Annotated in this window: 52 protein-coding genes and 1 pseudogene (1 of these 53 cut by a window edge); 32 read left to right on the top strand and 21 right to left on the bottom strand. The window is 62.5% G+C overall.

Annotated elements, in window-relative coordinates:
• The 10 genes from LQ956_RS03275 to dnaA all read right to left on the bottom strand — a co-directional run.
• The coding region (locus tag LQ956_RS03275) for a methyl-accepting chemotaxis protein (RefSeq protein ID WP_238630361.1) at positions 1 to 784 on the bottom strand (784 nt) is incomplete at its 3' end.
• A 100-nt stretch (positions 785 to 884) separates the two neighbouring features.
• Positions 885 to 2357 carry a 4-hydroxy-3-polyprenylbenzoate decarboxylase gene (gene ubiD, locus LQ956_RS03270; RefSeq protein ID WP_238629382.1) on the bottom strand — a complete coding sequence of 491 codons (1473 nt, stop codon included), beginning with the start codon at positions 2355 to 2357 and terminating at the stop codon, positions 885 to 887.
• A 299-nt stretch (positions 2358 to 2656) separates the two neighbouring features.
• Positions 2657 to 3424, bottom strand: a complete 768-nt coding sequence (gene xth, locus LQ956_RS03265; RefSeq protein ID WP_238620668.1) for an exodeoxyribonuclease III — start codon at positions 3422 to 3424, stop codon at positions 2657 to 2659.
• Positions 3421 to 5469, bottom strand: a complete 2049-nt coding sequence (gene prlC, locus LQ956_RS03260; protein ID WP_238620667.1) for an oligopeptidase A — start codon at positions 5467 to 5469, stop codon at positions 3421 to 3423. Before prlC ends, xth begins: the two co-directional genes overlap by 4 nt.
• Before the next feature lie 141 nt (positions 5470 to 5610).
• The gene (locus tag LQ956_RS03255) at positions 5611 to 6534 is read right to left on the bottom strand and encodes a GIDE domain-containing protein (RefSeq protein WP_238629381.1); all 924 of its coding nucleotides are present in this window, start codon (positions 6532 to 6534) and stop codon (positions 5611 to 5613) included.
• Between the two features lie 13 nt (positions 6535 to 6547).
• Entirely contained in the window at positions 6548 to 7120 is a 573-nt protein-coding gene (locus tag LQ956_RS03250; protein WP_238620665.1) for a LemA family protein, read from the bottom strand.
• Between the two features lie 116 nt (positions 7121 to 7236).
• Positions 7237 to 9660 (bottom strand): DNA topoisomerase (ATP-hydrolyzing) subunit B, encoded by a 2424-nt coding sequence (gyrB, locus tag LQ956_RS03245; protein WP_238620664.1) that lies wholly within the window; start codon positions 9658 to 9660, stop codon positions 7237 to 7239.
• A gap of 260 nt (positions 9661 to 9920) precedes the next feature.
• Positions 9921 to 10997: a DNA replication/repair protein RecF gene (gene recF / locus LQ956_RS03240; RefSeq protein ID WP_238620663.1), complete on the bottom strand. Its 1077-nt coding sequence runs from the start codon at positions 10995 to 10997 to the stop codon at positions 9921 to 9923.
• Between the two features lie 78 nt (positions 10998 to 11075).
• Positions 11076 to 12176 carry a DNA polymerase III subunit beta gene (gene dnaN / locus LQ956_RS03235; protein WP_238620662.1) on the bottom strand — a complete coding sequence of 367 codons (1101 nt, stop codon included), beginning with the start codon at positions 12174 to 12176 and terminating at the stop codon, positions 11076 to 11078.
• A 261-nt stretch (positions 12177 to 12437) separates the two neighbouring features.
• Positions 12438 to 13826, bottom strand: coding sequence for a chromosomal replication initiator protein DnaA (gene dnaA / locus LQ956_RS03230; RefSeq protein WP_238620661.1), 1389 nt, complete (start codon positions 13824 to 13826; stop codon positions 12438 to 12440).
• A gap of 202 nt (positions 13827 to 14028) precedes the next feature.
• On the opposite strand from dnaA, the gene rpmH reads away from it, so the two are divergent.
• The 6 genes from rpmH (at position 14029) to LQ956_RS03200 (ending at position 19290) form a co-directional block, all read left to right on the top strand.
• On the top strand, positions 14029 to 14163 hold the full coding sequence (gene rpmH / locus LQ956_RS03225; RefSeq protein ID WP_083838800.1) for a 50S ribosomal protein L34: 135 nt from the start codon (positions 14029 to 14031) through the stop codon (positions 14161 to 14163).
• Positions 14102 to 14545 (top strand): ribonuclease P protein component, encoded by a 444-nt coding sequence (gene rnpA / locus LQ956_RS03220; protein WP_347402035.1) that lies wholly within the window; start codon positions 14102 to 14104, stop codon positions 14543 to 14545. Before rpmH ends, rnpA begins: the two co-directional genes overlap by 62 nt.
• Positions 14521 to 14772, top strand: a complete 252-nt coding sequence (gene yidD, locus LQ956_RS03215) for a membrane protein insertion efficiency factor YidD (protein WP_238620659.1) — start codon at positions 14521 to 14523, stop codon at positions 14770 to 14772. Before rnpA ends, yidD begins: the two co-directional genes overlap by 25 nt.
• The gene (gene yidC / locus LQ956_RS03210) at positions 14765 to 16447 is read left to right on the top strand and encodes a membrane protein insertase YidC (protein WP_238629380.1); all 1683 of its coding nucleotides are present in this window, start codon (positions 14765 to 14767) and stop codon (positions 16445 to 16447) included. Before yidD ends, yidC begins: the two co-directional genes overlap by 8 nt.
• 137 nt (positions 16448 to 16584) lie before the next feature.
• On the top strand, positions 16585 to 17925 hold the full coding sequence (mnmE, locus tag LQ956_RS03205) for a tRNA uridine-5-carboxymethylaminomethyl(34) synthesis GTPase MnmE (protein ID WP_238620657.1): 1341 nt from the start codon (positions 16585 to 16587) through the stop codon (positions 17923 to 17925).
• A gap of 114 nt (positions 17926 to 18039) precedes the next feature.
• On the top strand, positions 18040 to 19290 hold the full coding sequence (locus LQ956_RS03200) for a GGDEF domain-containing protein (protein ID WP_238620656.1): 1251 nt from the start codon (positions 18040 to 18042) through the stop codon (positions 19288 to 19290).
• A 6-nt stretch (positions 19291 to 19296) separates the two neighbouring features.
• Here the strand turns inward: LQ956_RS03200 and LQ956_RS03195 are convergent, their stop codons facing one another.
• Positions 19297 to 19959, bottom strand: coding sequence for a class I SAM-dependent methyltransferase (locus tag LQ956_RS03195; RefSeq protein WP_238620655.1), 663 nt, complete (start codon positions 19957 to 19959; stop codon positions 19297 to 19299).
• Between the two features lie 128 nt (positions 19960 to 20087).
• Between LQ956_RS03195 and LQ956_RS03190 the strand changes: the two genes are divergently transcribed.
• The 15 genes from LQ956_RS03190 (at position 20088) to phaP (ending at position 38035) form a co-directional block, all read left to right on the top strand.
• Positions 20088 to 20582: an acyl-CoA thioesterase gene (locus tag LQ956_RS03190; RefSeq protein ID WP_238620654.1), complete on the top strand. Its 495-nt coding sequence runs from the start codon at positions 20088 to 20090 to the stop codon at positions 20580 to 20582.
• A gap of 40 nt (positions 20583 to 20622) precedes the next feature.
• Positions 20623 to 20904, top strand: a complete 282-nt coding sequence (locus LQ956_RS03185; protein ID WP_238620653.1) for a circadian clock KaiB family protein — start codon at positions 20623 to 20625, stop codon at positions 20902 to 20904.
• The gene (locus LQ956_RS03180; protein ID WP_238620652.1) at positions 20901 to 22412 is read left to right on the top strand and encodes an ATP-binding protein; all 1512 of its coding nucleotides are present in this window, start codon (positions 20901 to 20903) and stop codon (positions 22410 to 22412) included. Before LQ956_RS03185 ends, LQ956_RS03180 begins: the two co-directional genes overlap by 4 nt.
• 110 nt (positions 22413 to 22522) lie before the next feature.
• Positions 22523 to 23029 (top strand): type VI secretion system lipoprotein TssJ, encoded by a 507-nt coding sequence (tssJ, locus tag LQ956_RS03175; protein WP_238620651.1) that lies wholly within the window; start codon positions 22523 to 22525, stop codon positions 23027 to 23029.
• A 34-nt stretch (positions 23030 to 23063) separates the two neighbouring features.
• A complete protein-coding gene (gene tssK, locus LQ956_RS03170) occupies positions 23064 to 24401 on the top strand; it encodes a type VI secretion system baseplate subunit TssK (RefSeq protein WP_238620650.1) in 1338 nt (445 codons plus the stop codon).
• Positions 24398 to 25117 carry a type IVB secretion system protein IcmH/DotU gene (gene icmH / locus LQ956_RS03165; protein WP_238629379.1) on the top strand — a complete coding sequence of 240 codons (720 nt, stop codon included), beginning with the start codon at positions 24398 to 24400 and terminating at the stop codon, positions 25115 to 25117. The genes tssK and icmH overlap by 4 nt, the downstream gene beginning before the upstream one ends.
• Positions 25114 to 28281 carry a type VI secretion protein IcmF/TssM N-terminal domain-containing protein gene (locus LQ956_RS03160; protein WP_238629378.1) on the top strand — a complete coding sequence of 1056 codons (3168 nt, stop codon included), beginning with the start codon at positions 25114 to 25116 and terminating at the stop codon, positions 28279 to 28281. Before icmH ends, LQ956_RS03160 begins: the two co-directional genes overlap by 4 nt.
• A complete protein-coding gene (locus tag LQ956_RS03155) occupies positions 28281 to 29795 on the top strand; it encodes a TssA family type VI secretion system protein (RefSeq protein ID WP_238620647.1) in 1515 nt (504 codons plus the stop codon). The genes LQ956_RS03160 and LQ956_RS03155 overlap by 1 nt, the downstream gene beginning before the upstream one ends.
• The gene (gene tssB / locus LQ956_RS03150) at positions 29792 to 30328 is read left to right on the top strand and encodes a type VI secretion system contractile sheath small subunit (protein WP_238629377.1); all 537 of its coding nucleotides are present in this window, start codon (positions 29792 to 29794) and stop codon (positions 30326 to 30328) included. The genes LQ956_RS03155 and tssB overlap by 4 nt, the downstream gene beginning before the upstream one ends.
• Positions 30325 to 31851, top strand: a complete 1527-nt coding sequence (tssC, locus tag LQ956_RS03145) for a type VI secretion system contractile sheath large subunit (RefSeq protein ID WP_238629376.1) — start codon at positions 30325 to 30327, stop codon at positions 31849 to 31851. The genes tssB and tssC overlap by 4 nt, the downstream gene beginning before the upstream one ends.
• A gap of 51 nt (positions 31852 to 31902) precedes the next feature.
• On the top strand, positions 31903 to 32388 hold the full coding sequence (locus LQ956_RS03140; protein ID WP_238620644.1) for an Hcp family type VI secretion system effector: 486 nt from the start codon (positions 31903 to 31905) through the stop codon (positions 32386 to 32388).
• A 71-nt stretch (positions 32389 to 32459) separates the two neighbouring features.
• Positions 32460 to 34247 carry a type VI secretion system baseplate subunit TssF gene (gene tssF, locus LQ956_RS03135; RefSeq protein ID WP_238629375.1) on the top strand — a complete coding sequence of 596 codons (1788 nt, stop codon included), beginning with the start codon at positions 32460 to 32462 and terminating at the stop codon, positions 34245 to 34247.
• 59 nt (positions 34248 to 34306) lie between these two features.
• Positions 34307 to 35128, top strand: a complete 822-nt coding sequence (locus LQ956_RS03130; protein WP_238629374.1) for a type VI secretion system baseplate subunit TssG — start codon at positions 34307 to 34309, stop codon at positions 35126 to 35128.
• Positions 35122 to 37182 (top strand): type VI secretion system Vgr family protein, encoded by a 2061-nt coding sequence (locus LQ956_RS03125; protein ID WP_238629373.1) that lies wholly within the window; start codon positions 35122 to 35124, stop codon positions 37180 to 37182. The genes LQ956_RS03130 and LQ956_RS03125 overlap by 7 nt, the downstream gene beginning before the upstream one ends.
• 376 nt (positions 37183 to 37558) lie before the next feature.
• Entirely contained in the window at positions 37559 to 38035 is a 477-nt protein-coding gene (gene phaP / locus LQ956_RS03120) for a TIGR01841 family phasin (RefSeq protein WP_238620641.1), read from the top strand.
• Between the two features lie 72 nt (positions 38036 to 38107).
• Here the strand turns inward: phaP and LQ956_RS03115 are convergent, their stop codons facing one another.
• From LQ956_RS03115 to LQ956_RS03105, 3 genes are read right to left on the bottom strand one after another with little or no spacing between them, the layout of a single operon-like run.
• Positions 38108 to 38866 carry a sulfite exporter TauE/SafE family protein gene (locus tag LQ956_RS03115; protein ID WP_238620640.1) on the bottom strand — a complete coding sequence of 253 codons (759 nt, stop codon included), beginning with the start codon at positions 38864 to 38866 and terminating at the stop codon, positions 38108 to 38110.
• 57 nt (positions 38867 to 38923) lie between these two features.
• Positions 38924 to 39868, bottom strand: coding sequence for a DUF1028 domain-containing protein (locus LQ956_RS03110; protein WP_238620639.1), 945 nt, complete (start codon positions 39866 to 39868; stop codon positions 38924 to 38926).
• A gap of 16 nt (positions 39869 to 39884) precedes the next feature.
• Positions 39885 to 41327: a DUF294 nucleotidyltransferase-like domain-containing protein gene (locus tag LQ956_RS03105; RefSeq protein ID WP_238620638.1), complete on the bottom strand. Its 1443-nt coding sequence runs from the start codon at positions 41325 to 41327 to the stop codon at positions 39885 to 39887.
• Between the two features lie 191 nt (positions 41328 to 41518).
• Here LQ956_RS03105 and LQ956_RS03100 point away from each other — a divergent pair, with 191 nt between their 5' ends.
• The gene (locus tag LQ956_RS03100; RefSeq protein WP_238620637.1) at positions 41519 to 42232 is read left to right on the top strand and encodes a cytidylate kinase-like family protein; all 714 of its coding nucleotides are present in this window, start codon (positions 41519 to 41521) and stop codon (positions 42230 to 42232) included.
• Positions 42229 to 42693, top strand: coding sequence for a F0F1 ATP synthase subunit epsilon (locus tag LQ956_RS03095; RefSeq protein ID WP_238620636.1), 465 nt, complete (start codon positions 42229 to 42231; stop codon positions 42691 to 42693). Before LQ956_RS03100 ends, LQ956_RS03095 begins: the two co-directional genes overlap by 4 nt.
• Here LQ956_RS03095 and LQ956_RS03090 read toward each other — a convergent pair.
• The 5 genes from LQ956_RS03090 to LQ956_RS03070 all read right to left on the bottom strand — a co-directional run bounded on the left by LQ956_RS03090 (position 42690) and on the right by LQ956_RS03070 (position 45410).
• Positions 42690 to 43670 carry a M14 family metallopeptidase gene (locus tag LQ956_RS03090; RefSeq protein ID WP_238620635.1) on the bottom strand — a complete coding sequence of 327 codons (981 nt, stop codon included), beginning with the start codon at positions 43668 to 43670 and terminating at the stop codon, positions 42690 to 42692. The two genes, LQ956_RS03095 and LQ956_RS03090, sit on opposite strands and share 4 nt — an antisense overlap.
• Before the next feature lie 32 nt (positions 43671 to 43702).
• Positions 43703 to 44209, bottom strand: coding sequence for a DinB family protein (locus tag LQ956_RS03085; protein WP_238620634.1), 507 nt, complete (start codon positions 44207 to 44209; stop codon positions 43703 to 43705).
• A gap of 19 nt (positions 44210 to 44228) precedes the next feature.
• Complete coding sequence (locus LQ956_RS03080) at positions 44229 to 44618, bottom strand: DUF3775 domain-containing protein (protein ID WP_238620633.1); 390 nt, start codon at positions 44616 to 44618, stop codon at positions 44229 to 44231.
• A 77-nt stretch (positions 44619 to 44695) separates the two neighbouring features.
• Entirely contained in the window at positions 44696 to 44998 is a 303-nt protein-coding gene (locus LQ956_RS03075) for a DUF2288 domain-containing protein (protein ID WP_238629372.1), read from the bottom strand.
• Positions 44999 to 45020: 22 nt separating this feature from the next.
• Positions 45021 to 45410, bottom strand: coding sequence for a thioredoxin family protein (locus tag LQ956_RS03070; protein WP_238620631.1), 390 nt, complete (start codon positions 45408 to 45410; stop codon positions 45021 to 45023).
• Positions 45411 to 45566: 156 nt separating this feature from the next.
• Here LQ956_RS03070 and LQ956_RS03065 point away from each other — a divergent pair, with 156 nt between their 5' ends.
• The 4 genes from LQ956_RS03065 (at position 45567) to LQ956_RS03050 (ending at position 48330) form a co-directional block, all read left to right on the top strand.
• Positions 45567 to 45932 carry a hypothetical protein gene (locus tag LQ956_RS03065; RefSeq protein ID WP_238620630.1) on the top strand — a complete coding sequence of 122 codons (366 nt, stop codon included), beginning with the start codon at positions 45567 to 45569 and terminating at the stop codon, positions 45930 to 45932.
• 88 nt (positions 45933 to 46020) lie between these two features.
• Positions 46021 to 46359: a PepSY domain-containing protein gene (locus tag LQ956_RS03060; protein ID WP_238620629.1), complete on the top strand. Its 339-nt coding sequence runs from the start codon at positions 46021 to 46023 to the stop codon at positions 46357 to 46359.
• Between the two features lie 4 nt (positions 46360 to 46363).
• A complete protein-coding gene (locus tag LQ956_RS03055; protein WP_238629384.1) occupies positions 46364 to 47050 on the top strand; it encodes a response regulator transcription factor in 687 nt (228 codons plus the stop codon).
• Positions 47047 to 48330 (top strand): ATP-binding protein, encoded by a 1284-nt coding sequence (locus LQ956_RS03050; RefSeq protein WP_238620628.1) that lies wholly within the window; start codon positions 47047 to 47049, stop codon positions 48328 to 48330. The genes LQ956_RS03055 and LQ956_RS03050 overlap by 4 nt, the downstream gene beginning before the upstream one ends.
• Positions 48331 to 48367: 37 nt before the next feature.
• Here LQ956_RS03050 and LQ956_RS03045 read toward each other — a convergent pair whose 3' ends face one another.
• Positions 48368 to 48667 carry a hypothetical protein gene (locus LQ956_RS03045; protein ID WP_238620627.1) on the bottom strand — a complete coding sequence of 100 codons (300 nt, stop codon included), beginning with the start codon at positions 48665 to 48667 and terminating at the stop codon, positions 48368 to 48370.
• Positions 48668 to 48719: 52 nt separating this feature from the next.
• On the bottom strand, positions 48720 to 49874 hold the full coding sequence (locus LQ956_RS03040) for an alkaline phosphatase family protein (RefSeq protein ID WP_238629371.1): 1155 nt from the start codon (positions 49872 to 49874) through the stop codon (positions 48720 to 48722).
• A 120-nt stretch (positions 49875 to 49994) separates the two neighbouring features.
• Here LQ956_RS03040 and greB point away from each other — a divergent pair, with 120 nt between their 5' ends.
• The 5 genes and pseudogenes from greB to recG all read left to right on the top strand — a co-directional run.
• The gene (gene greB / locus LQ956_RS03035) at positions 49995 to 50495 is read left to right on the top strand and encodes a transcription elongation factor GreB (RefSeq protein WP_238629370.1); all 501 of its coding nucleotides are present in this window, start codon (positions 49995 to 49997) and stop codon (positions 50493 to 50495) included.
• Positions 50496 to 50549: 54 nt separating this feature from the next.
• Complete coding sequence (gene lptM, locus LQ956_RS03030) at positions 50550 to 50681, top strand: LPS translocon maturation chaperone LptM (protein WP_008932911.1); 132 nt, start codon at positions 50550 to 50552, stop codon at positions 50679 to 50681.
• A gap of 57 nt (positions 50682 to 50738) precedes the next feature.
• The gene (lysA, locus tag LQ956_RS03025; RefSeq protein ID WP_238629369.1) at positions 50739 to 51986 is read left to right on the top strand and encodes a diaminopimelate decarboxylase; all 1248 of its coding nucleotides are present in this window, start codon (positions 50739 to 50741) and stop codon (positions 51984 to 51986) included.
• Between the two features lie 32 nt (positions 51987 to 52018).
• Positions 52019 to 52402 (top strand): RidA family protein, encoded by a 384-nt coding sequence (locus LQ956_RS03020; RefSeq protein ID WP_238629368.1) that lies wholly within the window; start codon positions 52019 to 52021, stop codon positions 52400 to 52402.
• A gap of 45 nt (positions 52403 to 52447) precedes the next feature.
• Positions 52448 to 54432, top strand: a pseudogene (gene recG, locus LQ956_RS03015) (ATP-dependent DNA helicase RecG) (its annotated part continues 121 nt past the right edge of the window); the annotation flags it as partial.

The raw sequence follows: 54432 nt of genomic DNA, 5'->3' as shown, positions 1-54432 counted from the left end.
GGGGGCGGGGGCGGGGCCCCCCCCCCCCCCCCCCCCCCCCCCCCCCCCCCCCCACCACGGCAAACCCGCGCCCCTGCTCCCCGGCCCGGGCCGCCTCGATGGCGGCGTTCAAGGCCAGCAGGTTGGTCTGCTCGGCAATGCCTGTGATGACCTCGGTGATGCGCTGAATCTCCCCGGCCCGGCTCTCAAGACTCGTCATGAGCATGGAGGCCTGCTGCATCCGCTGCTTCATCTGCTCCATGTGGTTGAGGGCATCGGCGACACAGTCATGTCCTTCATGGCTGGCCTGATTGGTCCGACGGGAGCTTTGCACCGCCTCACCGGAGCTTTGCGCCGCAGCCTGCACCGTGGCTGAAATCCGGGCGGAAGAGTCGGCAATGCCGTTGACGCTGGTGACCTGAGCATGGACACGCTGCTTGAGGGCGGTACAGGAAAACGCCACTTCGGCCGCCGACACGGCGATGAGTGAGCCGGTTTCCGCCAGTTTGTCGGTCAAGCTCCGATAACGGATCAGCTGTCTGGATACGGCCTCGATCCGGGGGTCCACCCCATCGGGCAGGGGCCCCCCCCGTAGCTGCCCGTACAGGGCCTGCAGGTCACGCTCGCGAGGTGCAAACCAGAGGCGCTCCAGTAGCAGGAAGGTGAATGACACGGCCACCACGGCACCGAGCACGGCGGACAGCATGCCGGGACCCAGTAACCAGTGCGCCAACAGGGCGGATAGAACCGCCCCCCCGCAGACAGCCACGCCCCATGACAGGCGGATCAATATGGATCGGTCCATCCTTTTGCAGTCCCCTCAAGCATCGTGCCATGCAAAAATAGCATATTGAGTTATCACAATATCGGCATTGACTGCGTGGACTTGATGGTCGTGGCCGGGATCATTCGCCGTCCAGGCCCAGATCCTTCCATATTTCATCCACCCGCTGTTTCACCGCCTCACTCATGACCATGGGGGTACCCCATTCCCGGGTCGTCTCTCCCGGCCACTTGTTGGTGGCGTCAAAGCCCATCTTGGAACCCAACCCCGATACCGGCGAGGCAAAATCCAGATAATCGATCGGGGTATTGTCGATGGTGACCGTATCCCGGCCCGGGTCCATGCGGGTGGTCATGGCCCAGATCACATCCTTCCAGTCCCGGACATTGATGTCATCATCCACCACGATAACGAACTTGGTATACATGAACTGGCGCAGGAAGGACCACACCCCCAGCATCACCCGCTTGGCGTGCCCGGCATACTGTTTGCGGATGCTCACCACGGCCAGGCGGTAGGAACAGCCCTCCGGCGGCAGATAGAAATCCGTGATCTCCGGAAACTGTTTCTGCAGGATGGGCACGAATACCTCGTTCAGGGCCACCCCCAGGATGGCCGGTTCATCCGGCGGTCGTCCGGTATAGGTGCTGTGATAGATGGGGTTCTTGCGGTGGGTGATGCGCTCCACGGTGAACACCGGGAAGTCGTCCACCTCGTTGTAATACCCGGTGTGGTCTCCGAACGGCCCCTCCGGCGCCATGTCGTCGGGATGAATCACGCCTTCCAGGATGATCTCGGCGGTGGCCGGCACCAACAATTCATTCCCGATGCAACGGGTCAGTTCGGTGCGATCCCCACGCAGCAGCCCGGCAAAGGCGTGCTCCGACAGGGTATCGGGCACCGGGGTCACCGCGCCCAGGATGGTGGCCGGATCGCAGCCCAGGACCACGGCAACGGGGAAGGGCTCACCGCGATGATCGATCTGCCAGTCACGAAAATCCAGGGCACCGCCCCGATGGGAGAGCCAGCGCATGATCACCCGATTGCGTCCGATCACCTGCTGGCGATAGATGCCCATGTTCTGGCGTTCCCGCCGTGGTCCCTTGGTCACCACCAGCCCCCAGGTGATCAGGGGTCCGGCGTCTCCGGGCCAGCAGGTCTGCACCGGCAGACTGCTCAGGTCCACATCATCGCCTTCCAGAATCACCGCCTGACATTCACCGCCCCGCACCTTCTTGGGCGCCATGTCCAGCACCTTCTTGAAGATAGGCAGGGTCTTCCAGGCCTCCTTCAGCCCCTTGGGCGGGTCCGGCTCCTTGAGGAAGGCCAGCAGCTTGCCCACCTCCCGCAAGGCCTCCACCGAGTCCTCCCCCATGCCCATGGCCACTCGCCGCGGGGTGCCGAAGAGATTGCCAAGTACCGGCATGTCATACCCGGTGGGACGCTCAAACAGCAGGGCAGGGCCACCGGCCCGCAGGGTACGGTCGCAGATCTCGGTCATCTCCAGATTCGGGTCCACCGGGATCCGGATACGCTTGAGTTCTCCCTGGGCCTCCAGGCCGGAGATGAAGTCACGCAGGTCGCGATATTTCATAGATTTCCCATACATTCACGGATGGCACGGTACCCAGTAAAGGAAGTTCTGAAAAAGCCCCTCGCCATCACTCCCACGAAAGCACCCCGGCGTCACTCCCACGAGAGCACCCCATCGTCACTCCCGCGAAAGCGGGAGCCCAGGATTTTCAGTCTGCGACTGGATTCCCGCTTCCGCGGGAATGACCTACTGAAACTCAGGAATGACCTAACGCGGGAGTGGTGATACATATGCGCGAATGACCGATTCAGAACATCCCTGACAGGCCCGTATTGGATCACTGAAGTCCGGACATTAAATCACAGATCAAAACAGGCCAGTACCGGGGCATGATCCGACGGACGCTCCAGACGGCGGGGCTCCGGATCGATCTCAGAGCTCAGACACCGCTCCGCCAGCGCCGGGCTGGCCAGGATCAGATCGATCCGCAGTCCCCGGTTACGCCGGAACCCCGCCGCCCGGTAATCCCACCAGCTAAATGCCGCCTCAGGCTGCTCGAACCGGCGGAAGACATCCTCAAGCCCCAGATCCAGCATCGTCCTCAGGGCCGCCCGCTCAGGGGTTGAACACAAAATCCGTTCATGCCAGGCCGCAGGATCATGGACGTCCCGATCCTCCGGGGCGATGTTGAAATCCCCCAACACCACTACCTGATCATGACGGGCCAGTTCCAACTTTACGAAATCCGTCACCCGGGCCAGCCAGTCCAGCTTGCGGGCGTATTTGTCCGAGCCCACCTCCGAACCATTCACCACATACAGGTTAATCACCCGGACCCCGCTCACCGTCGCGGCCAGGATGCGTCGCTCCGGATCGTCCACCCCCGGCGGATCGGTCACCGGATCCTCTCCCGGTACACGGGTCAACAGGGCCACCCCGTTATAGGTTTTCTGCCCTGCATACAGGCAGTGATATCCCGCCGCCCGCAGCGCCTCCAGTGGGAAGGCCTCATCCACCGTCTTGGTTTCCTGCAGCGCCAGCACGTCCGGCTGCTGCCCTGCCAACCAGTCCAGCACATGGGGCAGGCGCACCTTCAGTGAATTGACGTTCCAGGTGGCGATCTTCATGCCGCCGCGTCCACCAACCCTGAATGCCGCAGCAAGGCCTCGATCTGCGGATCACGGCCGCGGAAGGCCCTGAACAGCTCCAGGGCAGGGCGGGCGCCGCCCTGTTCCAGGATCTCATGCAGAAAAGCGCAGCCCACCTCCGGGTTGAACAGGCCTTCCTCCTCGAATCGGGCAAAGGCATCGGCCGACAGCACTTCGGCCCACTTGTAGCTGTAATACCCGGCGGCATACCCGCCGGCAAAGACATGGGAGAAGCTGTGCTGGAAACGATTGAATGCAGGCGGAACCAACACCGCCACCTGGCTGCGCACCGCATCCAGGATATCCTGGATGCGCCCGCCCTGCGCCGGGTCGTATTCGCCATGAAGACGCATATCGAACAAGGAAAACTCCAACTGCCGCACCATTTGCATGGCCGCCTGGAAATGACGGGTGGCCTGCAGCTTGTCGAACAGGTCGTCGGGAAGCCGCTCGCCGGTTTCATGGTGACCGGCGATCAGGTCCAGGGCCTCCCGCTCCCAGCACCAGTTCTCCATGAACTGGCTGGGCAGTTCCACCGCATCCCATTCCACACCGTTGATGCCCGCCACATCCGGATAGTCCACCCGAGTCAGCATGTGATGCAGCCCATGACCGAACTCGTGGAACAGGGTCAGCACCTCATCATGGGTGAAGAGGGCGGGCTTGCCACCCACCGGCGGCGTGGAATTGCAGGTCATGTAGGCCACGGGGAGCTGCAGGCGCTCTCCGTCCCTGAGGCGATTCAAGCACTCATCCATCCAGGCGCCGCCCCGTTTGCGGGCACGGGCATAGAGATCCAGATAGAACCGAGCCCGGGGGGTGCCGTCCGGGTCCTGGATTTCGTAGAAGCGGACGTCCTCGTGCCAGACCGGGGCATCGGTTACCGGGTGGATGCCTACCTGATACAGACGCTCCACCAGTTGGAACAGCCCCTGCAACACCCGGTCCACCGGGAAGTAGGGCTTGAGATCCTCCTGGGAGAGATCGTAGGCATGCTTGCGCAGCTTTTCCGAGGTATAGGCCAGGTCCCAGGCCTGCAGATCCTCAAGCCCCAGGTGTTCGCGGGCGAAAGCCTGCAGGGTCTCCAGTTCCTTGCGGGCGGCGGGGCAGGCCCGTTCCGCCATTTCGGTCAGGAACCCCACCACCTGCTCCGGGGATTCGGCCATCTTGGTGGCCAGGGACAGGTGGGCATAGCTGGGATATCCCAGCAACCGGGCCTGCTCATGACGCAGGGCCAGGATCTGTTCCATCACTTGGGAATTGTCAAAGCGACGGTCATGAGGTCCCTGGTCGGAGGCCCGGGTGACATAGGCCGCATAGACCTCCCGGCGCAGGTCACGATCATCGGCGTAGGTCATGACCGCGTAGTAGGACGGGAATTCCAGGTTGATCAGATAGCCTTCTTCCTTGTGCTGCCGAGCATTCTGCCGCAGCATCTCCCGGGCGGATTCCGGCAGTCCCTTGAGGCCTTCACCATCGGGAATGATCCGTTTCCAGGCCTGGGTGACATCAAGGACGTTTTCCTCGAAGCGGGAGGTGAGCTGGGACAGTTCCTGGGCAATGGCCTTGTAACGGGCCTTCTTGTCCTCGGGCAAATCGACCCCGGAAAGATGAAAATCACGCAGGGCATTGCGGATCACGCGCTGCTGGGCGGGGGCCAGTTCGGCGAATCCAGGGCCATCGGCAATACTGCGAAAGGCCTGGAACAAGGCCAGGTTCTGCCCGATTTCCGTGGCATAGTCGGACAGCTTGGGCAGACAGGCATTGTAGGCTTGACGCAGTTCATCGGTGTTGACCACGGAGTTCATGTGCCGAACCGGCGACCAGATCCGGTTGAGGCAGTCTTCCAGCAGGGAAAGGGGATGGACCAGGGTCTCCCAGGTGAAGGGGCCGGGCTGATCCAGCAGGGCCTGGATCGCGGCCCGGTTGTCCGCCAGCACTTGATCCACGGCGGGCTCCACGTGTTCCGGGCGAATCTCCCCGAAGGGGGGCAGTCCCTGCATCTGGAGTAAGGGGTTGTTCATCAGCGATTCCAGCGTCAGGTTGAGTTTTGAACATCAAGGCCCAGGTGAAGGCAAGGTGGCCCTGCAGATGTCCGACCGTTACATGTGGGTAATGTATCACAAGCCTGTTCAAGCTCCCCAACCTGGAAGCGTCGAGAACGGCTATGGGGCAATACGGGCCAGCACCACCCATGCCAAAGCACCCGCCGCCATCAGAAACGAGAGACCGCTGAACCGGGCAAGCCGGCGATAGCGTCGCACCAGGCGGTCCTCGGAGATGGCGGAGAGGATGTAAGGCCGGCGGCGATCGGGACCCCGGCTCATGATATGGACCGCAGGGGCATCGGCCCGTTCGGCGCGACGCAGCAGGGCCTTCTGGATCGCTGCCTGCCGGGCACGCTCCCATTCGTCCATATCGATCTCGCCATCCTGGTTGGTGTCGAAGCGCTTCATGATGGACGCGTCCTTTTTCCAGCGCCCCAGAATCTCCGCCACCTCCAGGTTCAGCGGGCTGTCATCGCCGCTCCCCTGGGTGCGGAAATAACCGATGGCATAGAGATCCTCATCCAGGTGCAGGCGGCGCTCCGTATAGCGATACCGCCCCATTCCCAGAAAGGCCCCGCCGCCCCTGGGTCCGGTCAGAGGTCTGGGGGCGCTGCCATGCCAGATATCCCGATGCACGCAGACCACCTGGGCGCCCTCTGGATCGATCAGGCACTCTCCCGTGTCATCCTGCAGCAAAAACAGGTTGTCACTGCGGCCCTGCTCGACACGACTCCAGCGCTGATTACGACCAGAGCTATCGCGTCGCTCTATCTGATAGAAATACCATGCGCAGTGAGTGCCCGTGAGGGGGGCGATGATGGGCGGCCCCGGCATCCATCGGGCCTGGCCCACCAACTCCAGATAGCCCTGGGCAGCGGAACGGACACGGGAAGTCGGGGTATCCGCAATGAGGCGCTTGCGGTAGTTGCCGCGCAAAAACCCCCAGAGCGCAGCCATCAGGAGCAGCGCCAGAACGGCAACGAGGAAGGCGTACTCCCCGGCATCCATGGACCGAACCGAGGCGGCCATGCCCTCCTGCATCGTGGCTCAATACCTAGCTGAAAAGGGCGCGGACATCCACATCCTGCAGTTCCCGTCGGGAAAACTCCAGCAGGTCGAAGGGGGCAAAACGGAATAGATGCGCAACGACCACATCCGGAAATTGCTCAATGCGGACATTGTTCCGGTTGACGCATTCGTTGTAGTACTCGCGGCGATCGGCAATGGCATTTTCCAGGCCGGTGATCCGTGACTGCAGGTGGCGGAAGGTCTGGTCCGCCTTGAGTTCCGGATAGGCCTCGGCCACGGCGAAGAGATTGCCCAGGCCCACCCTGAGCACATCCTCTGCTTGTCCCAAAGATTTCATGTCCTGGTTCTGCTGTGCGGCAGCCACCTGGGTGCGGGCACGCATGACCTTTTCCAGGGTGTCCTGTTCGTAGGACATGTATTGCCGACAGACTTCCACCAGTTTGGGCAACTCATCGAAACGCTGCTTGAGCAGAATATCAATGTTGGACCAGGCCTTGGACACCCCATGCTTGAGACTGACCAGGTTGTTGTAGATGATCACCGCGTAGAGGGCGATCAGGATGAAGATGCCAAGCATGACATAGCCGCCGATATCCATGGTCCTCGCCTCGTGGTCTATGGAGACTTTAGATGGGGATATTCTGCCCCATTCAGCCCGCAAAGTATGCCCTTTGGGGCAGTGAACCGCGCCATCGGTCCACCGCCTTCATCGGGTCAGATGTCCAGATTGGATACCGTCAGCGCATTGGCCTCGATGAATTCCCGTCGCGGCTCCACATGATCGCCCATCAGCGTGGTGAAGACTTCGTCGGCCCGCACCGCATCTTCCACCTGCACCTGTAGCAGGCGCCGGGTTTCCGAGTTCAGCGTGGTATCCCAAAGCTGCTCGGGATTCATCTCACCCAGCCCCTTGTAGCGCTGAATGGACAGTCCACGCCGTGCTTCGGTCAGCAGCCAGTTCATGACCTCGCGGAAATTGCTGACCGGCTGACGCCGTTCGCCCCGCTGGATATAGGCCCCCATATCCAGCAGTCCATCCAGACGCTCGGCCAGCTCGCGTATGAGTCTGAATTCAGCGGACTCGAAAAAGTCGGCGCCGTAGGTCTCATCCGTTCGCGCCCCATGCATCAATCGAGTCACCCGGGCCTGATACCCCCCCCGCTCGTCTGTAAGGATGATCATCTCGTAGCGGGTGGCACCGGCGGCATCACTTTGCAGCCCTTCCAGCAAACGACTGAACCAGGCTTCCAGCCTGCCCTGATCATGTCGATCGCCCTCATTCAGTGGCGTGGCAAATACCATGCGTTCCAGCAGCTGCCGGTCATAGCGACGTCCCAGACGTCCCACTGCAGCCATCACGCTGTTGTAGCGGCGTGCAAGTTCCTCCAGGGCCTGACCACTGACCGGCGGCGCCTCGGGATTAACCAGCAACTTGGCGTCATCCAGAGCCAAGCTGAGTAACAGATTGCTCATTTCCAGTTCGTCCTTGACGTAACTCTCCTGCTTGCCGCGCTTGACCTTGTACAGGGGCGGCTGTGCGATGTAGATGTGCCCCCTGGATACCAGTTCATGCATTTGACGATAGAAGAAGGTCAGCAGCAGGGTACGGATATGGGAGCCGTCCACGTCCGCGTCGGTCATGATGATGATGCGGTGATAACGCAGCTTGTCGGGATTGAATTCATCCTTGCCGATCCCACACCCCAGGGCCGTGATCAGGGTGCCCACCTCGGCGGAGGAGAGCATCTTGTCGAAGCGGGCCTTCTCCACGTTCAGGATCTTGCCCTTGAGGGGCAGTACTGCCTGGGTGCGCCGGTCCCGCCCCTGCTTGGCCGAGCCACCTGCCGAGTCACCCTCCACGATGAACAGTTCGGAAAGGGCAGGGTCCTTCTCCTGACAGTCCGCCAGCTTTCCGGGTAGTCCGGCCACATCCAGCGCCCCCTTGCGACGGGTCATCTCACGCGCCTTGCGGGCCGCTTCGCGGGCACGGGCGGCGTCGATGATCTTGCCGGTGATCGTCCTGGATTCACCCGGGTTTTCCAGCAGGAAGGCCTGCAGGGTGTCGCTCATCACCGACTCCACCACCGGCTTCACCTCGGAAGACACCAGCTTGTCCTTGGTCTGGGAGGAAAACTTGGGATCAGGGACTTTCACCGACAGGACGGCGGTCAGACCTTCACGGGCATCATCACCGCTGGTACTGACCTTTTGTCGCTTGAGTACGCCCTCGGCCTCCATGTACTGATTCAGCGTGCGGGTGAGGGCGGAGCGGAAGCCGGCCAGATGCGTACCACCGTCCCGCTGTGGAATGTTGTTCGTGAAACAGAAGATGTTTTCCTGGTAGGAGTCGTTCCATTGCAGGGCAATCTCCACGACAATCCCGTCCTTTTCCGCGTTCAGGTAGATTACGGTGGGATGCAGCGGTGTCTTGTTTCGATTGAGGTGCTCCACGAAGGCGCGGATCCCCCCCTGGTACTCAAAGACATCCCGCTTGCCGCTATCCCGCTCATCCTGGAGGTGAATGCGGACACCGGAGTTCAGGAATGAGAGTTCCCGCAAGCGGCGGGAAAGGATGTCGTAATGGTATTCAGTATCGGTGAAGATCTCGGGGCTGGGCTTGAAATGGATCGTGGTCCCGGTGCGCTGAGTCTCACTGACTGCCTTCAGGGGGGCGTCAGGCACCCCCAGATGATAGGTCTGCCGATGGGTCTTGCCCTCGCGGTAGATGGTCATCTCCAGCCATTCGGAAAGGGCATTCACCACGGAGACGCCCACCCCGTGTAACCCGCCGGACACCTTGTAGGAGTTGTCGTCAAACTTCCCCCCCGCATGCAGCACGGTCATGATGACTTCAGCAGCGGACCGACCTTCCTCGGGGTGGATGTCCACCGGGATACCTCGGCCGTCGTCGCTGACACTGACCGAACCATCACTGTGGATGGTGACATTGATCTCCTTGCAGTAACCGGCCAGGGTTTCATCGATGGCGTTGTCCACCACCTCGAAGACCATGTGATGCAGCCCTGTACCGTCATCGGTGTCACCGATGTACATGCCCGGCCGTTTGCGGACAGCATCCAGGCCTTTGAGGACCTTGATATTGGAGGAGTCGTAGGTCGGGGGCGTCTGATCGGTCATGCGGTGCCTGCCTAACATCGAAAAGAGAGGCATTATATCACTTGCTGCCCGAGTCCCGCCTTGTTCCAACAGATACCAGCATAAGGAAGCCCTGTCCCCTTTCCGTCACTCCGGCATTCCCTTTCCGTCACTCCAGTATTTCCCTTGTTGTCAGAACACCCGGAATGTTTGAAAAGCAATTCCCAACACCGGCGCAGGACGGATGTTCCACGTGGAACATCTTTTCTTGTCGGACGCCTTGAATGTTCCACGTGGAACATTCAGTTCAAGTCCCGCAGTCGACCCTGTTCCACGTGGAACATCCTTAAACTCGACCAGGCACGGGCATCGATCTGCCGAGCATCGATGGCAGTGACAAAAACCTGGCAATCCAGTCCCTGGAGCAATGCAAGCACGGCAGCACGGTGGGATTCGTCCAACTCTGAAGGCAGGTCATCCACCATCACCACCGCGGACCGCCCGGTAACCCCCCTGAAAGCAGCCACCTGAGCCAGGCGCAAAAGCAGCACGGCCGACTTTTGCTGCCCTCTGGACGCACCTTCAGCCAGAAGTACATCTCCGCAACGGAACACCACGTCAGCCCGATGAGGACCGGATAGGGTATAGCCCATCTCTCGCTCCCGCGGGCGAGCTGTCTGCAGCAGGGTCCTGAGATCCACCCCTTCACGCCAGCCGCGACGATAGACAAGATCCACCCCTTCATTCCCAGGCAACAGTGCTTCCAGATCACGGACATGGCGCAGCAGCGTATCGAGATAGGACAACCGGGCGCGATCCATGGCTTCGCCTGACTGGGCAAGCAACGCTTCCCATACATCCAGGGCTTTATCATTCAGACCGCGACGCAGGGCCTCATTGCGCTGGATCAGTGCCCGACGATAGTTCTGCCAATGGCCCATGGCTTCGGGCGACTGGTAAAAGATACCCCAGTCCAGAAAACCGCGTCGTTCAGTAGGGCTTCCGGACAGCAACTCATGACTATCCGGATGAATGACCTGAAGGGGCAGGGCCTGGGCCAGTTCGGACTGACTGCGCACGGATTTACCGTTGATCCTTGCCAGCGTCTTGCCACCGCCCTTGCGAATGCCCAGCGAAACCTGCCGCCCGTCAAGTCGTAGGCGCCCCGTCACCATCAGATCACGCGCCCCCTTGCGAATGACGGGTTCAATCCGCTGCGTTCTGAAGGAACGGCCGGTGGCCAGCACATGAACCGCTTCCAACAGGCTCGTCTTGCCCGAAGCATTTTCGCCCACCACAAGATTCAGTCCGGCACAGGGCTCCAGCCGGGATTTTTCAAAAGGCCGGAGATTGAAGATATCGAGTCGTGTCAGACCCATGAGAGGCGAGGGGCACCGATGGGGAAAAAACGAGGGAGGGGCCTGGATGACCAGGCCCCCGGAAGAGGGTAACGGAAATTACAGCCGCATGGGCATGACCACATAGAGGGCATCAGGAAAGCCCAGATCCCGGATCAGCACGGAAGAACCGGAATCCTTGAAAGTGGCTTCGAGGATTTCCCCCTGCAGATTGGCAACCACGTCCATGAGGTAAGTGACATTGAATCCGATCTCCAACGGCTCACCACTGTATTCCACTTCCAGTTCTTCCTCCGCCTCTTCCTGTTCCGGATTGTGGGACTGGATCTTTATGGTATTCGGAGACAGTTCGATGCGAACACCCCGATACTTTTCATTGGACAGGATCGCAGTACGCCCCAGCGCCTGGCGCAGGAGTTCACGATCCACCTTCAGCACCTGTTCGCCGTCACGGGGAATGACTCGCTTGTAGTCGGGGAAACGCCCATCAATCAATTTAGTGGTGAAACAAAGACCGGTCACACGCACCCTCAAGTGATTGGCTGCAATCTGAACCCGGACCGGATCATCGCTGTGCTCCAACAGGCGGGAAAGCTCCAGCACACCCTTTCGAGGAATGATGACCTGCTGAGCTTCTTCCGTTTCCACAATGGATTTAAGGGCGCACAGCGACAGACGATGACCATCCGTGGCAACCGTGCGAATCGTTCCTTTTTCCACCTCCAGCATAAGGCCATTGAGGTAGTACCGGGCATCCTGGTTGGCCATGGCAAAGGATGTGCGTCCGATCAACGTCAGAAGCTCTCTTTCCGTGAGAGAAAACTCGATCCGGCTTTCGATCTCATCCAGATTGGGGAAGTCGCCTGCCGGCAGGGTGGTGAGTACGAAGCGTGATCGCCCTGATGAGAGCACACATCGTTCTGCGCTGACTTGAATCCGGATTTCGGCCTCGTCGGGCAGGGCACGACAGATATCAAGGAGCTTGCGAGCAGGGAGCGTGACTTCACCGATCTCTTCAGAGGGGAACTCCATCTCCGCAACCAATTCCACTTCCAGGTCCGTTGCGGTCATTTTCAGGTGAGTACCATCACACCGAAGCAGCACGTTACCCAGGATCTGCATGGTGTGGCGTTTTTCCACAGCCCCGATTACCTGCTGCAGTGGTTTAAGCAGCACTTCCCGTTGGATACTCAGTTTCATCTGGGACCATCCGTCTTTAACTAGTATTTAAAGAATCTTTTATTAATGATAGTAACAAGCAACCGCACAGGCTTTGGATAACTTTTTAAATACCTATAATTTTCAGATATTTAGTTACAAAAAATGCTGTGAAGTCACCACCGCATAACCGACTGTGACGGGTGTGGAGAGAGTGTGGATAAGCCAGTGAGGCCCTGTTCTCCAGCACGGGTGCACATCTTATCCACAGGGTTGTGGCCCTGCCCCCGCACACCCGGGGCTTTAGGTGGTCAAGGTCCGGAGCAAGTTGATGAAATCCTCATTGATCCGCGCGTCGGATTCACGCAGTTCCACCACCTTCCGGCAGGCATGCAGCACCGTGGTGTGATCCCGCCCTCCGAAGGCCTTGCCGATCTCCGGCAGGCTGTGATTGGTCAGCTCCTTGGCCAGGGCCATCGCCACTTGACGCGGGCGGGTGATGGAGCGGCTGCGGCGGGTGGACAGCAGATCGGAGACGCGGATCTTGTAATACTCCGCCACCGTCTTTTGGATGTTGTCGATGGTGACCAGCTTGTCCTGCAGGGCCAAAAGATCATGAAGCGCTTCCTTGGCAAACTCCAGGGTGATGGGACGGCCGGTGAAATGAGCGTTGGCCATCACCCGGCGCAGTGCACCCTCCAGTTCCCGGATGTTGGAGCGGATGCGCTTGGCGACGAAAAAGGCCACTTCGCTGGGTAGATCGACGCCGGCCTCTTCCGCCTTGCGCTTGAGGATGGCCACCCGGGTTTCCAGCTCCGCGGGCTCGATGGCCACGGTCAGACCCCAACCGAAGCGCGACTTCAGCCGGTCTTCCAGGCCATCCACTTCCTTGGGGTAGCGATCACAGGTCAGGATCACCTGCTGCTGGCTTTCCAGCAAGGCATTAAAGGTGTGGAAAAACTCCTCCTGGGAACGCTCCTTGCCCGCAAAGAACTGGATGTCATCAATCAACAATGCGTCCACAGACCGGTAGTAACGCTTGAACTCGTCGATGGAGTTGTGCTGCAGCGCCTTGATCATGTCGGCCACGAAACGCTCCGAATGCAGGTACACCACCTTGGCGTCCGGGCGCTCCTTGAGGATGGTGTTGCCGATGGCATGCATCAGGTGAGTCTTGCCCAGGCCGGTGCTGCCATAGAGGAATAGGGGGTTGTAGGCCTTGCCTACATTGGCGGCCACCTGCAGGCTGGCGGCACGAGCAAGCTGGTTCGACTTCCCCTCGACGAAGTTTTCGAAGGTGAAGTTGGGATTCAGGTTATTGGTGAACTGGGGTGAACTGGCGGCCGGCGCGGGCGCCGGACCGCGTGCCTGAGCCGCATTCGCCGCCGGCGGCGGTGCTGCGGGTACTGCAACCGGCGGGGCGGGGCGCGCGGGTCCGGGCGGCCGGCTGCTGCCCACTTCCAGCAACACACGCATGGAATCATTGCCCAGGACCTCGTTGACGACCTGGTCTATACGCTGGAAAAAATGGTCCTTGACCCAGTCCAGCACGAATCGATTGGGAGCGAGCAGCCGTAATACGCCCTGATCCTCCACTGCATGCAGCGGACGAATCCAGGTATTGAGTTGCTGTTCGGAGAGTTCACTCTCCAGACGCGACACGCATTGCTGCCACAAGGAGTTGCCAACCAAGGGTATCTCCAGTGGTAGGGGTTGAGGGATGGGTAAGTCTACCCGCTGGTCCGCAGACTTATCCACACCTTTTTCCACATCCTTGTCCCCAGGCCTTGACCAACATCGATTGACACCCATGTCAATCGCAGGTACTTTTACGCGCCTTAGATTGGGCGCTCTCTATCGCCCGTAAAATAGAACTCAGCCACGGTCAGCCGTCATGAAAAGAACATTCCAGCCCAGTAACCTGCACCGCAAGCGCACCCACGGCTTCCGTGCCCGCATGGCTACCCGTGGTGGCCGCAAGGTGCTGGCCGCTCGCCGCGCCCGGGGCCGCGCCCGTCTCTGCCCCTGATCCTCAGATCGGGCTGAATGACCAGGGGTTTCCTCGCCACGTTCGATTGGTACAGGCGAGCGATTACCAACAGGTCTTCAAGGATGCACATCGGGTGTCCCAGCCGCCCTTCACCGGGCTCTGGGCACTGAACCCGACGGCAGGACCGCGCCTGGGGATGGCCGTGGCGAAGAAGAATGTCCGCCAAGCCACCCAGCGCAATCGAATCAAGCGCCTGATTCGGGAGTCGTTTCGTCGGCATCGGTCCGACATGGCACCCATGGACATGGTCATCATGTGCAAACCGGGCGCACAGCGCTTCAACAACGCCGATCTGCATCAGGCCCTGGAAAGACTCTGGAAACGGATGAGTAGCCAATGCGAAAAGTCCTTATCTTCCTGATCCAGATCTACCGCTATACCCTGAGCCCTTTCATCGGGCAGCATTGCCGATTCACCCCCTCCTGTTCCTGTTACGGAATGGAGGCCATCGAGAGACATGGCGCCCTGCGGGGCCTGTGGCTCACCGTCCGGCGACTGGCGCGTTGTCATCCCTTCTGCGAAGGCGGGTACGATCCTGTACCGGACCCCGCCCCAGGCCATCACAAGCAGCCGCGAAATCATGGATAATCTCCGACCGATCCTGTACCTGTCACTGGTTTTCCTGCTGTTCCTGATCTGGCAGGCTTGGCGTGTGGACTATGGTCCCCAGCCCCAGTTTGATCCCCAGCGCGCCGAAGCCACCCTCAATGGGCAGGAATTCCGCGACGACGTCCCCGACGCCCCCACTTCCGAGGCCATGGATGCTCCCGTGGGTATGGACCCGGTGTCGGCCGCTGATCGCCAGCGTATCCGCGTGGTCACCGATACGCTGGACGTGATCATCGATACCCGCGGTGGTGATCTGGTGCGCGCCGATCTGCTCACCTACCCGGTGAGCCTGAAACAGCCGGACAACCCGGTTCGCATTCTGGATGAGCGCCTGCGCGACTATGTGGCCCAGTCCGGCCTGATCCACGACCGCGTGCCCGGCATCGAGCACGCCGACCGTGCCCCTTCGCACCATGCTGTATTCCGGGCCGAGCGCACCGAATACCGCATGGAGGACTGGCAGGATGAACTCGTGGTCCCCCTGACCTGGGAAAGCGAGGACGGCATTCGCGTCACCAAGACCTATACCTTCCGTCGTGGTGACTTCCTGGTGGATATCGGTCATCAGGTAGAAAACAACAGTGACGCCACCTGGACCGGGCGTCAGTACCGGCAGCTGCGTCATGGCCCCACCCCCGACCGTGAGTCCTGGTTCCTGTACACCTTCACTGGTGCCGCCCTCTATGACGGCAAGTACATCAAGGAATCCCTGGAAGACCTGGGCAGAAACGTCCAGGATCGGAATATCTCCGCGGGCTGGATCTCCATCATCCAGCATTACTTCCTCACTGCCTGGGTACCCCATGCAGACGAGGTGAACCTGCTATACAGCCGTGCCATCGGTACACCGGAACGCCCCCAGTACATCATCGGTCTGCGCTCCGAACCCGTCAGCATCGCTCCGGGTGCCGCCGACGAGCTGCAGTCCCGCATCTGGATCGGCCCCAAGGCACAACAGCCCCTGTCCGAGATTGCCAATGGTCTGGAGCTGACGGTGGACTACGGCATCTTCACCGTGTTGGCCAAACCCCTGTTCTGGCTGCTGCGGGTAATTCATGACTTCGTGGGTAACTGGGGTTGGGCCATCATCATCCTCACCCTGATGATCAAGCTGGTGTTCTACAAGCTGTCCGAAACCAGCTACCGCTCCATGGCCAAGATGCGTGCAGTCCAGCCGAAGATGGTAGCCCTCAAGGAGCGCTTCGGCGATGACAAGCAGCGCATGAACCAGGCGCTGATGGAGCTCTACAAGAAGGAGAAGATCAATCCGCTGGGCGGCTGTCTGCCCATCCTGATCCAGATTCCCGTCTTCATCGCCCTGTACTGGGTGCTGCTGGAGAGCGTGGAGCTGCGTCAGGCCCCTTGGATCTTCTGGATTCAGGATCTGTCCATCCGTGATCCCTTCTTCGTGCTGCCGCTGCTCATGGGTGCCAGCATGATCGCCCAGTACAAGCTGAATCCGGCTCCCATGGACCCGGTGCAGCAGAAGATCATGATGGCCCTGCCCATCGTCTTCACCGTGTTCTTCGCCTTCTTCCCGGCGGGTCTGGTGCTGTACTGGCTGGTCAACAACCTGCTGTCCATTGCCCAGCAGTACTACATCACACGCCAGATCGAAAAGGCAGCCAACGGCAAGGGCGGCGGCAAGAAGTAAAACCACTTCCTGCTTGCCATCCCGGCCACCTGTAGCCCGGCTGGAGATGATCGACGGTCCCGAGGACACCCCGTGATGGTGTCGCTTCAGGGCCGCCGGTTTTCTCCACCGGGCTATTTTTCGTGGGGATTACCGTCATGTACTGCAGCCTCGATACCATCGCCGCCATTGCCACCGCCCCCGGACGGGGCGGTGTGGGCATCGTGCGCGTCTCCGGCCCGGATGCCGCCGCCGTGGCCCGCCGGTGCCTGGGTAGACTGCCAGCCTCGAGACAGGCGGTTTACGGCCCCTTCCTGGACACCCGGGGTCAGGTGATCGACGACGGCATCGCCCTGTTCTTTCCCGGCCCCCACTCCTATACCGGCGAGGATGTCCTGGAACTGCAGGGCCATGGCGGCCCGGTAGTCATGGACCTGTTGCTGGGGACCTGTCTGGAGATGGGCTGCCGTATGGCCCGGGCCGGGGAATTCACCGAGCGTGCTTTCCTGAATGACCGCATGGACCTGGCCCAGGCCGAGGCCGTGGCCGATCTCATCGATGCGGGTTCCGCTGCCGCGGTGCGCAGTGCTCGGCGGTCACTGGAAGGGGGGTTTTCCCGCCGGGTGGAGCACATCCTTGCGGCCCTGACCGAACTGCGTGTCTTCGTGGAAGCGGATCTGGATTTCTCCGAGGAGGAGTTGGATCTGCTGGCGGAGGGGGATATCCAGTACCGGATCGAATCCCTGCTGGCTCTGCTCGCCGCCCTGACGGAGCAGGCCCGCCAGGGCAACCTGCTGCGGGAAGGTGCTCACCTGGTGATCGCCGGTTGTCCCAACGCGGGTAAGTCCAGCCTGCTCAACCGCTTGGTGGATCGGGAGGCGGCCATCGTCACCCCCATCCCCGGTACCACCCGAGACGTGCTGCGGGAGCATCTGAGCCTGGACGGACTGCCCCTGCACCTGGTGGACACCGCCGGCCTGCGGAAATCCGACGACCCGGTGGAGCAGGAAGGCATCCGCCGGGCCTGGGCCGAGATCGAACAGGCCGACCTGGTCCTGCTGGTGGTGGATGCCACCCGGGGAGAGGGCGAAGAGGAAGCGGATATCCGCCGCCGCCTGCCGCCTCGGCTGCCGATCATCACCGTCTACAACAAACTGGATCGACTCAACGAATTGCCGGCGGATGCCAGTGACGTACTGTTCATCTCGGCCCGCACCGGCGAAGGCATCAGTACCCTGCGCGAAGCCCTCAAGTCCCAGCTCCACTACAGCGGTCAGCAGGAAGGCCTGTTCACCGCCCGTCGCCGCCACCTGGACGCCCTGGCCCGCACCCGCGATCACATCCAGGCCGCCAACGACCAGCTCATCATCACCCGCGCCACGGAACTGGTAGCCGAGGAACTGCGCCTGGCCCAGGAGGCACTGGGAGAGATCACCGGACGGGTGAGCGCGGATGACCTGCTGGGGGAGATCTTTTCTTCTTTTTGTATCGGGAAGTGACGTGAGGCGTGAGCCGGGAACGGGGGTCATTCATAATGCGCAAGAAACCGACGCAAGCCGTACCTTTCGGCATAACATGCAGGATCACGTTCATCCCGCTCGCCTGAACCGACCATGCCCCTGGAACACCTCAAAACCCTGATCTTCATCCTGCTCCCGCCCGTGATGCTGGCCCTGGGGATGGGCGCAGCCATTCAAGGGGCCTGGCTGCCGGAACTCCCCCAAGGTCTGATGGAGGTGTTGCCCTGGCTGATGGGTGGGCTGGCGGGGGTCCTGGCCTTTCTCTATGGCCGCACCCGGACGCTCATCTGCGTGATTCTGGTGCTGATGGTCTACCTGGGCAGCATGTTCCAGATCCGGCCCATGGCCATGGCGCCGGACACGGACCTGTTGCCCGCGCTGGGCTATGCACTCATGACCTTGCTGGTCCCCCTGGTGTTCATGGTCAACGCCTTCTGGTCCGAGCGCTATCACCTGATGATGGATCTCCTGCTCCGATTGGCGGTGTTTGGAACCCTGCCGGGCATCGCCGTCCTCTTCGCCACGCAGTTCCCCGAAGGCATGGCCGACCTGTTGCTGACGACTCACTTGCCCGCCCTGCACTGGGACGGCTACGGCATGCCCCAACTTTCCTTCTGGAGCCTGGCCCTGTGCCTTGCCGTGATGGGGGGCTTTGTGGTGCGTCGTCCGAGTCCCCAGTGGGCCGGACAGTGGATCACGCTGGCCGGGATCGGATGGATGCTGCCGCAGCTCTTCCACGCCTATGCCGTGCCCCTGTTCACCGCCACCCTGCTGTTGATCCTGGCCATCGCCGTGGTGCATGAGTCCTTCCAGATGGCCTTCCGCGATGATCTCACCGGCCTGCCCGGTCGCCGCGCCCTCAATGAACGGATGCAGCGCCTGGGGCGCCGCTATGCCATTGCCATGACCGACGTGGACCATTTCAAGAAGTTCAACGATACCCATGGCCACGACTTGGGTGATCAGGTGCTGCGGGTGGTCGCAGCCCGGTTGCGCAAGGTCAGCGGAGGAGGGCGGGCTTACCGCTACGGTGGGGAGGAATTCACGATCGTTTTTCCCGGCAAGACGGCGGAGCAGTGTATCCCCCATCTGGAAGCCGTCAGGGAGGCCATCGAGACCTATGAGATCGCCATTCGCGACGAAGCATCCCGGCCGGGTAGCAAGCAGGAGGGCAGGGCACGGCGCGGACAGGGCAAGCAAAGAACGGTGTCCGTCACCATCAGCATGGGCGTGGCCGAACGCAGCCCGGATCGTCCTGACCCGGAGAGCGTCATCAAGGCAGCAGATCAGGCCCTGTATGCCGCCAAGCAGGCCGGACGCAACCAGGTCTGCAGGGCGGAGTAGGGCGGCTCAGCCGCCGGGCTTTCCGAACATCACCACATCATTCCCTGCCACCGCCAGGGTCGTGCCCGTTCGTGCGGCGATCCAGCGAAAGGTCTGCTCACTGAAAAAACAGACATGAGTCGGATCCAAGGTGTAGTGCCAGCGGGCAAAGCGCCGCCGGTCCAGCGCTCGCTTGGTCATGATCCCCAGCCAACCGCCGGGCTTGAGCAGGATCAGCAACTGTTCCAGCACCCCGGCGGGGTCGGCCAGGTGCTCGAAGACCTCCGTGCTGATGATGAAGTCATACCGGTGCTCCAGCGGCGCAGGGTCCGGGTAGTAATGGAGGTCATAGCCCACGCAGGACAACCCGGCCCGGCGGCACATTCCCACCAGGACCTGGCCGGCACCGCAGCCGAAGTCCAGTCCCACCGCCCCGGGGCGCACCCGCTCCAGTAGCGGCGCGAGCATGCGGCCCAGAAACTGCTGGTAACCTTCATCGGCACTCTGATTCTCGTGCAGATCGTAATAGGCCTTCTCTTCCGTAGTGGAGAGATGATAACGGGAAGGCACGAAGGTCAGATCGCACCGCAGGCAACGATGATAGTCGCGGTAGTACACCCGGGGCCGGTCTTCGCGATGAAAGACCGGCGTCTCCAGGCCATGGCACAGCGGGCAGCGATTCAGGGTCATGGCGGGTTCAAAGCGTTGAAAGGGAATGTTCGCATGACTTTGCCTGGAACAGTAGAATGTCGATTGTCAAAGTGCCCGTTTAGTCCATGATCAGGGCCTGAATGCCTTTTTGCTTTCGGGGTTTCAGTATGTCTGCCAAGCAGTCCTTTTCCACGATGGCATCCCTTTCGGCAAGGGATCACGAGGGTGTCTTTTGTCATCAGTTCAGCGTCCCTGAATCCGCCATCGACATCAACGGCCACGTCAACAATCTGGAATACCTGAAATGGATGCAGGAGATTGCCGTGGCTCACTCCGCTGCCCGCGGCTGGAACTGGGATCGCTATCGGCAGGAAGGCGGCAGTTGGGTGGTGCGTTCTCACTTCATCGAATATCTGCGCCCCAGCCACGTCGGGGATAATCTGATCCTGCTGACCTGGATCGGGGGCTTTTCCCATCGCAGTTCACCGCGCCATTATCTCTTCATGCGCGCCGATGATCACCGGCCCCTGGTCAGGGCAAGGACGGAATGGGTCTATGTGGATGCCGAGACGGGGCGGCCCAAACCCGTGCCGCAGGCTTTTCGTGAACAGTTCATGGTGATCGCTGATGAGCACCTGGCTCTAGATACATTCCGCTTATGACCAGCACCTCACCACCCCGCTCGTCGAAGGCAAACCGCCGATGAATCCTGACTATCATTTCAGGCTGTTCATCGCCGGACATACGCACACCGCTCGACGGGCCACGGAACATCTCCGCAGCTACGCCCAGCTGCTGGAAGACCAGGGTATCAAGGTGTGCATAGAGGTGGTGGACATCCTTGATGATCTCCAGGTGGCTGAAGATGAACGTATCCTGGTCACACCGGTGCTCGTTAGAAAGACGCCGCAACCGGAGCTGCGCGTGGTAGGGGATCTTTCACTGAAAGACCGCTTGTTCTCCGCACTGGAGCTACCCGTGTGAAGCGCCCGGATCTGGAAACCCTGGCACTGATCGTGGAAGAGGCGCCGGATGCCGTCCTTCTGCTGTCACCCTCGGGCCGGATCTGCTTTGCCAATGCCTCTGCCTGCGAACTGTTCCAGCGTGCACCGCAGGAACTGCATGGACTCAACTTCGGTTCGGTCGTCATCTCCATGGAACCCACTGAAGTGGTCATTGCCACCGGGCAGCGGAAGTTGGTCACGGCGGACATGCGAACCCTGTCACTCAAGGTCGGGGATCACATGTCCACGGCGGTTTATCTCAGGGATGTGACTGACCGCAAGCAGATCGAGACCATTCTGATCCAGGCCAAGGAAACAGCCGAACACGCCAACCGGGCCAAGTCCGAGTTCCTGTCCAGCATGAGTCATGAGCTGCGCACCCCCATGAACGCGGTGATCGGATTTGCCCAGCTGCTGGAATATGACCCCCATCTCAACCAGGAGCAACTGGAGAATATCCTGGAGATCCTGAGTGCGGGCCGTCACCTGCTGGAACTGATCAATGAACTTCTGGATCTGGCCCATGTGGAATCGGGTGTCATGCAACTGGATATCCAGCCTGTGAAGCTGTGCGAAGTGCTGCAAGGATGTCTGGACCTGCTTCAGCCCCTGGCGGACCAGAGGGCCATTCAACTGAGTTACCGCTGCGACGGAGCACTCAAGGTCAGCGCAGATCCCATGCGTCTTCGCCAGATTCTGGTCAACCTGATTTCCAATGCCATCAAGTACAACCGCAGGCAGGGCAGTGTACATATCTCCGTTCATGCCCTTGATAATCACCGGATCTGCATCGCCGTGGAGGACACAGGGAATGGCATTGCCGAAGACCAGATGAATCGTCTGTTCCAGCCCTTCAGCCGTCTCGGCAATACGGACGATGCTGTTGAAGGTCTGGGTATCGGATTGAGCATCACGCAACGCATCGTTCAGCTCATGGGCGGCAGCATCGGGGTTGAAAGTCGCCTGCATGCGGGTAGTCGATTTTGGGTCGAACTGCCGGACGCCACGCCACAGAATGCCGCCATCGGGATCGCTGCTCCACGGGCCGGAATGTCATCCTCCCCCTCTGCCATCCAGGGGCACGTCCTGTATATCGAGGATGATGGCGCCAATCTGCGGCTGATCTCCAGGCTGTTGGTAGAACGATTGGGTATCAGGGTTACGGGGGCAGCCACCGCCAGGGAAGGCCTGGCGTTGGCACAACACCATAGACCGGACCTGATCCTGCTCGATATCGGACTACCGGACAAAGACGGCTATAAGACACTGAGCATTCTCAAGGCCGAGCCTGATCTGCGCGATATCCCCGTGGTTGCCCTCACCGCTCAGGCCATGCGCGGTAATGCGGAGCAGGGGTTGGCTGCCGGTTTTACCGAGTACATCACCAAACCTTTCAACACGGAGCGTCTACTCCGGAGCGTTACCCGGCTGCTTGGACCCTCGCCCTCGTCAAAACCTGTAGAAGGAAACGGACATGACGGGCCTTGACAAGCGCCGCTGAAATCCGGTTATATCTCTCCCATGCTGCTGCATCGAAGGAGTCGAGCAGCCAGCAGGCTTCTCTTCCATCATACGACCCACGCGCCAAGGAACGGCAGATGTCGAAGACCCCGCAGCCCAACCGGCATACCTTCCCATCCCGTCGATGCACAGGCATCGTCACGGTCCTTTTCAGCTGCCTGTCAGTCCTGCTGCTCTGCGGCTGTGCCGGCCCCCAGGTTCGCCTGGATCTGCATGCCACGCCCCTGATCAATCCCAGCGAGGAAGGCCAGGCACTGCCCGTGGTCGTTCGCGTCTATCAGCTCAAGGATCCCCGGGGCTTTCAGGAAAGTCCCTTTGAGGACCTCTGGAAGCAGGACCTGGAGAGCCTGGGGGCGGATGCCCTGGGACGACAGGAGCTGGTGATGCAGCCGGGTAGCAGCCGGGAACTGGCCTTGAAGCGGCTTCCCGGTGCCACTCATCTTGGCATCCTGGCCATTTTCCGTGATCCCGCCTCTCCTGCCTGGAGAGATATCCGGGCACTGCCCGGTGGCCGTCTGGGCAGGCACATGGATCAGCGCCTGAGCGTCAGCCTGCATGGCAGTCGTATCCTGATCGAGGATTAGCCCCCTTCAAACCGGTCCAGGGAAGGACAACATCATGACAGGCATACGAAAACCCATCTGGAGCGAGGGACTGCTGCTCAGCCAGCAGCATCTGCAGCAGTGGGACCGGTATCACGAGTCGATGCTGATCCGCCGCTTTCACTGGCACGTCCCCCTGGGGTGGGGAATCCGCCACCTGAGCCTGGATCACGAGGCACTGGATCAGCGGCGGTGCCGGGTCATTGCCATCGATGCCGTGATGCCTGATGGACGCTGCGTCAGTTTTCGTGAAGACCGGGAAGGTCCGCTCACCTGCCGACTGCCGGAACCTGACGGCGATCCATTGCTGATCTCCCTGAGCCTGCCCATCAACCGGCGCGCCGCCGGCATCAGTGGCTACGGGGACGCTGAAGGGCTATGGGATGCCTGGCAGGTGAGCTATGAAACCGTGGCGGATGAATACGACCCGCAGCGTGTGCGCGAACTGGCCCTGGGGCACTGGAATCTCTCCCTGGTGGCCGGTCGGACTGAAAACGACGATGAAACCCTGTTGCCGCTGATTCGTCTGCTTCCCCGCTGCGACGGCCGCTATGAAACCGACGAAGACTTCATCCCGCCACTGCTCCAGGCACAGGCCTCCGCCTCCCTGCGCCGCCTGCAGGAGCGCATCCTTGATCGTCTGCAGACGGCTATTCATGGACTGACCACTCATCTCCGCGGACGGCCGGATACCAGCCCGGCCGTCCTCTTCCGTCGCCATCAACTGGGCATTCTCTTTCGGCTTCATGCTCGGCTCGCCCACCTCTCAACCTTGCCCGGTCTGGCACCGGAGCGTCTGCATCTGAGCCTGGTCCAGGGGGTCGCCGAACTGCAGGCTTTTACGGCGGAACCCGCCGAAGGGTGGCTGATCCCACCCTTCGAGGCGGCGGACCCGGGTCCGGGTTTCAAGGATCTGGAGGGGTGGCTGGACCTGCAGTTGCAATGCCTCATGCCCGATGCCCGACCATCACCCGTGCTCATCCGGCACTCCGACACCCGGCTGGAGGTGGAAAACCTGGCGGAAGCACTGGCACCGGGTCATGCCCTGTATTTGCTGGCAAGCCATGAACAGCCGTCGGTGACCTGGATTGAAGATTTCACCCGTCAGGTCAAGGTGGCGGCCCGGGAACAGCTGGATCTGCGCCTCCAGGCAGCCTTGCCGGGCGTCCCCCTGCGTCATGAATCACGTCCTCCCAGGACACTGATATTGGCGGATGGAGAGGAATGCTTCCGTCTGGAACCCCGGGGCGAGGCGTGGGAACAGGTGGTCCGCAGCGGCACGCTGAGCATTTATCTACCGCCGCTCCTGCGTGACCTGCGTTTAAACCTGTCATGCCTGGAAACCGGCCCATGATAAGCAATCCCTGCCTGCGCTGCAGCGAGCCCCTGCTGGCCTTGCTGCCCCCCTTGCTGGACCCGGATCAGGCCCGGGAGATGCCCCATGATCACGGCAGGCAGGTGCGATCCACCTTCCGCGAGGTGGCGCAATCCATTGCCGACCTTGGTCTGCCGGAACCGGAGCGGGAGGCCGTCCTGCACGCCCTCGCGGCCCTGGTGGACGAACGGGTCCTGTGCTCCACCTGGCCCGGCCGGGAGGCCTGGCTGCATGACACCCTGCAGGTGGCCGACTTTGGTGATCATCTGGGTGGAGAACGATTTTTCACCCGGATGGAGGCGTTCAGGCGGCATCCGCAGGCCCATCAGCATCTGCTGGAGCTGTATCTTGCCTGTCTGCAGATGGGTTTCCAGGGGATCTACCGCCTTCGCGGTGACACGGCCCTGCACGCCCTGCAGGCAGAACTGAGCAACCAGATCGAGTCGTTGCAAGGTCCTGAGGAATCCGCCCTGGCTGTTTCCGCGACCGCCGTGGACATGACTCACGAAAAGACCGGGGCGGGGCGTCTCAACTGGATGCACATCACCCTGCTGACGCTCGCCCTGATCACGACCATGGCCCTCTTACAGGGGATAAAGACCCACCAGATGTTCCAGGGTCGGACGGAGCTGCTGCAGCAGACAATTCAACAACTGGATGCTGCCCCGCCGACGGCAGGGGAGGCGCACCGATGAGTCGGTCGCCGACGGCACAGGGCGCCGGGATCACGGCTGCACTGGACAACCTGGCCGAGAAACTGCGCCGGCATCCGACGGCACAGGGGGGCAAGGGACGAAGGTCACTGGAGACACAGCCCTGGTTCCTGGTACTCGGCGCCACCGGCGCCGGCAAGTCCAGCCTGATCCGGCGCAGCGCGCTGCACCTGGAACCACTGGGGCCGGAAGAGGATGACGACTGCTGTCGGCTCTGGCTGACTGATCAGGGTGTCATTCTGGAACTGGACGTGGACACCTGCCTCCATCCTGAACGGCCGCAGTCGTGGAGCGCCCTGCCGCAATGGCTGGGCAGACATCGCCCCCGGGCTGGGCTCAACGGGATCGTGGTGGTTCTGGATGTCCGCACACTGCAGGAGCATGACAAGGACACGCTGACACCATGGTCCCACCAGTTGCGCCGTTATCTGGACAACCTGCATCAGACCCTGGGGCTGAGTTGCCCCATCCACCTGGTGCTCAATCATGCAGATCGTCTGCCGGGTTTCGATGACTATTTTCGGGCACCGTCGAGTGAAGACCGGCAACCATTCCTTGGGATCAGGCTTGGCATGACCGGCTCCGCCCGGGCGTCGTGTCTGGAGGGTCTGGAAACGTTGCGTCAGCGACTGGAAGGCCAGCGTTTGCGCCGACTCAGGCAGTGCACCAATTCCGTGGACAGGGCCGGGGTGATGCTGTTTCCCTATCAGTTATCTCGTCTGACACCGGCTCTCGACGGTTTTCTGCAAGTCTTGCTCAAGCACCATTCCGGTCATGAACCTCCACACCTGGCGGGGCTGGGACTGACCTCGGCCACCAAGGAGCCCTACTTTGCCCAGGGTCTCTGGAATGAGTTGATCATGCCCTGCCGATACCGGGTGATGCCCACCCGACGGCGGCGCATGACACGACGCCTGTCGCTGGCGGTGGTCACGTCCCTGGCCCTGCTGAGCCTGGGGCTGGCCGGGCTGGCACTGAGCGACGCCCATCAGGACCAGACACGACTGCTGGCCCAGGGTGAGTCGGCCCTGCAGGCCCTCGGCGCCTTGGCCGAGGACACTGCACCGGATACGCAGGTTGTGGGAGAGGCCCTGCTGCGGCTCCAGGCCGCCCAGCAGTATCTCCTGGCGGCCGACACGGCGGGACAATGGCAGTATCTGCCGGCACGCCCCCGGTTGCGGCAACAGGCTGAGCTACTCGGCAACGCCCTGGTGATCACCATGGATCGGCGGTTCATCCCCGCCGTTCTGGCGACGCTGACGCAGCAACTGGAGTCACTGGAGGCCCAATGGGAGGATGCGACCCGGTCGGCGGATCCTGAGCTTCGCAAGGCACACTACGATCACCTGCGCCTTTACCTGATGCTCACGGACAGGCGGCACCTGGATCCTCCGGTGGCCGCCCCGCCATTGCGCGATTACTGGCGCGCTCTGGGATACCCCCCTGTTCCCGGCCCGGTCTGGCCCACGGACCTGTGGCTGGAGGGCCGCGGCGGGCAGGGCCTGGGCCTGCAGGCCCAGGACGAAGTTCTGGTGGCCCGAGCCCGGACACGGCTACAGAGCGGCAGCGACCTGGATAGTCTGTATGCGCGTCTGCAGGCCCTGGCCGGACCGGATCAGAGCACCGTGGACCTTGCCCGCGTGCTCGGCCGGGAGCATGCCCGGCGTCTGAAGGTGAGCCACCCCCTGCCGCTTCGGCATACCGCCGAAATGCGGTGGTCATTGATCCACTCCGATATCCCCGAACTGGTAAGCCTGGCCACGATGGGCGACTGGGTCATCCATGGCCCCGAGGATGCGCCCGATGAACATATTGCGGAGCAGCAGGAGGCCCTCATCCAGGCCCTGCGCAGCCGCTACACCGAGGATCATGAAGACCACTGGCAACGCTTCCTCAAGGGCCTGGAACTGCAACCACACACCCACCTGCAGACGCTGGCCGACACCCTTCATACCCTCGCCGCCGATACAAACGGTATCCTGCCACGCCTGTCTGCCTGGCTGCAGGCCGAGCAATTTCCGGGTGAAGCCAATGCCCGGCAAACCGTCCCCCTGGAACAGGTCGCTCATCAGGTCGCCCGTTCCGGGCGTATCGACCATGATCTGCTCAAGCCGCCGGGGGCCGGCAGTGCCACCGAAGGCGCGGATCCACTGTCGCCCTGCCTGGAGCTTCTGGCCGCGCTGCAGGCGGAGATCCAGGGCATGGCAGCCGCACCCGATCCGGCCGGACAGGCCCGGCTCCACGCTGCCGCGCTGCTGTCCGGACAGGGATCCGGCACGGCGCTGCAACGGGCCTGGGTGGCCATCCCTCGCCTCACAGGCTCTAAAGACAGCGGTTGCCGGCCCCTGGCACCGTTGATGAAGAGCATTGTGCAGGAAAGTTGGCGCACCGTGATCCGTCAGGCCGCCGTGGATCTGGAAAAAACCTGGCAGAGCCAGGTCCACGATGGATACCAGGATCGCCTGGCAGGTCGTTTTCCGTTTCACCCCCAGGGGGAAGACGCCGCCCTGGTGGATCTGGTGGGCCTGATCCACCCTGAACGGGGTCGCCTGTGGCGTTTTACCCAGGAGCACCTGGACCCTTTCCTGACGGAGCGCCAGGGACGCTGGCAGTCACGGCAATGGATCGGCATCGGCCCCGGGTTTTCCCGCGCATTTCTCCACGATCTGGAGCGGGCCGGTCGGCTTACCAGCGCCCTGTTTGCCGATGGGCGGGATGAGCCTCGCCTGGGATTTCACCTCTATCCCATTCCTCATCCAGGGCTGAGCGAGATGCGGTTTGAAACCAACGGTCAGCAATACCGTTATCGCAACGAGCCCCAGGAATGGCGCCAGTTCGTCTGGCCGGGAGACATCCGCAGTCCAGGTGCCAGGGTGATGGCGGTGGACCATGGCGGCCGTCCACTGGGAGAGTTCCGGGAGGAGGGCGTCTGGGCCCTGTTCCGGCTGCTGCACACGGCACACATGGACAGGGAGCACAGTGACAGCCATCTCTACACCGTCCGCTGGCCTCTCATGGGGGAGGGTGATGCCCCCCTGGAACTGCGCTTTCACCTGCGGGCGGACCGGCGCCAGAACTTCATCCACGAAACCCTGTTTCAGGATTTTCGCCTCAGCCGTTCACCCTTTCCCCGTCGGAGTCCGTGATGGATCCCTCCCCGTTGCCTGCCCACCTGAGAACACGGCTTGAGGACATCGCCGGTCCCGGTGAGATGAACTGTGACGAAGATCCCCGATTCAACGATGGCTTCATCGCCATACGGGAAAAAATCGAACAGCTGCACGGCGTTGATTTTGACCATCTGATCGAGATGGGGAACCATTTTCTTCATACCCAGGCCAAGGATCTGCGGATCGCCGGTTATCTGCTCCTGGCACTGGTCACCCGCCATGGCCCGGAGGGCCTGGCGGCGGGGCTGAGACTCTACCACGGCATGATCCGGAACCACTGGGACCACTGTCATCCGCGCTCATTGGCACGACGCCGGGCGGCCTTGGCCTGGCTGGACAACGAGCGTCTGGAACGACTGCTGCAGGATCGACGGACACTGCCTGAGCCATCTCTGGCAAAGGCTCTGCACGCAACCATGGGCGAGCTGGAACAGGAACTCATGGCAAGGGATCCGGAAGGCACAAGAGCCGCACCGCCCTGCAGGGTACTGCGCCGGTGGATCGATCACTGTCAGCCCTCCACCGCCGAAGATCAGGCCGCACAGGCACCGGAAGCGCTGGAACGGGGCAGGGGATTCGAGCCATCGGCCAATCCGGACACCTGGCTGGAAGGGGTTCGTGGTTTCCATGATCACCTCCTGGCCGAAGGCGAGCTACTGCAGGCTTGCGCCCTGGCGCAGGCAGCCCGATGGGGCAGCCTGGGTCTGCCTCCGGCGCGGCAGGGAGTGACGCGGATTCCAGCTCCCCGATCGGAAAGCTGGGAGGGATTGGAAAGCATCCTGAATGCCGGTGACTGGGCGGCCGCCTTCCGGCGCGGCATGGAGTGCTTCTTTGAGCCGGGTTTTCATCTGGCCCTGGATCTGCAATACCGGCTTGCCAGGGCCACCGAAGGGATGGACCGACCGGAACTGGGCGCCTATCTGCAGGGATCGGTACGGCTGTTGCTGAAGCGTCTGCCGGAATTGGAAGCTCTGTGCTTTGAGGACGGACGCCCCTTCATGGACGAGGCCACCCGTCGCTGGTTGTCGGAATCTCCATCGGTTAATGCCGCCATGTCGGTGCCCCCAGGGGCGGCTGACACCACCGGCCAGTCGTTCTCGGACTGCATTCCTCCCCATCTGCCCCCGGACATGGACTGGGAGACTCTGAACCGGATCCCGGCCATGAGCCTGCGTGATCGTGCCCGGCTGGGGCTGCTGCAGGCGGACCTGTCCCTGCGGCAAGGACGCAGGGATGTAGCCCACGATGTGCTGGTGAACTTGCATCGGCAGCTGGATCAGACTCACGTGCTGGACTGGGATCCTGAGATTGCCTCGGCCCTGCTGGGGCGTTTGCATGCCACCGCCAAGGCCCTGGACCCCACCTTGGCCCGTGCCTGTGCCCGGCGTCTGTGCGCCGTCGCTCCAGTCCAGGCCATGACTTTGCCGGCTATTGAGTCTGCCTGCACACATCCCCCCTTGGACATCAACCGGACAGGAGTCCTCACATGACGGGCAGTTTTCAGGAAGAAATCCCCAGGGCCAGGGTGAACATCACCCTGGATGTGGATGGCGACGGTTCCCCCCGAAGGGTGGATCTGCCCTTCAAGGCGTTGGTCATCGGCGACTTCAGTCGCGGCCGGACCCAAGGCAAGGTGGTGGACCGCCCACGGGTGGAAGTCAGCCGTGACAATCTGGAAGCCGTATTGCAGACCCTGGCGCCGGCGATCCGTTTCACGGTCCCCAACCAACTGGAATCCGGAGGTGGTGAGATCCCCGTCTCCCTGTGCTTTCAGCACATGCGTGACTTTCGACCCGAAGCGGTGGCCACTCGCATCGAGCCTTTGGCCAGGCTCCTGGCGATGCGCAACCTGCTCAGGGAACTCAAGTCCAGCATGCTGGACAATGCAGCCTTCCGTCGAGAACTGGAACGCATCATCCGCGATCGTCACGATCTGGCGGCATTGAATCGGGATCTACAGACCCTGACACCGCTGGCCGGTCCCTCACAGGATCCGGCACCTTCAGAGGAAGATCAGCCATGAGCATCATGGAAGTCGGCGAGCAGACGCACCTCACCCCACGGGAACAGATCGGCCCCTACCAGCGTTTGTGCCGCATTGTGGATGTGGAACCCCTGCGGCAAGCGGTCAACCTGGACCGTTTCAGCGATGACCTGCACCTGAGCGAGACCTCACCGGGGGACCGCTTGACCGCCGCCCTCGGGGTCTTGCTGCAATTGCTGGAAGACTCCGAGCCGGGCGAACAGCGCATCGATAAGACTCTGGTGGATGCCCTGATCGCCAGCCTGGATGAGCGGATCGGCCGGCAACTGGATGAGGTGCTGCATCATCCCGAATTTCAGGCCCTGGAATCGGCCTGGCGAAGTCTTCAGTTCCTGCTGGATCGCTGTGATCGCCGGGCCAACGTGAAAGTGGAGCTGATGGACCTGAGCAAGGAGGCACTGCTGGAAGACTTCGAGGATGCCCCGGATACCGTCCGCAGCGGTCTTTACCGTCAGCTCTATACGCAGGAGTACGACACCCCCGGCGGTGAGCCTGTCTCCACCATCATTGCCGATTACCATTTCGACAACACCGCCCGGGACATCGGCCTGCTGCGGGAGATCTCCCGGGTCTGCGCCGCCTGCCACTGCCCCTTCATCGGCGCGGTGGGTCCGGCCTTTTTCGGCAAGACACAGACATCGGACCTGCCTCGTATCCAGGATCTCTCCAACTACATGGAGCAGGCTGCCTTCATTCGCTGGAATGCCTTCCGGGAAACCCAGGATGCCCGCTACGTGGGACTGACCTTACCGCGTTTTCTGCTGCGTCCGCCCTGGGGTAATGACCGACCCGCCCGGGGGCTGTGCTACCGGGAAGACGTCAGTGGTGAGGATGCCGGGAAATATCTGTGGGGCAACGCCGCGTTCGCCTTTGGCGCCAACATGGCGGAGAGTTTCCGACTGCATGGTTGGGCAGTGAACATCCGGGGCCCGGAATCGGGCGGACGGGTCAGCGATCTGCCCCTGCATCAGGTGGACCTGGGGCATGGCCTGCAGACCCGCATGCCCACGGAATTTCTCATCTCCGAAACCCGCGAACTGGAATATGCGAAGCTGGGTTTCATCCCCCTGAGCTATTACAAGAACCGGGACTTTGCCTGCTTCTTTTCCGCCAACTCGGTGCAGAAACCGATGGAATACAGCGGTGCGCAGGCTACCGCCAACTGCCGCATCAATGCCCGTTTACCCTACGTGTTTCTGGTTTCCCGGATCTCCCACTACCTGAAGATCCTGCAGCGGGAAAACATCGGTGCCGCCAAATCCCGTCAGACCCTGGAAGATGAACTGAACCAATGGCTGCAGGGCCTGGTGACCCGCATGCGCAACCCGGACCCGGCTCTGGTGGCCACCCATCCCCTGCGGGATGGTCGGGTGACCGTGGAGGAGATTCCGGAAAACCCGGGCTTCTACGCCGTGACCCTCCAGGTCATGCCCCATTTCCAGATCGAGGGGGTGGACGTTCGCCTCTCCCTGCTGGCCCGGATGCCCCGATCCCGGGACTGAAACGCACATTGCCATGGATAGCCGACAACCCTGACAAGGAGACAGTGCCACATGCCGATTCCCGCCTATATGAGCCTGCGTGACGACCAGGGTGCCCTCGTGGAAGGTCCGGTACAGATCACGGGGCGCCGCCACACGGTGGAAGTGCTGCAACTCGATCACGAGATCCGCATCCCCACCGATTCGGATACGGGCGCCCTGACCGGTACCCGAAAGCATGAGCCCCTGCGCTTTACCAAGACCTTCGACAAGGTATCCCCCTATCTTTACAAGGCCTGCAGTAATGGCCAGACCCTCAAGGAAGTGGTCATCAGCTGGTACCGCATCGATGACAGCGGTTCGGAGCGGGAGTACTTCCGCCACCGCCTGGAAGATGTGAAGGTGACCTCGGTCAAACCGGTGATGCACAACGTCAAGGAACTGGATAAGGAACGCTACCCCCACCTGGAGCAGGTTGCCCTACGCTATGGACGCATTACCTGGACCTACGTGGACGGCAACATCGAGTTCCAGGACTCATGGGTGGAAAATCGCTGAATCAGGCATCAGCCCGCCTGGACCCATTGGAACCGGGTCCAGGCATGAATTCGGCGCGGCAAGGAAACGCAATGCAAGACTCACAGGACCTGTTTGCCCCGTTGACCACACCCGGTGCGGGCCTCAAGGGGCATTTCGACGAAGAATTGCTGCTTTTGACCGAAGCGGCGGCCGAGTTTGCAAGGGCCTATCCGCACCAGGCGCACGCCCTCAGCCTGGATGATCCGCGGACCAGAGACCCCCGTGTGGAGCGGCTGTTCCAGGGTATGGCCTTTCTTGCCGCCCTCATCCGGCAGCGGCTGGATGAAGAGCAGCCGGACGTCTGCGCAGGGCTGCTCACCCGCCTCAGACCCGAGGCCCTGCGTCCGTATCCGGCCTGTACGGTACTGCAACTGGCGCAGCAACATCGGCGCCGACAGGCATTCACCCTCTCGGCCGGTACTCTGGTGCAGAGTCCACCGGTGGGGGCCGAGCAAACGTGCTGCCGTTTCCGGACCCTCTGGCCGGTCACCTTCCAACCCGTGCATCTGGAGGCCGTCGAGTATCGCCGTGAGGGGATAAAGGGCGGGTGCTTGATCCTGGATCTGGCGCTGCACGAACCCCATGATCCGGACCAACCCTTGCCCACGGCGCTGGATCTGCATGTGCCCGAAGACGGCGATGCGGACATGTCCCTGCTGGATCACCTGGTGACCGCCACCGACTCGGTGCATCTACTGGAAGATCCGTCGCAGGGCATTCGTGAAATGGCCTTCGGCGACCAGGCCGGCATCCACCCTTCCTACGCCCTTTGGCAATACGGAGTAAGGCCTGAATTCCGGGAAACGGCCTTTCCAGGATTCAATCTGCTGCAGGATTTTTTCCATTTCAAAGACCGGTTCCGTTTCATCACCCTGCACCTTGGCCAAAGCTGGCAGCTGCCCCGCAACACCCGCCGGTTCCGTCTGGGGATTGTCCTCGGACGCAGACTGCCCGGCTCTCCCTCACGCTACCGTCACGCCCTGCGCCTTCATTGTGTGGCAGCGGTCAACCTCTTCGAGCAGGATGCCGAGCCTCTGGTAAGGGACCCACGGCGAGCTGAATATCCGCTGACCGTGGACAACCGCCGGCCGGAATCCCTGCAGATCTACCGGGTGGAACAGGTGCAGGGGATGGACTCCGTCACCGGACAGCGGCGGCGGTATCCGCTGATGTTTTCCGAAACCCTGCCGGAAGTCGAGCAGGGAGGCTATGAGCCCCTGGTGCACACCGACGTGACCGGTCATACCCGCATCCGGCTGGGACTGGACCCGGCACAAGCCCCTCGCCACGAAACCCTGTCCTGCCGGGTGCTGGCCCACAACGGCCACTATCCCCATGACCATATCGCGGCCGGAACTCCGCTTGAGGCCGTGCGTGATCCTGGTACCGGCCTGAGCATCTCCGCCTTGTCCAGGCCCGGTCGGCTCTATCCGCCTCCAACTCGGGGGGACTGGCGCTGGACCCTGATCAGGCAGGTTTCCATGCAGCAGGGCGGTCTACGGTCCACTGAAGACCTGAGCCAGTGGCTGGACATGCTGGACTGGACCCGAGACCCGCTCCGGCGGAAGCTGCCGACAGGCATCCTGGACCTGGAAGCGATCCCTTTCACCCGCTGGCGCCGGGGTGCATTGCACGTCGGGCAAGCGCTCACCCTGGCCGTCGATCTCGCGGTCTTTGCCGGCAGGGCGGAAGCAGCTTTGCTGGGACAGGTACTGGCCTTTGCCCTGTCAATGCAGGCCCCCATTCATCAGGGGGTCCGCCTGCGCCTCAAGGCTCGCCCCGGCGGCCAGGACATCACTTGGCCCGCACCCCCTGATCACCCACCCATACCGCAATGAGCCTGCCGACTCACCCATATCATGCCTTCGGGCTGCCGGAACTGCTACGAATCCTGACGATGTCCGCTGAAAGGCCCCCGTCAGCCATCACCAGTGCCGATCTGGACTTCCCCGCCACCCCCGTGCGCCGTGCTCAACGGGAAGGGGCAGTTCACAGGATCGAAACCGTTTTTCCGGGCCTCCGGGGTCCCCTGTCTCCCTTGCCGCTGGAAGACCTGGAAGGTCTCTGCCGTCAGGACCCTGATGCGGAGGCCCTACGCGCCTTCCTGGATCTCTTCGATCGGCGTTTTCATCAACTGCTGCTGGCGACCTGGCGGACGCCAAGAGCCTATCTGTTCACGTGCATGGAGGCGCCGCCTCCCTTGCTGCGCTATCTGGACGCATTGAAGCCATCAGGGATGCCCACGGCACCGGGCCTGAAGGCCAGGATCATGCGGATGCTGGACCACCTGGGAATGACGGGGCTAGAAGTGACCCTCCATACCTTCCGTTACTGTCGGCGCCCCCTACCCGAGACCACCCGCCTGGGCTCCCTCGACGGTACCTGCCTGGGCCGGGATGCGGCCCTTGGAGAAGAAGTCCGAGTCCCCGAGGGATTACGCATCCTCATCGGTCCCCTGACACCCGGCCAGGCCGTCGCGCTGTACGCGGGACGTGTCGGACTTACCCGGGAGATCCGGGCCTATCTGGGGCCGTTCACCCCGTTCCAACCGGTAATGCAAATGACACCGGAGCAACCACGGGGCCTGGGTAACGGTGATCTCTATCTGGGTTTGAGCACGCCACTGGGCGAATGCCGGGGTTCCCATGAAGCACGCCTGATCCCCCTGCCGCAGCAACCGATTTCCGGCATCGAACGGGGAGATCGACACCCATGCTGAACACCGCGCCGCCGCAACCCCCGATGCCTCTACGTCACCGACTGAAGATCCCGACCTGTCCCGAACCGCAGCCGGAGGTCCTCACGCTCAGCTGGCGCGACTACGGTCTGTCCAGGTCCTATCGGATCACCGTGGACTGCCTTGCAACGGTGCCTTTGTCTTCTGCGTTCGTTCTGGGATGTCGTGCCGCCCTCATGCCGGGCGGGAGGACGCGGTCCGTCCACGGCATCATCACCGGGCTGGATGACCTCGAGAGCGGACCCGCGGGCCACCACTGCCAGCGGGTGCACCTGGAATCTCCCTTGGGCCCCTTGGCCCGCTCCCGCCATCAGCGGGTCTTCACTCGCCTGACCGTACCGCAGGTCCTGGAGCGCGTCCTGATCGGCCACGGCTGGCGCCCGGGGGACTGGCGCATGGTTTGCGGTGAGGGGTATCCCGTCCGCCCCTTCATCGCCCAGGTGGACGAAGATGATCTTGCCTTCCTGTCTCGCCTCATGGCTTTCGAAGGGTTGCATTATCGCTTCGAACAGGGCGCTGAGAAGGCCGTCCTGGTGATTTCGGACGATTCTCGCAGGGCAGCTGAGGGCGAGATGCGAACACTGCGCTACGAGCCTCTGAAGGGCGAGGTCCGTGGTTTCCACACCATTCATCGGCTCATGCCCAGGACCCGGCTGTTACCGACATCGATCACACTGCGGGATCACGATCCCGATCAACCGGGGACGCCGGCCCCCGTCCATGTCCGCAGCAATGGTGATCTGCCGGGTGCCGGCAAGGAAGAACACTGGGGAACGGGGTTTCACCAACTTCGCGAAGGAGAAAGGTTGGCGCAGCTGCGCCTGCAGGCTCTGGAGTGCGACCGCCTTCAAGTCCGCATCCTCACGGACTGTACCGACCTGGAACCCGGTCAACGGCTGTCCGTCGCGGGTTATCCCGGTCAGGACTTCAATCGCGTCTACGTGATCGTCCGTGTGGATCTGGACGCAACCCAGGCCCACGCATTGCCCATGGGGGGGACAGGCGGACACACACCGGATCTGCGGGTGAAGGTGGATCTTCTGCCCCTGGAACAGCCCTTCCGGCCCCGTTATCGGCCTCATCGTGTCCATGGCCGTCTGGCGGCACGGGTGGATGGAAATCCTGGTGAGGGTCCCCTGCTGGATGACCAGGGTCGTTATTGGCTGCGCTTTGACTTTGACGGTGGTGCCCATGCCGTGGCTGAAGCCAGTGCACCGGTGCGGCTGCTGACCCCCTATGCAGCCCCTGGTGGCGGGGGGTTTCATTTTCCGCTGCACCCCGGCACCGAAGTGCTGGTGGGGTTTGAAAACAGTGATCCTCACCGTCCTGTGATCCTTGGTGCCTTGCCCAATCGTGATCAGCCTTCTCCCGTCAACGCAGATAACCCCGGGCAGAATCTGTTGCGTACCCCGGCAGGTAACGAACTCTGCCTAGACGACCGGACCGGGAACGAACAACTCCGGCTGGCCACCCGGGACGGGGATCTGCACCTCACCCTGGATGCCACACAGGATGCCCACAGGCTGATTCTGGAAAGCCGCCACGGAGAAATGCACTGGCTCTCGGGCAGGGCCATGCACCTGAAAATCGGTGCCGATCAGCAGGTGGAGATCGGGGGTGATCAGAAGGTCGAGGTACAGGGAGACGCCTTGTTGATCACGGAATCCGGAGAGATCCGTCATCAGGCGGCAGACAACCTGTTGCTGGAGGCGGGAGAAAACCTTCAATTGCTGGCGCGACAGGGGGATTTTCTGCAGCGCAGTGAGGGCGCCATGACACTCAACTCTGCCAACGATCTTGAACTGGTCTCGGAACAGGGGCATCTCCGATGCCGCGTTCTTCAGGGAGATGCGGGATTTCACGTGATGGGGGAAATGCTGTGGAAAACTGCGGCCGGCGGAATACAGATCGGTGATGGTATGGCCGGCATTCGGATCACCGCCGGTGGCGATGTCGTGATCCAGGGTCGGGAGGTCCGGATCGAAGCCGAGACCATTCGTATGGATGCGGATCGCATTTCCCAGAATGGCGCCTGAGGTGTGGATGAAGCGGTGTGCCTTTACTATCAATTTTTTAAAAATCTTTTAAATAACAATAATAAGGGCGGGGGTCTGCAGGGGAAAAAAACGTTAAATATTAAATTTTTCAACAAGTTGTACACAGAATGCGTTGTGTGGAACCGTAGGGGAAACCTTCGCGGAAAATGTGTATGGATTGTGGATAAGTTTGTGGATGAAGTTTATTCACGGGTTCGAAACAGCTTATCCACAGTGTTGCCACACGCCGATGACAATCTGTTTTTCCGTGAAAATGGGCCAGGACCCTCACGCGGACCCGATGCGTTAGGCTAAGCTCTAGCGATGGAGGGTCAGCCTTGCATCCACCCTGCAACCAGAGAAGGAGATCGCAGCCATGCCGCAAGAGAAAAACCCGTTCGATATGTCCGAGCTGATGAGACTCATGGATCCGCAGCGCTACATGGATCAGATGAACGAGTTCATGAAGCAGTTCAAGATCCCGCACATGGACATGTCCGCATTGATGGAGGTGCAGAAAAGGAATGTGGAAGCCATGATGGCGGCCAATCGGGCGATGATGGAAAGCAGTGAGTCCCTGATGAGGCGTCAGACGGAGATGCTGGCCCAGGCCATGAACGAGACCACGGAAATGACCCGTGCCATAGGCGAGTCAAAACAGGATGATCTGCCGGTGAAACAAGTAGAGATGGTGGGCAAGGTTTATGACCGCATGAGCAGTCATACCCGGGAGACCTTTGAGTCCATGCGGCTGGCCCAGGAATCGGCTATGGAGCGGCTTGATCAGCGCTTCCGGGAACTGTTGCAGGAACTCAAGGACATGTCCGTCAAAAAGGATCAGGAAAAGATGTGATTTTCGTCAGGATGGCCCCCGGAGCGTTTTGCATGGCGTCTTCCGGGGGCCATCCCTTGGTCAATCCCTTGGTCATCCCAACTCGCGGAAAAATTGGACCACCAGCAGGATGCACAATACCCACAGCAGAGCTTTGAGCCACCCCCGATAGGTCTCCGCCGCCACCCTCTCCCGTATCCACATGCCGCCGCGCAATCCGATCAGGGCGGCAATGCCCAGGGGCAGGGAGATCAGCAGCAGGTCCAGCCCCAGCATGCCGAGGAAGGCGAAGGTGATGGCCTGGGTCCCCTTGCCCAGCAGGAAGCACAGGTTGATGGCCTGGACCAACACCACCGGTGCGAGTCGCAGTTCCAGGAAATAGATCATCATCACCGGGCCACCGACGTTTACGGTGCCCCCCAGCAGGCCTCCCAGCAACCCGGCCCCGGCACCACTGGCACGGGGATGACGCCCGATCCAGCGCCAGTCGATACGCTTGATGCGGTCGGACACCAGGTAGAGCACCACCGTGGCCGCCAGCAGCAGACGGAAGGGGTTGGGGTCCATGGCCACCAATACCAGGGTGCCCAGCGCCGATCCCACCAGCATCCACATGGCCACCGGCCAGAACCGGCTCACGCTGTTGAGCCAGTTGCCGCCCCGCACCAGACTCCAGACGTTGACCGCGATATTGGGGGCCAGGGTGAGCAAAATGGCGGTCTTGACGTCGGTGATCAGTGCCAGGATGGGGGTGGCGATCATCGGGAACCCCAGCCCGAAGGCGCCATGGACCAGGCCGGCGATCAGGGTGACCAGCAGGGCGATGAGGATTTCTTCAGTACCGAATGTCATGCCTTGACGTGCTCAGGATATGGCAGGGGAGCAGGATGATCGTGGTCGGGGTACGCCTCAGGGCGTGCCGTCTTGCGGTGGGAGCAGCCGCTCGATCAGCGCCGGATCATCGGGTAAAAAGCAGCTTTTTGCCACCCTTTTCAGGAGCAGGGACCAGTGAGGGGCGCGCTGGAACAGCGCCCCGAGCAGTGCCCGGGCCTCGGCTTCATGGCCGGCGTTGATCAGGGCCACGGATCGCCAGAAGATGAGTTCATCCTCTTCCGGGGCCAGTGCCTCGGCACGGGTGAAGGCCTGGATGGCTCTATCGTATTCCCCATGCCGCAGGTGATGCCCACCCAGGGTATTGAATTCGTAGGCTTCCTTGAGGATGACAAGGCGCTTCAGCTCTCGGACGGGGGTGGGGTGGTCCTCCACCCGCAGGTCCAGGATGGTGTCCTGGGCCGGGTCTCCGGTGGCCTTGCCGCTGACCACCATCATGGCGGCGGAACGTCGTCCTCGCAGGTCGCCGCCCTTGGCCTGGGCGGCCTCCAGGGCACTGATCAGGCGATGGGGAAAATCACCTTCGGCGGCCTCGTAGGCCCTTCCCATGGCCGCCCAGGTGCCGTCATTGAGCAGCATGTTGCCAAGGCACGCGTACTCATCCCCCAGGCAGTGACCTGCCTCGTCGATGCACAGGCGGCCGGTATGGACCACCACGTCGCCCCGGGTGTCGATCATGGCGGCCTGGCGGTAATCCATGTGGTGGTCCCGGGCCAGCAGTCGGCGCAGGGCTTCGCCGGCACTGGCGCCGTCCCGCATCAGGCGCAGGCCTTCGGCGGCATAGATGAGCTTGGCAAAGGACTGTATGGTGCCGGCACCCACGCCCGCCCTGGCGAAGGGGGCGACGCTGCCCACGGCAAAGTGGTGGGACTGCACCGCCACACCGAGCTGACCGCTGGTAGGGTCACGCGCCACAATGGAATAGGTGGCGACGGGGGGCTGGGCGGGTGGGGGGGAGGGCATCCGGTCAGCCCGGCCGTCAGCGCAGCAGGTTGAGGTTGAAGTGGCCGCTGATGAAGCTCTGGAACTTGCTGACATCCTCGAAGGCGATCTTCAGTTTCACCTGCTCCATCTGGCTCAGCTGCTGCAGGGCCGCACAGTTGTCCGGCTTGTTGCCCCGTTCCACGGATCGGACCTGGGCACGCAGGCGCATCAGCACCAGAAAATCAAAGCTTTCCTGCAGATCCCCGGCCTGATCCTGCTTCAGCACCCCCTGTTTCACCAAAGCCTTGAGGCGCTGGTGGGTGCCGCCGTCCAGGGCGTTCAGCTCCAGCGCGAGGGCCTTGATGCCGTCGGTGATGGCGAAGATGCCGCCCTTCTTCAGGTCCACTTCCCCCCGGGGTGCGCCCTGGGTACCGGTCTTGATCTTGCCCAGCCAGCCCAGGGGTGGGGCGAAACGGATCATGTTCTCCGCCATGCGCATGATGAACAGTCGGTTTTCCGCCAGACGGTGGTAGATGTGGGCCTTGAGTTTGCGCTCTAGGGAGGCATCGCCGTAAAGGGTGCGGATGTCGGCGAACATGCTCACATTGGGGATGTTCTGGGGGCTGGGGGTGGTGAGCCATTGGTCCAACTCCTTGTACCAGCCGGACAGGCTGCGCCGCCAGGCAGGATTGCTGGCCATGATGCCGCCGGGGCAGGGGGGGACACCGATCTCGATGAGGTGATCGATGAGCACCTTGGAAAAGGCTTCGATCCGCTTGATCTCGTCATCAGAGAGATCGTCGGCATGGACGATGGCATTATCCTGGTCGGTGGACAGGGTCTGCTCACTGCGACCTTCGCTGCCCATCACCACAAAGGCAAAACCCTTGGGCAGATCGGGGAAGTGGCTCTCCCTGACCAAGTGGATCAGGCGCAGCAGGATCTGGTCATTGAGATGGGCGATGAGCTTGACCAGGTCCTGGATACCGGTGGTGGTGCCGCTGAGTCGCACCACCAGATCCTGAATCCGGGTGTGCAGGACCTTGAGGTCCTCGGGCGTCCCGGCCTTCTCGATGTCCCGTACCAGTTGATGGGGTGAGTGATTCTGCATGCGCAGGATGTCCGTGTCGGTGATGATCCCGTTGAGGGCGCCGTCATCATCCACCACCACCAGGCGGTGGATGTGTTGCCGTGACATCCGGTACAGCGCCTCGTAGAGTACGTCTTCTTCACGGATGGTGGTCAGGGGGCTGTTCATCACGTCCGCGACCTTGAAGGAAACCGGGTCACGTCCCGACGGCACCACCTTGTTCCTCAGGTCCCGGTCCGTGATGATGCCGATGGGGGCACCGGCGTCATCGCAGACCACCACGCTGGAGATGTTCTTCTCCTTCATTACTTTTACCACATCAACGAGCCCTTCGCCGGGCCGGCAGGTCACCACCTGACGCTGGCAGATCTCGCCCACGGGGCGAAAGAATTGGTTCTCGTCGTTCATGCTCGATTGTCCTTCGCCGGAACCCTGGCCGGCATTTTGGGTAGATAGACGCTGCTGGGGGGCTTGCCGCAGGTGATTAGAGGCGATGCCGGTCCCGGTTTATGTACGGTGCCTGGCCGGGCTGATGGTTTTGTTCATGTCAAGCCGAGTAACATGGGAGGACATCCGGAGACTGACTGAAGGTGCCCCGCATGCAGCATGATGTGAATGATCTCATCCAGCGTTACATCCGGTCGCAGACCTATGACAAGGATACTTCAGGTCGTGGCGGCCCCGGTGCCATGCCGCTGGTGGCCATGGCCCGTGACTACGGAGCGGGGGGGGAGGAGATCGCCATGATACTGGCCCGCGAACTCAAAGTATCCTATTTCGATGAGGTCCTGCTGGAGCGGCTGGCCAAGCACACGGAACAGGATCAGGAATTGCTCAGGGAACTGGATGAAAAGGTATCGGCTTGGAAGAGCACCTGGGTCTATTCGGTGCTGTCCGGAGACGCCTACTTCATGAGTACCTACCGCAAGGCATTGGTGAATGTCCTGTTGGCCATCAGCGCGGAGGGGGGAGTGATCATGGGCCGCGGGGGGCACGTGTTCCTGCGCGACCGGGCGGCTTTCCGCGTACGGATCTGCGGCTCCCCGCGGCATTGTGCTCGGCGAGTCGCCGAGAAGGAGGGGTTATCCGAAGATGAAGCCCGGGAAAAGGTGGAAACCATCAACCAGCAGCGTCAGCAGTTTCTCTGGAGTCTGATCCAGCGACGTACCAATGATCCGACCCAGTTCGACCTGACCATCAATACCGACAAGCTCCATGATTGGGACAAGGTGGCTACCATGATCCTGTCGGCGATGAAGGATGTGGGTCTGTCCCGACCCGCACACGCACCCAGGGGGAGCAGCAGACCGTGACCGTGTCGAGCATGCCGCGCAACGGCGCCACCATGATTCTGGATATCGTCAGTGCCGAGGAACGACTGTATTCCGGAGAGGTCCACCAGGTCTGCATCATGGGCGTCAACGGTGAGTTGGGGGTCTTTCCCCGTCATTCGGCGCTGCTGACGCCTATCCTTCCGGGCGTCGTACGTTTCATTCCGGTCGGGTCCGGGGAAGAAGAGTACCTCTATGTCTCCGGGGGCATGCTGGAAGTCCAGCCCGGCGGGGTGATCGTGCTGGCGGACACGGCCATGCGCTGCGAGGATATCGACGAGGAGGCTGCCCACGAGGCCAAGTGCCGGGCGGAGGACATCATGCAGAACAGCGTGCTTTACACCGACCGCGACGAGGCCCACGCGGTCCTGCTGCAGGCCATGGCTCAGCTGGCGGTGGTGGAGAAGGCGCGCAAGAAGCGTGGCAAGCGCAACGGCGGTTAGACCGTTCTCATCCGTTCGCTGGCTTCGGCCAGATAGAACCACTCGTTGCCCGGCAGGGCATTGGGGTTGGGGAAGACGATGAAGCCGTCCGCCGGTGCCGACACCGAGGTGCCGTCATGGCGTCGACCGATCTCATCCCCCTTGCGGATCGGATCGAAACTGGTCCAGTCCCGGGAGAACCGGTCTTCCGGGTGATCCCGATCGATCACCTCCACCAGCTTCAGTACTTCCAGGCCCTGCCCCGGGGGCGCCGCCGGCAGGCTGTCCACCAGTTGCAGGTGGGCGAGGGTATTGATAATGGCCTGATAGGCCACCGCGGGCGCCTCCGGGGCCTCGTGCTGACCACATTCCAGGGTGAGGGCATAACCACCCCCGGCGCGCATGAACTCGGTGGTGCCGATGCCGTAGCTGGGGTCGGTGCTGAGCATCTGCGCCCGCAGGTCTGCATTGGGATTGCGCAGGCGCCGGGCTACGCCGCGGGCATAGGTGTCCAGCCAGCCCTCGACGATGCGCCGGGCTCCCAGGCGCCGGGCCAGCGCCTCCTCTTCGGCGGCGTGGGTGAAGGGCTCCAGCTCGCCGGCATTGTCCCGAGGACCCAGCATGACGAAGGGCTCTCCCGGGGTATGGAAGGAGTGCAGGTCCAGCAGTACGTCATGCCGGGCCAGCAGGGGCCCCAGGCGGTTGGCAATACGATCCTCAAAATCCAGCGGCGTGTCACTGATGCGGAAGTTGCGGTTGAGGTTGCGGTCCCCCATGCGCTGTCCGAGCTGGAAAGCCAGGGGATTGGTGACGGGTACGAAGGTCACCAGGCCACGGTCCAGGGTCAGCTTCCCGCTGTCCAGTTCCGCCATCACCCGCTCGATGCCCCGGGTGCCGCAGGTCTCGTTGCCATGCACCGCACCCAGCACGATGAGCCGCCCACCCGGCTCCAGGCCATGATAGGTGACGGAGCGGATCAGGGTCGGGAGATCGGTCATGGAACGTACCTGAAAGGATGATGTAACGGGGTTTACTCGACGATGCCGGGCATGGCACTGATATCCATGGGACCCATGGACACGCCGAGTTGGGACAGCAGGACGGTCATCCGACCCCGCTGCAGGGATTGATGATGCAGCATGCTGAGCAGGCAGTCCCCCAGCAGCAGGGTGCAGTCCCGCTGGCTTCGCTCGTGGCGGAAGCTGATCTGTCGGTCCAGGTTGGGGTAAGCCAGGTTCTGCACGAAATTCATGATCTCGCTGTCGGTCCGCAGGCGCTCGGTCCGCAGCAGGGCATATTCGGTATAGAGCACCTGGTCCGGGGTGCGGTGGACGTAGGGTTTGTTCAGCATGCGCCCGAGCCAGATCCGGTCACGCAGCAGCATCTGGTTGAGCAGGCCATGAATCGACCAAGCCTGCGGCCCCGAGATCTCGTGCTTGCGCTCTTCGTCGCGCAGGTCGTCACAGTAATCCAGGATCCGGGTATTGGACCAGCGGTTGAAGCGCGCCTGCAGGCGCATGCTGTAGAGGATGTCCATGGTGGGTCGTGGATCCCTGCTATTCGTCCTCGCAGGAATGGCCCAACATGGCCAGCCCTTCGGCCAGATAGTCGGCTCCCATGGGGGTGGCCAGCAAATAATCGGCGGTACGAGGTGTCCAGTTGTCCTTGGCCTCTTCCAGGGCTGCGTCCCATTCGTCCTCGGTGTAGTCACCCCGGCCCAGCCACATGAGGGCCACCAGGTTGGCCTGCAGTTCCGGTTCCAATTCGTCGATGGTGTTCTTGATCTCCAGATACACCGGGTTGTCCGCGTGTTCCGCCAGGGCCTCGTCGATCCAGCCATCGTTCTGGTTGTCGGGTTCCTCCGGAAACATTACGTCTTCCTGGGCATGGAATTCCCGAGCGTGGCTGATGATCCCGCAGACGAAGCGGGGGCTGAGCTGCATCATGGTTGCCTCCTCCTGTAAAGAGGTTACAAACCCCGATGATAACGGATCACGGGACGAACCGCAGGATGGGCGGGACGTCAGGGAGTGGATTCCTTGACCAGTACCCAGGGTGCGATCACCACGGCCTGGAACCGGGGTTGGCGGTGCTCCCAGCCGCGGGCGTGATCGATATCGGGTTGCTGTAGGGTGCCGGCCTTGAGCCAGGCCTCTACGGTGGCCTTGTCATCCTGAACCAGGGCCATGGCGGCTTCCAGCAGGTCCAGGGGATCGGTAACCGCCAACAGGGCACCGCGGGCGAAATGGGGCTGCAATTCAGGCCAGGTTATGGCGCCCATTTCACCTTGCAGATGGGCGCGCAGTGTGGCGGGGTCTTGATGCATGAGGGTTCCTGCAGGGGCGTGTTCAGCCGATGAAGGCGCGTACGATCTCTTCATTGCGGGTGCCCATGAGCACCTTCTCGATACGACCGTCACGGATCCGCATGAGGGTCGGGGTGCCCATGACCTTGAAGCGCCGGGCCATGTCCGGGCGACGGCTCACGTCGATGTCGATGATATCGGTCCGCTCGGACATGAGGGGATCAAGGATGGTCGATACCTCCTTGCACATGCCGCAACGGGGGCTGTGAAAGTAGAAGTACAGGGTCTCGTGGGCCTTTTGTTCCTCACTGATCAGATTACTCAGGTCCGGGGCCGGCCGCCCCTGCATGCCGCGGGTGCGATAGACGAGGGCGAACTGTCCCAGCAGGAACAGGGTGATGAGACTGATGATGATCCAGCCGATGCTATCCATGCCCCTTTGTATACCTGATTCACGGCTTCATGACGAGAGGTTCAGGCACCATTCAGGGGGTGGAGCGTATCAATGGAGCCATCGTCGGACACCGGCGACGGCCGGTCCGCAAGTCCGGGACCGGTCCGGAACCCTCCAGCAGAGGAGATTACAATCATGAAGCCTTTTATCCGCAGTGTGTGGGTCCTGGGTGCAGTCGGTGGACTGTTGCTGTTGCCCATGGCCGTGCAGGCCGGGCCGGGGCATACCTGGCATCCTGGTCACCAAGTACCACCGTCTCACATGCAGCCCGTGTCCAGGGGTGGCCCGCCGCCCTGGGCATCTGCCCATGGCTATCGGCAGGGTTACGGCGTCGGTTATCAGGACGGCTATCGCCAGGGGTATCGGGATGCCCGTGTCCCGCAGCGGGGACCGGGCCATTACCGGAGCCATTACCGGCCGCCGCCGCCTCCATACCCCGTTCATCATCGTGATGCCGGTGGGCGGGTGGACGTGAACGTCAATTATCGTTACCGCTTCTGACCCTCGTTTCAGGATCGGTCCCGCCCGGGTCAGGACCCATGCTCCCAGGGGCCTGACCCTGCCAACGGCTACTGGTACACTCGCACTCATGCAGCACTGGACCCGCCATCGCCATGCCCTGATCCCGGCCAAAGGTTCTGGATTGTGGCCGTGCCTGGCGTTGTCACTGTCAATGGCCTTCCCGGCGGGTGCCGCCACTTTGGTGGAGTCGTCCCGCGCCGCTTTTCTGTTTCCGGTGCAGGAACAGTCAAGCGAACTGTCTCTTGATGAAGCCGTGGCCCTGGTCCAGGCCGGCACCGGGGGGCGGGTCCTGTCGGCGGAGACCCAGACCCAGAACGGTCGCCGGGTGCATCGTATCCGCATCCTCACCGACGATCAGCGGGTGCGGAACATCCTGGTGGATGCCGTCACCGGTGAGTGGCGGTAAGCCCATGCGGGTGGTGGTCATCGAGGATGAAACCGCGCTGCAGACCCGGCTCAGGGAACGACTGGAGCAGGAAGGCTGGATGGTGGATACCAGCGGCGACGGGCGCGACGGTCTTTATCGGTTGCTGGAGTATCCGGCCGATGCGGCGGTGGTGGATCTGGGCCTACCCGGTTTGCCCGGCCTTGAGGTGATCCGCCAGGCACGGGCCGCGGGACGGCGTTTGCCCATCCTGATCCTGACCGCCCGCGGGCAGTGGCAGGAAAAGGTGGAAGGCCTGGAGGCCGGTGCGGATGATTATCTGGTCAAGCCCTTTCACATGGAAGAACTGATCGCCCGTCTCCGGGCACTGGCGCGGCGGGCCGCGGGGAGACCGGATGGCCGGCTTGCCTTCGGGCCGCTGGTGCTCGATACCCAGGCCCAGACCGTGACCATGGCCGGGCAATCGGTCAGTCTGACCACGTTTGAATACCGTCTACTGGAACATCTGGCCCGGCATCCCGGTCAGGTGATCTCCAAGCAGAGTCTCACCGACTACCTCTACCCCCATGACGAGGACCGGGACAGCAACGTGCTGGAGGTGCTCATCGGGCGCCTGCGTCGCAAGCTGGACCCGGAGAGCCGACTCAGTCCTATCGAGACCCTGCGCGGGCGGGGGTACCGTCTGGCCCTGCCTCCCGACCAGGAGACATGAACTCCCTGACCCTGCGGGTGAGTCTGATCGCCGCCCTGGTGGTGGCGGTCTTCGCCGTCGTGACCGCCCTGGCTCTGGATCGTGCATTCCGGGACAGTGCCGTCTATGCGGTGGAAGAGCGTCTGCAGGCCCAGCTGTTCCTGTTGATGGGTGCGGCTGAAGTGGACCCGGCCGGTCGGGTCAGCCTGCCGGAGCGCCTGCCCGAATCCCGACTCATGCTGCCGGATTCCGGACTCCATGCCCGTGTCGGCGATGACCTCGGCAGAACCCTGTGGCGGTCCCCTTCGGCCCTGGGAACCTACGGACTGCAACCGGATGACCGCGCCTTCGTGGCCCGCATGACCGTGGACTGGGAGACGCCCGGCGGCGTGGTGCCCCTGACCTTCACCCTGAGCGAGGACCGTTCCGGCCTTGAAGCCCAGCTGCGTACTTACCGGCGCAGCCTGTGGGGCTGGCTGGCGGTGCTGGCGGTGCTGCTGCTGGCGGCCCAGTCCCTGGCCCTGTATCTGGGCCTGATTCCGCTGCGCCGGGTGGCGCGGGAACTGCGCGCCATGGAGCAGGGAGAGCAGAGTGCTCTGACCGGGCGCTATCCGGTGGAACTCAAGGCTCTGACGGATAACCTGAATGATCTGCTGCGACAGGAGCGTGCCCAGCTGGCGCGTTACCGTGATGGCCTGGCGGATCTGGCCCATAGCCTCAAGACCCCGCTGGCGGTCCTGCGGGGCAGCCTGGAATCCCGTCATGACGAAGACCGGCGGCATGATCTTGAACAACTGGAACGCATGGACCGGATCGTGGCCTATCAGTTGCAGCGAGCGGCCACCGCCGGCCACCGGGCCCTGGCCGCTCCCATGGCAGTGGCATCGCTGGTGCAGCGTCTGGGCCGGACCCTGGACAAGGTCTATCCCGACAAGGGGGTGGTCTTTTTCGATGACGTATCAGCCGACAGCCGTTTCCGGGGTAACGAGGGGGATCTGATGGAGCTGCTGGGCAACCTCATGGATAACGCCTGGAAATACGGCCGCAGCCGGGTCAGGGTATCGTCGGCGACAGAAGGGCGATGGCTGGTACTGCGGGTGGAGGACGACGGCCCCGGCATCCCTGCGGATCAGGTTCCGGCCATCCTGGCTCGGGGTGGGCGCCTGGACGAAGGAGTGCCGGGACAGGGGATCGGTCTGGCGGTGGTGAACGAGATCGTCAGTGCCTACGAGGGGCGTCTGACCATCGGGACGTCGGAGGCCCTGGGGGGCGCCCGGGTGGAGATCCGGCTACCGGGATGATCATGCCCCTCTCCGGGGAGAGGGGCATGTGGCATCTTCAGGCCCTGCCCACATTCACGTCCGTGGGTGAATGGAAATAATCGCTGTCCCGGGCGTACTCTTCCAGATCCTTGAGCATGACCGCAAGGCGTTCCTCGGCCGTGCTGATGGTGGCGCACTGCTCACAGCGGGGGTCGCCGCAGGGCTGGCGTGTATACAGCCAGTAGTGAACCGCGCCCGCCAGCAAACCGTCGGCAATCTCCCACAGGTCGGCCTGGGGGTCGCCGTCGCTCAGGCGATTGGCCAGTTCCACGGTCTGGCTGGCGGCGCTGTCGAACAGGTTGGGGGCTTCTGACATGGCGGTGTCCTGTTCCAGTGGGTGACCGGCGATGATAGCACGGTCACCCCGCTCAGCAGACCGTCACCACCAGTGGGACTTCCAGTTCCTCGGGCGTCAGACCTCCGTGCACCCCCTTCATGTCGAAGGGTTTTTCCGTCAGCAACCGGTCCGAGACGATCCACCCCGGCTGCATCAGCAGGGCATAGTCCCCGATCCGCGCGGACAGCTCGGGGTGGGGCGTGCCCGGGCCGAACCAGCCTTCTTCCAGCAGTTCCGCGCTGGGGCGCAGGGTGCAGGCATGACCCAGCCGTTCCCTGACCAGCCGTTCGAACCGCTCATGCCGGCCATGGCGCACATAGGCCCAGGCCACCCGCGGCTCACCGCACAGGGGCAGGGTCAGACAGTCGGCGATCTCGGGATGGTCCGCCAGTATCAGTCGGTGTTCCACCGCCGTCATGCCGTGGTCGGCGGTGATGATCAGCAGGGTGTCGGTCCCCGCCAGGCGGGCGGCCAGGTTTGCCAGGGCCCGGTCGACTTCCTCCAGGTGCTTGCGGGTCTGGGGGGCGTCGGGGCCGTGGTAATGGCCGAGACTGTCCAGTTCCGACCAGTAGGCATAGACATACCGGTTGCCGTGCCGGCCCTTCACCGTCTGTTCCACCCGGTTCACCATGTCCTGCAGGCTGCTGAAGGGCAGCAGCCGGGCCCTGCCCCTGTGGGCCTTGTTGAAGGGGGTGTTGGCGATCTTGTTGGGGGCCACCATGGTGCTGGAAACCGGGATGCGGTTGAAGGTGACGTCATGGCCCAGCCACTTCAGGACATCCAGGCCTTCCACCCGATCATACCCGCTTCCGCCGTAGCGGGGTTTGCCGGGCAGTACCGCCAGTACCGTGCCCAGCTCACGAAAATGCACATGCCAGCCGGTGAGGCCATGCTGGGCCGGGGCATCGCCGGTGATGAAGGTGGTGATCCCGGTGGCCGTGGTGGTGGGAAAGACGGCATGGATGCCGGCGCGGCGATGCCCGTTGAGGAACGGGGCGGGGCGGGTCTTCAGGAACCCGTCACCCAGTCCATCCACCACCACCAGGACCACATGGCGATGCCGGCCTACTTCCTCGGGGGGCAGGGCACGCAGGGGACCGTGACAGGAGGGCGTGCCGCCCAGGCCGCTGATCAGGGAGGTCATCAGATTGGCCAGGCAATGACCCTGGTAATCGGGTGTCTGCATGGGGTTGTCCCGGAGGGGTATTCAGTTGATGGTAGACAGAGGGCGGACCACCATGCAAATCCCGCTCCCCGTCAAGGCGTTGTATGCTGTGGGGATGTCTTACGACGGATCCTTGAGCCCATGAGCCGCTGGCGCCCACCCGCACCCCGATCCTCGCCCCATATCACGCCCCAGGGCTATGCTGTTCTGGATGCAGAGCTGTCGGGCCTGTGGGGCCGCCGCGCCGATGTCACCCGTCATCTGGCCGCCGCCGCTGCGGAAGGCGACCGCTCGGAAAATGCGGAATACATCTACCGCAAGAAGGAACTGCGGGAGATCGATCGGCGGATTCGTTACCTGCAGAAGCGCCTGCCCGGCCTCAAGGTGGTGCGCGAGCCGCCGGCCGACCGGGGCAAGGTCTATTTCGGTGCCTGGGTGACGTTGCTGGACGAAGCGGACCGGGAGGTGGAATACCGTATCGTGGGTGCCGACGAGTTCGATCCGGACCGGGGCTGGATCAGTCTGGATTCTCCCGTGGCCCGCGCCCTGCTCGGCAAGGCCCTGGATGACGAGGTCAAGGTGCAGACCCCGGCGGGGGAGCAGCATTACGAGATCGTGAAGATCCGCTATGAAGTCGGGTGATCCCGCCCGATGCTATCATGCGGGTTGCCTGTGCAAAGATTGAGGAACCCCCCCATGCGCTTTTGCTGGTCCAACCTGATGCTGATCGGCGTGGTCGTGGTACTGGGCACCGCCAGCATGCTGGCCAGTTGCGGCCAGAAAGGCGACCTCTACCTGCCCCAGGAAGAGCGTCGCGCGGCGGACTGAGACCGCGTTTCCGACCTTGTTCCATTCCATGTCGCGTCGCGACGGACATACACCTCCATGGATCATTTCAACTATCACAACGGGGTCCTGCATGCCGAGGACCTGAGCCTGGAAGAGCTGGCGCAGCGTCACGGAACGCCGCTTTACGTCTATTCCCGGGCCACCCTGGAGCGTCACTGGCACGCGTTTGATCGCGCCCTGGGGGATCATCCCCATCTGGTGTGCTATGCGGTGAAGGCCAATTCCAGTCTGGCGGTACTCAACCTGCTGGCCCGGCTCGGGTCCGGGTTCGACATCGTCTCCGTCGGCGAACTGGAGCGGGTGGTGCGGGCCGGCGGTGATCCGGGCAAGGTGGTCTTCTCCGGCGTGGGCAAGCGGACCGACGAGATGCGCCGTGCCCTGGAACTGGGCATCCGCTGCTTCAACGTGGAATCGGCGGCGGAACTGGAGCGCCTCAATGCCGAGGCCGGTGCCCTGGGGGTGACGGCGCCGGTGTCCCTGCGGGTCAATCCGGACGTGGATGCCCAGACCCATCCCTACATCTCCACCGGGCTGAAGGAAAACAAGTTCGGCGTGGACGTGGCCGATGCCCTGGATCTCTATCGGCGGGCCGCGGCACTGCCGCACCTGAACATCATCGGCATCGACTGTCACATCGGTTCCCAGCTTACCCGCCTGGAACCCTTCGTGGACGCCTTGCGCCGGGTCCTGCACCTGGCCCGGACCCTGGAGGGCGAGGGCATCCGGCTCCATCATCTGGATCTGGGGGGCGGGCTGGGAATCCGTTACCGGGACGAGCATCCGCCCCTGCCCGAAGCGTATGCCCGGGCCATGCTGGAGGTGCTGCGGGATACCCATTACGAGATCCTGGTAGAACCCGGCCGGGCCATCGCCGGCAATGCCGGGGTGCTGCTCACCCGGGTGGAATACCTCAAGCCCACCCGCCACAAGCACTTTGCCATCGTGGACGCGGCCATGAACGATCTCATCCGGCCCTCCCTCTACAGCGCGTGGATGGACATCGTGCCGGTGCGTCCCCGGGGCGGCGAGGGCATCCCTTATGACGTGGTGGGTCCGGTCTGCGAAACCGGGGATTTCCTGGGCAAGGAGCGAACCCTCGACCTGGTAGCCGCAGACCTGCTGGCGGTGCGATCCGCCGGGGCCTACGGCTTCACCATGAGTTCCAACTACAACACCCGTCCCCGGCCTGCGGAGGTAATGGTGGACGGGGACCGGGACTGGCTGATCCATCGCCGCCAGACCCTGGACGAACTCCTGGCCGGGGAAACGCTGCTGCCCGGTTGATCCTCCACATCGACGACCAGAAGGAATCTTTCATGTCCCGTGAAATCATCGCCACCGACAAGGCCCCGCAGGCCATCGGCACCTACTCCCAGGCCGTGCGGGTGGGGTCCACCGTCTACCTGTCCGGCCAGATCCCCCTGGTGCCCGAGACCATGGACATGGTGGCAGGCCCCATCGAGGCCCAGATCCGCCGGGTATTCGACAACCTGCAGGCCGTGGCCGAAGCCGCCGGTGGCACCCTGGACGATATGGTCAAGCTCAATGTCTTCCTGACCGACCTGACCCATTTCCCCACCGTGAACCAGGTCATGGCCGAATACTTCCACGAGCCCTATCCGGCCCGTGCCGCCATCGGCGTTGCCAGCCTGCCCAAGGACGCCCAGGTGGAGATGGACGGGATCATGGATCTGTCCTGACGGAATCCGGCGGCCCCTCCTCCAGGGGGGGAGGGGCCATCATGGCCAGGGACATGGCATCATCGGGAAAGGAATCAAGCGGATAGCGTCATGACCGAACCCGTCACCAGTCTCAAGGGCGTCGGCCCGAAACAGGCGGCCCGGCTGGAAAAGCTGGGCATCCACACCCTGACCGACCTGCTGTTCCATCTACCCCTGCGTTACCAGGACCGTACCCGGGTCCTGCCCGTTGCCGGTCTGCGCCCCGGAGACGAGGCAGTGGTGGAAGGGGAGATCGCCCTCACCGAGGTCCAGTCCCGCAGCCGACGCATGCTGATCCTGCGTCTGGCCGACGGCACCGGTGCCCTCAATCTGCGATTTTTCCATTTCTCGGCCGCCCAGCAGCACAACCTGGTGCGCGGGGTGCGGCTGCGCTGCTTTGGCGAAGTGCGTGGCGGTCGGCAGGGGCTGGAGATGGTGCACCCGGAGTACCGGGTAATCCAGGATGACTCGGCTCCGGTGGAGAATTGCCTCACTCCCGTCTATCCCACCACGGAAGGGCTGCATCAGATCAGCCTGCGCCGTCTCACCGACGAGGCCCTGGCCCGCCTGGAACACCTGCCGGACTGGCTACCGCCGGGGGTGCTGGATGCCGCCGGCTTGCCGGATCTGGAATCGGCCCTGCGCACCGTGCATCGGCCACCGCCGGACGTCTCCGTGGCGGCACTGCTGGCGGGCCGTCACCCCGCCCAGCGGCGTCTGGCCTTCGAGGAACTGGTGGCCCATCACTTGAGCCTGTACCGCCTGCGCACCCGCACCACCGCCCGGTCCGCGCCGGTGATACGGGTGGACGGCAATCTGCTCGGCCGGTTGCGACGGTCCCTGCCGTTTGTCCTGACCGGTGCCCAGAACCGGGTGATCCGGGAGCTGGAGCGGGACATGGCGCGGCCCAGTCCCATGCTGCGGCTGGTACAGGGGGACGTGGGTTCGGGCAAGACCCTGGTGGCGGTGGCCGCCTGCCTGCACGCGGTGGAGGCCGGTCATCAGGCCGCGGTGATGGCGCCCACGGAGATCCTGGCGGAACAGCACCACCACAACTTTCGTACCCTGCTGGCACCGCTGGACATCCCAGTGGCCTGGTTCTCCGGTAGGCAGGGGGTACGGCCCCGCCGGGAGGCCCTGGCGGCCCTGGCCGAGGGTACCGCCCGGGTGGCGGTGGGCACCCACGCCCTGTTCCAGGACGAGGTGAGCTTCGAGGACCTGGCCCTGGTGATCGTGGACGAACAGCACCGATTCGGTGTGCATCAGCGCATGGCCCTGCGGGAGAAGGGTGCCCGGGACGGCCGTCTGCCCCATCAGCTGATCATGACCGCCACCCCCATCCCCCGCACCCTGGCCATGACCGCCTACGCCGACCTGGACTATTCGGTCATTGACGAGCTGCCGCCGGGGCGTACCCCGGTGAAGACCGTGGCGGTGAGCGATGCCCGCCGGGCGGAGGTGGTGGAACGCATCCACCATGCCATCGGCCAGGGGCGGCAGGCTTACTGGGTCTGCACCCTGATCGAGGAATCCGAGGCCCTGCAGGCCCAGGCGGCCGAAGACACCTATGCCCAGCTGCAGGAGGCCCTGGCGGGGCTCCGGGTGGGGCTGGTGCATGGGCGCATGAAGCCCCGGGGGAAGGAGGCGGTGATGGCCGCTTTCAAGGCCGGTGAGCTGCAATTGCTGGTGGCCACCACGGTGATCGAGGTGGGGGTGGACGTGCCCAATGCCTCCCTCATGATCATCGAGAATGCCGAGCGTCTGGGCCTGGCCCAGTTGCATCAGTTGCGGGGTCGGGTGGGGCGGGGTACGGCGGAAAGCGCCTGCGTGCTGCTCTACCGCCCCCCTCTGTCGGACACCGCCCAGCGCCGCCTGGAGGCTCTGAGGGCCACCACCGACGGGTTCGAGATTGCCCGTATCGATCTGGAGTTGCGGGGGCCGGGGGAGGTGCTGGGCACCCGGCAGACGGGGATGATGCAGTTTCGCATTGCCGAGATCGTCCGGGATCA

The sequence above is a fragment of the Ectothiorhodospira lacustris genome (genome assembly GCF_022227845.1).
Lineage (GTDB): Bacteria > Pseudomonadota > Gammaproteobacteria > Ectothiorhodospirales > Ectothiorhodospiraceae > Ectothiorhodospira > Ectothiorhodospira lacustris.
This window is presented reverse-complemented; position numbering and strand designations above follow the sequence as displayed.

Excerpts from the sequence above, each read along its gene's own strand:
- ubiD (WP_238629382.1), bottom strand. The coding sequence starts at position 2,357 with ATGAAATATCGCGACCTGCGTGACTTCATCTCCGGCCTGGAGGCCCAG.
- xth (WP_238620668.1), bottom strand. The coding sequence starts at position 3,424 with ATGAAGATCGCCACCTGGAACGTCAATTCACTGAAGGTGCGCCTGCCC.
- prlC (WP_238620667.1), bottom strand. The coding sequence starts at position 5,469 with ATGAACAACCCCTTACTCCAGATGCAGGGACTGCCCCCCTTCGGGGAG.
- LQ956_RS03255 (WP_238629381.1), bottom strand. The coding sequence starts at position 6,534 with ATGCAGGAGGGCATGGCCGCCTCGGTTCGGTCCATGGATGCCGGGGAG.
- LQ956_RS03250 (WP_238620665.1), bottom strand. The coding sequence starts at position 7,120 with ATGGATATCGGCGGCTATGTCATGCTTGGCATCTTCATCCTGATCGCC.
- gyrB (WP_238620664.1), bottom strand. The coding sequence starts at position 9,660 with ATGACCGATCAGACGCCCCCGACCTACGACTCCTCCAATATCAAGGTC.
- recF (WP_238620663.1), bottom strand. The coding sequence starts at position 10,997 with ATGGGTCTGACACGACTCGATATCTTCAATCTCCGGCCTTTTGAAAAA.
- dnaN (WP_238620662.1), bottom strand. The coding sequence starts at position 12,176 with ATGAAACTGAGTATCCAACGGGAAGTGCTGCTTAAACCACTGCAGCAG.
- rpmH (WP_083838800.1), top strand. The coding sequence starts at position 14,029 with ATGAAAAGAACATTCCAGCCCAGTAACCTGCACCGCAAGCGCACCCAC.
- yidD (WP_238620659.1), top strand. The coding sequence starts at position 14,521 with ATGCGAAAAGTCCTTATCTTCCTGATCCAGATCTACCGCTATACCCTG.
- yidC (WP_238629380.1), top strand. The coding sequence starts at position 14,765 with ATGGATAATCTCCGACCGATCCTGTACCTGTCACTGGTTTTCCTGCTG.
- mnmE (WP_238620657.1), top strand. The coding sequence starts at position 16,585 with ATGTACTGCAGCCTCGATACCATCGCCGCCATTGCCACCGCCCCCGGA.
- LQ956_RS03200 (WP_238620656.1), top strand. The coding sequence starts at position 18,040 with ATGCCCCTGGAACACCTCAAAACCCTGATCTTCATCCTGCTCCCGCCC.
- LQ956_RS03195 (WP_238620655.1), bottom strand. The coding sequence starts at position 19,959 with ATGACCCTGAATCGCTGCCCGCTGTGCCATGGCCTGGAGACGCCGGTC.
- LQ956_RS03190 (WP_238620654.1), top strand. The coding sequence starts at position 20,088 with ATGTCTGCCAAGCAGTCCTTTTCCACGATGGCATCCCTTTCGGCAAGG.
- LQ956_RS03185 (WP_238620653.1), top strand. The coding sequence starts at position 20,623 with ATGAATCCTGACTATCATTTCAGGCTGTTCATCGCCGGACATACGCAC.
- tssJ (WP_238620651.1), top strand. The coding sequence starts at position 22,523 with ATGTCGAAGACCCCGCAGCCCAACCGGCATACCTTCCCATCCCGTCGA.
- tssK (WP_238620650.1), top strand. The coding sequence starts at position 23,064 with ATGACAGGCATACGAAAACCCATCTGGAGCGAGGGACTGCTGCTCAGC.
- icmH (WP_238629379.1), top strand. The coding sequence starts at position 24,398 with ATGATAAGCAATCCCTGCCTGCGCTGCAGCGAGCCCCTGCTGGCCTTG.
- LQ956_RS03160 (WP_238629378.1), top strand. The coding sequence starts at position 25,114 with ATGAGTCGGTCGCCGACGGCACAGGGCGCCGGGATCACGGCTGCACTG.
- LQ956_RS03155 (WP_238620647.1), top strand. The coding sequence starts at position 28,281 with ATGGATCCCTCCCCGTTGCCTGCCCACCTGAGAACACGGCTTGAGGAC.
- tssB (WP_238629377.1), top strand. The coding sequence starts at position 29,792 with ATGACGGGCAGTTTTCAGGAAGAAATCCCCAGGGCCAGGGTGAACATC.
- tssC (WP_238629376.1), top strand. The coding sequence starts at position 30,325 with ATGAGCATCATGGAAGTCGGCGAGCAGACGCACCTCACCCCACGGGAA.
- LQ956_RS03140 (WP_238620644.1), top strand. The coding sequence starts at position 31,903 with ATGCCGATTCCCGCCTATATGAGCCTGCGTGACGACCAGGGTGCCCTC.
- tssF (WP_238629375.1), top strand. The coding sequence starts at position 32,460 with ATGCAAGACTCACAGGACCTGTTTGCCCCGTTGACCACACCCGGTGCG.
- LQ956_RS03130 (WP_238629374.1), top strand. The coding sequence starts at position 34,307 with ATGTCCGCTGAAAGGCCCCCGTCAGCCATCACCAGTGCCGATCTGGAC.
- LQ956_RS03125 (WP_238629373.1), top strand. The coding sequence starts at position 35,122 with ATGCTGAACACCGCGCCGCCGCAACCCCCGATGCCTCTACGTCACCGA.
- phaP (WP_238620641.1), top strand. The coding sequence starts at position 37,559 with ATGCCGCAAGAGAAAAACCCGTTCGATATGTCCGAGCTGATGAGACTC.
- LQ956_RS03115 (WP_238620640.1), bottom strand. The coding sequence starts at position 38,866 with ATGACATTCGGTACTGAAGAAATCCTCATCGCCCTGCTGGTCACCCTG.
- LQ956_RS03110 (WP_238620639.1), bottom strand. The coding sequence starts at position 39,868 with ATGCCCTCCCCCCCACCCGCCCAGCCCCCCGTCGCCACCTATTCCATT.
- LQ956_RS03105 (WP_238620638.1), bottom strand. The coding sequence starts at position 41,327 with ATGAACGACGAGAACCAATTCTTTCGCCCCGTGGGCGAGATCTGCCAG.
- LQ956_RS03100 (WP_238620637.1), top strand. The coding sequence starts at position 41,519 with ATGCAGCATGATGTGAATGATCTCATCCAGCGTTACATCCGGTCGCAG.
- LQ956_RS03090 (WP_238620635.1), bottom strand. The coding sequence starts at position 43,670 with ATGACCGATCTCCCGACCCTGATCCGCTCCGTCACCTATCATGGCCTG.
- LQ956_RS03085 (WP_238620634.1), bottom strand. The coding sequence starts at position 44,209 with ATGGACATCCTCTACAGCATGCGCCTGCAGGCGCGCTTCAACCGCTGG.
- LQ956_RS03080 (WP_238620633.1), bottom strand. The coding sequence starts at position 44,618 with ATGATGCAGCTCAGCCCCCGCTTCGTCTGCGGGATCATCAGCCACGCT.
- LQ956_RS03075 (WP_238629372.1), bottom strand. The coding sequence starts at position 44,998 with ATGCATCAAGACCCCGCCACACTGCGCGCCCATCTGCAAGGTGAAATG.
- LQ956_RS03070 (WP_238620631.1), bottom strand. The coding sequence starts at position 45,410 with ATGGATAGCATCGGCTGGATCATCATCAGTCTCATCACCCTGTTCCTG.
- LQ956_RS03065 (WP_238620630.1), top strand. The coding sequence starts at position 45,567 with ATGAAGCCTTTTATCCGCAGTGTGTGGGTCCTGGGTGCAGTCGGTGGA.
- LQ956_RS03060 (WP_238620629.1), top strand. The coding sequence starts at position 46,021 with ATGCAGCACTGGACCCGCCATCGCCATGCCCTGATCCCGGCCAAAGGT.
- LQ956_RS03055 (WP_238629384.1), top strand. The coding sequence starts at position 46,364 with ATGCGGGTGGTGGTCATCGAGGATGAAACCGCGCTGCAGACCCGGCTC.
- LQ956_RS03050 (WP_238620628.1), top strand. The coding sequence starts at position 47,047 with ATGAACTCCCTGACCCTGCGGGTGAGTCTGATCGCCGCCCTGGTGGTG.
- LQ956_RS03045 (WP_238620627.1), bottom strand. The coding sequence starts at position 48,667 with ATGTCAGAAGCCCCCAACCTGTTCGACAGCGCCGCCAGCCAGACCGTG.
- LQ956_RS03040 (WP_238629371.1), bottom strand. The coding sequence starts at position 49,874 with ATGCAGACACCCGATTACCAGGGTCATTGCCTGGCCAATCTGATGACC.
- greB (WP_238629370.1), top strand. The coding sequence starts at position 49,995 with ATGAGCCGCTGGCGCCCACCCGCACCCCGATCCTCGCCCCATATCACG.
- lptM (WP_008932911.1), top strand. The coding sequence starts at position 50,550 with ATGCGCTTTTGCTGGTCCAACCTGATGCTGATCGGCGTGGTCGTGGTA.
- lysA (WP_238629369.1), top strand. The coding sequence starts at position 50,739 with ATGGATCATTTCAACTATCACAACGGGGTCCTGCATGCCGAGGACCTG.
- LQ956_RS03020 (WP_238629368.1), top strand. The coding sequence starts at position 52,019 with ATGTCCCGTGAAATCATCGCCACCGACAAGGCCCCGCAGGCCATCGGC.